This is a genomic window from Kribbella sp. NPDC003557, from assembly GCF_040610805.1.
Lineage (GTDB): Bacteria > Actinomycetota > Actinomycetes > Propionibacteriales > Kribbellaceae > Kribbella.
In genome coordinates, this window is sequence record NZ_JBEXMY010000014.1 from 1 (window position 1) to 56342 (window position 56342).

The following is a 56342-nucleotide window of genomic DNA, read 5'->3' on the forward strand; positions in this document are numbered from 1 at the left end:
TTGTGTGTTTTTTTGTGTTGTCCCCCCCCCTGCTCTTTTTTTCCCCCTAATTATATTGGGGGGGGGGGGGCCCCCCCCCCCCCCCCACGGCGATGACGGCCATGTTCGCCGGATCCGCGAACATCTCGGTGACTGGGCCGTGCTCATTTCCAATAACGTGGCTGGTCACCTCGAACTACAGCTCACGGTGCCAGCAGCCGGGTTGCGCCAGGCCGTCAGCACCGCTCTCGCGCTCGTGGGTGACGTCGGCGAGATTGGTAAGCCGATGGGCGTGCACGCGCTACCCCAGAACGTACTCAAGCAGCGAGAGGGCATCGGGTTGCTGCCGGAACTGATCTCCGTACCCCAGGCCGCAGAGCTGCTCGGCTGCACCCGTCAGAACGTCCTACATCTGATTGACACCGGGAAGCTCCAAGCGATCAAGCCCGCACGGGACTACCTGATCGTGCGGGCGGCGCTCAGCAAGTTCTCGACGACCCAATTCGCCGATAACTGATCGCCACCACATGTCCGTCGCCAGCACAACGGTTTGTATGCGCGACGCTCACCCCCATCCACACGACCGCAGCCACCCAACACATAGGGGCGCCCGTACCCCCGACTGACCATGGCCTCCAACACATCTGGATGAGGTTGGGCAAGACGACCACACCTGCTCTCATGCGAGCACACCGCCTCAACCCATCCGGCGAGGCCGAGCACCGATCAACTTCGCCGGCGCAGTCAGGTCGCACAATGGGATCCGCACACCGCCGAAGGCGGCAAGAAAACAGCCACCGCGAAGCGGTGTCCTCTCGCGGGCGGAAGAGCAGCACCCGTTCGCACATCCACATCAGCCCGGGCGGCAAGGCTGAGCACTGATCCACCTCACCGCCGCGATCAGGTCGCGCAGCCGGATCCGCACGCCGCCGAAGGCGGCCAGAAGGACAGCCGCCGCGAAGCGGCGTCCTTTTGCGGCGGCTGCCCTTTCGCGGCGGCTGCCCTTTCGCGGCGGCTGCCCTTTCGCGGGTGTCCCTCGGGGAGGGTCAGCCGCCGGAGACTCCGATTTCTGCGTCGGCCAGGTCGGCGGTCAGGCCGTCTGTGTCGTCCAGCCAGCCCTGGGGCAGGACGATGTGGTCGCGCGGGCTGCCCTGCCGACCGCGCGGTGCGCCCAACTCGGCGACCGGGAACGGAACCGTGCGGTCGAGCTCAGCGAGCAGTTCGTCGAGGCGCGCGAGAGAGTCGACCATGCCGAGGGCGGCGCGAAGCTCGCCGCCGGCCGGGAAGCCTTTCAGGTACCACGGGACATGCTTGCGGAAGTCGCGCAGGCCGCGCTGCTCCCCCATCAGCTCGGCGAGCAGCTCGCCGTGCCGGCGCATCACGTCCGCGACCTCGCCGAGCGTCGGCAGGTTCAGCGCCTCACCGCCGGAGAAGGCGACCGCGAGATCGCGGAACAGCCACGGCCGGCCGAGGCAGCCGCGCCCGACGATCACGCCGGCGCAGCCCGTGTCGGCGACCATCCGGAGCGCGTCACCGGCTTCCCAGATGTCGCCGTTGCCGAGCACCGGGATGTCCACGTGCTCGACCAGCGCAGCGATCGTGGACCAGTCCGCCTGCCCCGAGTACGCCTGCGACGCGGTCCGCCCGTGCAGCCCGATCGCCGCCGCCCCCGAGTCCGCGGCGATCCGCCCCGCGTCCAGGTACGTCTGGTGGTCGAGATCGATCCCGATCCGGGTCTTCATCGTCACGGGTACGCCGTACGGCGTGGCGGCGTGCACCGCCGAGCGCAGGATCGCGCCGAGCAGGTTCCGCTTCCACGGCAGCGCGGCGCCGCCGCCCTTGCGGGTCACCTTCGGAACCGGGCAGCCGAAGTTCAGGTCGATGTGCGCGACACCGTAGGAGTCGCACAGGATCTGCACCGCCCGCCCGATGTACGTCGGGTCCACGCCGTACAGCTGCACCGATCGCACGGTCTCGCGGTCGTCGAACGTCAGCATGTCGAGCGACTTCTGGTCGCCCTCGACGATGCCGCGCGAGGTGATCATCTCGCACACGTACAGCCCGGCGCCCTGCTCGGCGCACAGCCGCCGGTACGCCGCGTTGGTGATACCGGCCATCGGCGCCAGCACCACCGGCGTCTCGATCGTGAGGTTACCCAGCTGAAGCATGTCAGGCCTTCGCCACCAGCACCTGTCCGTCGCCGGAAACCTGTGCTTTGTAAGGCTGTACGGCGTTGGCGGTGGTCGTCACGTCGCACGCGATCGGCTCGCCGGAATGCTTGACGACGGCAACATCGTCCATCGTGCAGGTCACCTTCGCCGCGTCCTGCACGGTCCGCAGCACGGCGTCCACGACCTTGGCGCGAACGATCGCGACCGACTCCGAGGTGAACTTGTACGACGCCGAGTACTGCTTGGCGTCGACGGTCAGCGTGCCGGTGTAGGGCTTCCCGGCGTACGTCACCGTGCAGGTCAGCTCGTGCTGACCGGCGGTCTCGACCTTGTCGATGCCCGGGCACTTCACGGTAGTGGCGGCCGCCTTGCCGGCGGTGATCTGCGCCTGCTTCGCGATCGCGAACGTGATCCGCTCGGCGAGCGGCGCGTCGGACTCCGGCTCGCCGGTGACCTTCGGCGTCGGCCACGGCTTCGACGGTGTCGGCAGCGCGGTCAGCGTCGGCGTCGACGCGCTCGGGATCGGTGCGCTCGACGGCGCCGTGCTCGAGGCGGGCGCCGTGGGCGACGTCCCTGCCTCGGGCTTGCTGTCCGAGCAGGACACCAGCGCGAGAACCGCGACGGCGACCAGCCCGAACACGGCCAGATCCCGAACCGGCTTCATCGTCAGCAACCCACCAGGTGCTGGGCGAGGTAGCCGGTGACCTCGGTGAGGGCGACCCGCTCCTGCTTCATCGAGTCCCGCTCCCGGATCGTCACGGCGTGGTCCTCGAGGGTGTCGAAGTCGACGGTGATGCAGTACGGCGTACCGATCTCGTCCTGGCGGCGGTAGCGGCGGCCGATCGCGCCGGCGTCGTCGAAGTCGACGTTCCAGTTCTTCCGCAGCTCACCGGCCAGGTCGCGGGCCTTCGGCGACAGGTCGGCGTTGCGGGACAGCGGCAGCACGGCGGCCTTGACCGGCGCGAGCCGCGGGTCGAACCGCAGCACCGTGCGCTTGTCGACGCCGCCCTTGGCGTTCGGCGCCTCGTCCTCGGTGTAGGCGTCGAGCAGGAACGCGAGCACGTTGCGGGTCAGGCCGGCCGCGGGCTCGATCACGTACGGCGTCCAGCGCTCGCCCTTCTCCTGGTCGAAGTACGACAGGTCGGCGCCGGAGTGCTTGGAGTGCGTGGTCAGGTCGAAGTCGGTGCGGTTCGCAATGCCCTCGAGCTCGTCGAACTCCTTGCCGCCGAAGTTGAACCGGTACTCGATGTCGACGGTGCGCTTGGAGTAGTGGCTCAGCTTCTCCTTCGGGTGCTCGTAGAACCGCATGTTGTCCGGGTTCAGCCCGAGGCCGGTGTACCAGTCCCAGCGCGCCTTCAGCCAGTACTCGTGCCAGTCCTCGTCGGAGCCGGGCTCGACGAAGAACTCCATCTCCATCTGCTCGAACTCACGGGTCCGGAAGATGAAGTTGCCCGGGGTGATCTCGTTGCGGAAGCTCTTGCCGACCTGGGCGATACCGAACGGCGGCTTCTTCCGCGCGGTGCCCATCACGTTCGCGAAGTTGATGAAGATGCCCTGCGCGGTCTCGGGGCGGAGGTAGTGCAGGCCCTCCTCGGACTCGACCGGGCCGAGGTACGTCTTCAGCAGGCCGTTGAACATCCGCGGCTCGGTGAAGGTGCCCTTGTTCCCGCAGTTCGGGCAGGCGATGTCGGCGAGCTGGACCGCTTCGGGGTCCTTGTTCTTCCGGCGGGCGAAGTCCTCGCGCAGGTGGTCGTCGCGGAACCGCTTGTGGCAGGACTGGCACTCGGTCAGCGGGTCGACGAACTCGGCCAGGTGGCCGGAGGCCTCCCAGACCTGGGTCGGCAGGATCACCGAGGAGTCCAGGCCGACGATGTCGTCGCGGCCGGTCACCATCGTCCGCCACCACTGGGTGCGGACGTTGTTCTTCAGCTCGACGCCGAGCGGACCGTAGTCCCAGGCCGACTTGGTACCGCCGTAGATCTCGCCGCACGGGTAGACGAAGCCTCTCCGCTTGCTGAGGCTGACGACGGCATCGACGGTTTCCACGGGCACTTTTCGACTCCAGAACGGGCACAGAACGGGCACAGAACGGGTACTGGCGAATCTACGGAAGGGTCCAGGCTATCGGTCCCGGGCGTCGCGGATCGAATCCGCGTCAGCCCGGCAGATCCTCGTACGCCGTCGGCTCGTCGAGAGCCTCCGACAACAGCGGCACCGCGGCCAGCTTCACGTCGTACGGCGACAGCGCGCGCCGGTAACTGCCGATGTTCTCGAACTCGAGCGTCAGCGCCAGCAACTCCGGGTCGTCCACATTCTTCCCGACCCGCGCCGCGACGAACCCTTTCTGCCGCGCGAGCACGTCGACCGCGAGCCGCACCCGCTCCCCGAACCCGGCCTGCTCGGCCTCCCCCACCCGAAACCTGATCACCACGAACACGCCGCTCACCTTACGTGACGCCCACGGCCGCCGGTCAGCACTTCCCATCGCGGCCGTCGCCGCCGCACAGTGAACTCATGGGCCGTATGGACCGTCTGCCCGAGCGCGTGGTCGGCCGGGCCGGGGAACTGGGCGTCCTCGCCGGCCTCCTCGACGAGGTCGAGCGCGGCCGCGGCCAGGGCGCGCTCCTGATCGGCGACGCCGGGATCGGGAAGTCGGCCACGGCATCGGCTTTCGCGGACACCGTGCGCGACCGCGGGTACGCCGTCGCCTGGGGCCGGTGTCCCGAGACGGAGACGCTGCCCTACTGGCCGTGGCGGCAGGCGTTCCGGGCACTCGGTCTCAGCACCGCGCTGCCCGAGTCGGCGGGCACCGGCCGGGCCACTGTCTTCGCGGAGATCGCCGATCAGCTCGCCGCGGCGACCGCCGAGCGGCCCGCGATCGTCATCCTGGAGGACGTCCACCTGGCCGACGGTCCGACGCTGACCTTGCTGCGGTTCGTGGCCGGACTCGTTCCCGAACTCCCCTGCCTGCTGCTGATCACCAGTCGTGACAACGCGGTCGACGTGCCTGAGCGCACCGCGGAAACCTTGCGGGCTATGCCGGCCGCGTTCGTCCGCCTGCCGCTCGCCGGGCTGGACCGGGCCGCGACCGCTCAACTGGTGGAGCGGGTGATCGGTGCCGGCCCGGCTCCCGGGTACGCCGACGACGTCCACGCGCGGACCGGCGGCAATCCGTTCTTCGTCCAGGAGCTCGCCCGGCTGCATGCGGCCCGCGGTACGACGTCCACGGAGACCCCGACCGGCGTCCGCCAGGTTCTCGAACGTCGCCTTGCCCGCCTCAACCAGCCGGCGTACGACGTTCTCGCGACGGCCTCGGTTCTCGGCGAGGACGTGGACCTCGAGTTGCTGGCGGCCGTGGAGCAGATGGCGACGGCCGACGTCCTGGACGTTCTCGGTGACGCGGTGGCGGCTCGGTTGGCCGAGATCGACGGCGACCGGTTCCGCTTCGCGCACTCTCTCGTCCGCGAGGTCGTTTACTCCGGTCTCGGTGCCGTTCGGCGGTCGGATCTGCACCTGCGGGCCGCCCAGGCACTCACCGGACGTTGTTGCCCGACTGGCGTGCACAACGTGACCCACGGCCTGCCGCTGGTGGACACCTGCTGCAGCGCGGACCTGCTCGAGGCCAATGCCGGAAGGGTCGCCGCGCACTACCGTGCCGCGATCGGTCACCCTGAGGCCGGCGATCTCTCGCGGGAGTTCGCGCTCATCGCCGCCCGGGCCGCGATGCGCCGTTCCGGGTACGAACAAGCGGTGTACTTCTACCGCTGGGCAGGCGACGTCGAACCGGCGCTCCGGCTCGAGCTCGGCGAGGCCCAGGTGCTGGCCGGTGAACTCACCAGCGGACGGGAAACCCTGCGTGGTGTCGCGCGCGAGGCCGCTGCCGCCGGTCAGGCCGAGACAGTCGCAAGGGCGGTGCTGGCGATGGGCGGCGGCGTCGGTGGGTTCGAGGTCGACCTGACCGACATCGAGCAAGCCCAGTTGCTCGAACAGGTGGTGCCGGAGCTGCCCGACGCCGCTCTCAAGGCCGCGGCCGTGGCCCGGCTCGCCCTAGGACGGACCCTCACCGATCACGGCGACCGGCCGCGGGACCTGGCGGAACAAGCTGTGGCGCTGGCCAGGGAAGCGGGCGATCCGCGCGCCGAGGTCGCCGCACTGGCGGCGTGGTGCGACGTGCACGCGGATCCCGACCACGTGGCCGAGCGGATCGCCGCCGCCGAACGCATGCTGGCGACCGCGTCCGCGATCGGTGATGTGGCGCTCGTCCTGCTCGCCCGCCGCCAACTGGTCGTGGCTCTGCTCGAACAAGGCCGGTTCACCGAGGCAGACGGGCAGATCGCGGCGTTCGCGCACACCGTCCGGCCACTCGGCCTGCCCCTGCACAGCTGGCTGGTACCGATCTGGCAGGGCATGCGCGCACTGATGACCGGCCGCCTGGACGAAACGACGGCGTGCATCGACCAGGTGTCCCAGCTCGCCGAGGAGGCGGACAGTGTGAACGCCCGCCTGATGGTGTTCGCGTTGCGGTCCGCCCACGCGTGCGCGACCGGGACGATGCCGCCGCTGCGGGCGTACCTCGAGGAGGTGATGACGCCGTACGGCGGCAACCCGATGATCGACGGCCCGTACGCCTACTACTCCATCCAGGCCGGCGCCCTCGACCGCGGCCGCGGCATCGTCCGCCGCCGCGTCCGCGACGGTCTGGACGCGATCGTCAAGGACGCCGAATGGCTGGAGTCGATCGCGTTCTTCGGTGAAGCCGCGCGCCTCGGCGGCGACGACGAGGCAGCGGCGCTCGCCTACGACGCGCTGGCGCCGTACGCCGATCTGTGGGTGATCGACGGGATGGGTGGCGCGTGCCTCGGGACCGTCTCGCTGTTCCTAGGCCGGCTGGCGGCTCAGCTGGGACGCCCGGAAGCGCGCCGGCTGCTCGAGTCCGCGCTCGAGGCCCACCGGGCGGTGGACGCCGGAACGCTGGCCGCCGAGACCGAGAAGGCGTTGGCAGAGCTGGGCGGTGGCCGCATCCACCGGCCGACCGACACCGGCGAACTCTGCCGGCTCGGCGCGACCTGGGCGGCGACCTGGCGCGGCGTGACCGCCCATGTGCAGGATTCCAAGGGAGTTCGCGACCTGGCGATCCTGCTGGCCCGCCCGCGTACTCCGGTCAGCGTGCTCGACCTGTCCGGACCCGGGCGGGTGGCCGGCGGCGACCTCGGCCCGGTGCTCGACGACCAGGCGCGGACGGCGTACCGCGAGCGGCTGCTCGAACTGGAGGACGACCTGGCCGAGGCGGAAGCGGGCAACGATCTGGCCCGCGCCGAGAACGACCGGGCGGAGCGGGACTTCCTGACCCGTGAACTGGCCGGCGCACTGGGACTCGGCGGACGGGCCCGTACCGCGGGCGATCCGGTCGAGCGCAGCCGCAAGGCGGTCTCGATGCGCATCACGGCCGCGATCAAGGCGATCGACCAGGTCCATCCGGCGCTCGGACGGCATCTGCGTGTCTCGATCCGCACCGGCCGCCAGTGCGTGTACGAACCCGAGGACGAGGTCACCTGGCATTGCCAGTCCGCACCTGGCGCCTGAGGTGGTGAAGGCAGTACCTACCTCAGGAGGGATCGACATGACCACCACTGACACGACGACTGACACGACCACTGACACCACGACCGACCTCGCTGCCGCGGAAGCCCTGATGGGGCGGATGTTCGGTGCGGCGCTGGGCGCGGCCGAGCTCTACACGATCTACCTCGGCGACGTCCACGGGCTCTACCGGGCGATCGGCGAGAGCGGTCCGGCCACGGCCGCCGAGGTCGCCGACCGGACCGGTCTCGACCACCGGTACGTCGTCGAATGGCTGCAGTCACAGGCGATCAGCGGCCTGCTCACGATCGACGGCACCGACGTCGCGACCGATCGGTACGACCTGACGCCGGGGATCCGCGAGGCGCTGCTCGACCCCGGCAACCCCTTCTTCGCCGCCGGTCTCGCTGCGATCCTCCCCGCCGTCGGGCGCGCGTTCCCGCAGCTGGTGGACGCGTTCCGCAGCGGCGCCGGCGTGCCGTACACGGCGTACGGCCAGGAGGCGGTCATCGCCCAGGAGGCCCTCAACCGGCCGGCCTACGTCAACTCGCTGGTCGCCGAATGGGTCCCGGCGGTCCCCGGCCTGCACGACGTCCTGTCCCGCGGCGCGCGGGTCGCGGATCTGGGCACCGGCGCCGGCTGGTCGGCGATCGAGCTCGCGAAGGCGTACCCGGCGGTCCGCGTCGACGGTTACGACAACGACGAGGACTCGATCACCCGGGCCCGCCGGAACGCCGCGGAGCACGGCGTGGCCGACCGCGTCGACTTCGAGGTCCGCGACATCACCGCCGTCACCGCGGACGGGACACGGTACGACGTGGTGACGTTCTTCGAGTGCCTGCACGACTTCGCGCACCCGGTCGACGCGCTGACCGCCGCCCGGGCGGCCCTCGCACCAGGCGGTTCGGTGATCGTCATGGACGAGCGGGCCGACGAGGTGCTGGCCGCGCCCGGCGACGAGGTGCAGCGGTTCCTGGCCGCGGCCAGCGTGATCTGGTGCACGCCACAGGGCAGGGTCGACGAGGATTCCGAGGTCGTCGGCACGATGCTGCGTCCGGACGGATTGCGTCAGCTGGCCGCGAAGGCCGGGTTCAGGTCGGTCGACGTGCTGCCGATCGACCACCCGTTCTGGCGGTTCTACCGGCTGAACCCGTAGCGGCTCCGCGACCTGGAACAATGGCGTCATGAGCACCCCCAGCAGTCCGTTGCGGCGGCGGATCACGAAGGTCAGTTATCCGTGGGTCCAGAAGCTGCATGCCGCGCCCAAGCTGACGTTGCCGGGGATCACGCTGGTGCTGGCGCTGGTCGGGGTGTTCGCTCCGGTGCCGGTGGGGGTGCCGGCGTTGGTGCTGCTCGCGTTGCTGCTGGGGTGGCTGGCGTTCCTGTCGTGGCCGGCGGTGACGACCGGGCCGCGCTTCCTGCGGATCTTCTCGATCCTCGTCATCCTGCTGTTCGCGGTCTCGCGGATCGCGACCGGCTGAGCCGCGCGGTCCTTCAGGGCCGCCCGAGGCTGTCGTAGGCGGCCTCGACGGCGGCCTCGCGGAGCTCGGCGACCGGCTCGTGGTCGATCATCACCGCGCAGTCGGACAGCCCGCCGAGCGCGACCATGCACCGGACCGCGTCGGACAGCGACGGGCTGGTGCCGACCAGGAGCTCGGCGAGCGTCCCGCGCCACTCGATGAAGCGGTCGGCGAGCTTCAGTTCGTGCAGCACCGAGAGGTCGCGGATCGCGAGCCGGATCAGCGCGCGGTGCTGGTAGGCGAGGTCGAAGTACGAGCCGAGCAGCTCCCGCGGCGCGACCGGTGCGGCCGCCTGTTGCGCGGCGGCGTACGCCTCGAAGTCGGCGATCATCGGCTCGACCAGGCTGTTCAGCAGGTCCTCGCGGGACGCGAAGTGGTAGTACAGCGCCGGCTTGGTGACGCCGAGCCGGTCGGCGATGTCGCGCAGGCTGGTCTGCTGCATGCCGCGCTCGGCGAACAGGTCCAGGGCGGCCTGCTGGATCCGCGCCCGGGTGTCGCCCGTCCGTCGTCTCGGCATACCCCGAAGATTAGCTGACCTTCCGGTAAGTAAGCCATTGACAACCCCACACCTGTTTACTTACCTTCCGATAAGTAAGGGGGTTGTCATGAAGATTCTGATCTCGGGTGCCAGCGTGGCCGGTCCGGTGCTGGCCCACTGGCTGCACCGCTACGGCTTCGAGCCGACGCTGGTCGAGCGCACGCCCGCCGGCCGCCACGGCCTCGGCGGCCACGCCGTCGACCTGTTCAGTTCCGCGGCCGACATCACCCGCCGGATGGGGTGCTGGGACGCGATCGAGGCGGCCCGCACCCAGCTCGACGCGATGACGATCGAGCGGTTCGGCAAGCGACCGGTCGAGGTCGACCTCAGCCGGATGTACGCCGGGATCTCGAGCCGGCACGTGGAGATCCTCCGCGGCGAGCTGACCAGGATCCTGTACGGCGCCACGCGCGACACCGCCGAGTACGTGTTCGGCGACTCGATCGCGGAGCTCCACGACGACGGCGCCGGCGTCGACGTCACCTTCGAGTCCGGCACGCGGCGCCGCTTCGACCTGGTGATCGGCGCCGACGGCCTGCACTCCAACGTCCGCCGACTCGTCTTCGGTCCCGAGGAACCGCTGCGCCGGCCGCTCGGCGGATACCTCGGGGTGTTCTCGATGCCCGACGTGTTCGGCCTCGGCAACCACACGCTGTCGCACTTCTCGGTCGGCAAGCTGGTCGGTATCTACGGCGTGCACCAGACCGGTCAAGTGCGCGCCGGCTTCCTGTTCCGCGCACCCGAGTTGCGCTACGACTACCACGACAAGGATGAGCAGAAAGCCTTGCTGGTCAAGGAATTCCGGGACTACGGCTGGAAGGTTCCTCAGCTGCTGGAGCACCTGGAGCAGGCCGAGGACTTCTACTTCGACTCGATCGCGCAGATCACACTGGACACCTGGCACCGCGGCCGGATCGGTCTGGTCGGCGACGCGGGCTACTGCCCCGGACCGGCCGTCGGAGGCGGCACAAGCCTTGCGGTGATGGCGGCGTACATCCTGGCCGGTGAGCTGGCCGCGGCCCGGAGCGATCCGCCGTCCGGCCTCCGCAACTACGCGCGGACCATCCGGCCGATCGTCGAGCAGAGCCGGCGGTTCGCGCCGAAGGTGATGCGCACGATCATTCCGGCCGGTCCCTTGGCGCTACGGCTGATGCCGACCGCGGCAGCGACGCTGGCGAAGCTGCCCACACCGGTGCAGCGCTTCATCTGGTCGCAGAACGCGGTGGGCAAGGCGCTCAGCTCGGTCCCGATGCCGGACTACTCAGACCTCGTCCAACCCGAGCGCGGTCAGCCGGTCACGTAGCCACGCCAACTCCTTGGTGACCCGTTTCGCCAACCCCTGCTGGGTTCTGGGCGCACGCGGCCACACGTAGACCTCGGACTCCAGGTGATGCGTGAGCGGGTGCCCTCCACCGACCAGCCTGGTCAGGCACTCGTCCAGTACGCCGGTTGTCGCGCTCAACGGATCGGGCGGCGCAGCGTGGGCCGCCAGATGCGCGTGCATCCGCCAGGCGGCGTGACCGGACAGCTCGCCGGACTGCGCCACATCGTCCACGCCGGGCCCGCCCCACTCACGCACCTGACGCAGGTACTTCGATCGGCCGAGCTGACCGAGCGCGTAGCGACCGGACGCATCCGACGGGTCCACGAGCGTCGGAGCCAGCGACAGCTGCGCCTTGACTACGTCCACGCCCGCACGCCACAACAGCTCGAACGACTGGGCCGGCTCCTCGAACTGCACCGCCAGATGACACGTGTCGAGCCCCAGCCCGATCCGCGACGCCCCGCCGTACGGACTGGAATAGCGATCCAGCCAGGCCGCGGCCTGACCAATCATTTCCAGCACGCAGCCCGGCTCGGTCTCGACGGCGATCCGGATGGTCCGACCGGTCCTGGTCTCGGTCCGGGCGAGGTGCTGCTCGACGCGGTCGATCGCTTCCCGCGCTGCCCGGTTGCGGTCCCTCGACCACGGCACCCGCCAGCCCAGCGGGACGGTCGAGATCGAGCCGTACGGCGCGTCCGCGGGCAGCAGCTCGGCCAGGACGTCGATCAGGTCGAGCGTGTAGCGGAGCCGTTCGGGGTCCGTCCAGTCAGGGCAGTACAGCTTGGTACCGACGACCTTGTCCCTGAACCGGGCGTGCGGTGTGCCGTTCAGCGTGACGACTTCGAGCCGGTTCCGGTAAAGCGCGCGGCGGAGCTTGCTGAGCGCGGCCGGCGAGTTCGCCAGCCGATCGGCGAGCCGGTGCGGGAACCACAGGCCGACCCCGAGCACCGGTACGCCGAGCGCCGATCGGACCGCGCCGGCGCAGGCGTCGAGCCCGGCGACCAACTCGTCGAGCTCCGCGGCCGGATGCACCGTCGCGCTGTACCCCAGGTGGACGGTCGAACCGTCCCGATGACGAAACCTCATCAGCGCTCCTCACCCCGTACGGTCGCCGAAGGTAGTCGCTGGCGGACTCTCCGTGACCTATCTGCACTGTAGAAGGCAGAGCGCCGGGGCGGAAGGGCTGATTTTCAGTTGTCGGCCGAGGCCACCAGGTCGCGTGATCGGTCGGCGACCGCCATCGCGGCGAGGGCGGTGGTCAGCGGGACGGCCGCGATGATCCCCAGGCTGCCGACCAGACCACGGACCACCTCGACCGCCACCGACTCGGTCGACAGAACCGCGCGGCCGGGAAGGTCCTGGATGGCGAAGACCAGCAGCACCGGCAGCGAGGCACCGGCGTACGCCAGCACGAGCGTGTTCACCACCGAGGCGACGTGGGTGCGGCCGATCCGCAGACCGGCGCCGATCAGTTCACGACGGCTCGCGGACGGGTTCGAGGCCGACAACTCCCAGACCGCCGCGGCCTGCGTGACGGTCACGTCGTCGAGCACACCGAGCGCGCCGATCACCATGCCGGCCACGAGCAACCCGGTCAGGTCGATGTCGGGCACCAGCGCCTTGGCCCCGGACGCCCCCTCGGACGCCAGACCGCTCAACTGGCAGAACTTGGTGAAGAACCAGCCGAGGACCACTGTCAGCCCGAGCGCGGCCACCGTCCCGGACAACGCGATCGAACTCTCCGCGTTGATCCCATGGGTCAGGAACAGCGCGATCGCCATGATCACCGTCCCGCCGACGACCGCGACGAGCAGCGCGTTCTCCCCCTTCAGGATCGCCGGCAGGATGAACTGCGTCAGCATCACCGCCGTCACCGCGAGCGCGATCAACGCGGCGAAACCGCGCCAGCGCGACAACGCGACGACGGCGACCGCGAAGACCACCGCCAGCCACAGCAGCGGTTTCGTCCGGTCGTGGTCGACGTAGGAGTACCGGTCGGCGACCGTCGGCGCGTCCTGCACGCCGAGCATGATCGACTGGCCGGCCTTGACCGGGATCGACGTCTGACCGGACTTCGGGACCTGGATCGGCACGACCTGGCCCTTGTCGGGCCCGCTGGTGAGCTCGACCGTCGCCTCGTCGCACTGGTCCTTCACGTTCGGGCAGGCCTTCACCGCGGTGACCTCGCCGCGCGCGGTGGCGGTCTGGTACGACGCGACCTTCACGCCGCCGCCGGGCCACATCACGATCATCAGCACCACGGCAGCCAGCAGCAGCGGGGTCAGCACCGCGGCGACCACGATCCGGACCCGGCGGGCGACGACCGCGTCCGAGTCCACCACCCACGTGTCGACCACGTGGTCCCCGTGGCCGTGCCCATGGCCGTGGCCCTGGGGAATGTCGAGCCCCCGGCGGCGGTTGCCCCTACGGTCGGCACGTCGTCTCCCGACGTTACGGCTGGCCATCGTGAACTCCCTGTTTTGACAATCAGTTCCAGTTAAATGAAAATGATTGTCATGAGATCTGGTCTTCGAGCTGCTGTCGCCGGCGCCACTGCCCTGGCCGCCCTCACCCTGGCCGGGTGCGGCGGCTCCGCCAACGACTCCGGTGGCGGCAAGCTCGACGTCGTGGCTTCGTTCTACCCGCTCGAGTTCATCGCCCGCACAGTGGGGGGCGACGCGGTGAACGTCACCACCCTGACCGCGCCCGGTGTGGAGCCGCACGACCTCGAGCTGACCCCCAAGCAGGTCGGCGAGATCGCCGAGGCGAAGCTGGTCGTCTTCGAGAAGGATCTGCAGCCCGCCGTCGACGAGGCCGTCGAGCAGAACGCGAAGGACGCCGGCTTCGACGTCGCGCCGGCCGCCCAGCTCGAGGCCACCGGCGCCGACTTCGAGGAGCACGAGGAGGGCGCCGAGGCGGCCGCGCACAAGGACGGCGCCCTCGACCCGCACTTCTGGCTCGACCCGGTGCGCTACGCGGCGGTCGTGAAGGCGGTCGAGGACCGGCTGGTCAGCGTCGACAGCGCCAACGCCGCGGGGTACCGCGAGCGCGCCAAGGCGCTGCTCGACCAGGTCGGCAAGCTCGACACCGACTACAGGACCGGTCTGGCGAACTGCACACTGAAGACGTTCGTGACCAGCCACGAGGCGTTCGCCTACCTCGCGAAGCGATACGGTCTGACGATGGTCGGGATCGCCGGGTTCACGCCCGACGCGGAGCCGGCGCCGGCCCGGATCAAGGAGGTCCAGGACATCGTGAAGGCCCAGCACGTGACGACCATCTTCTACGAGGAGCTGGTCAGTCCGAAGGTGGCCGAGACGATCGCGAAGGACGTCGGCGTCAAGACCGCCGTGCTGAGCCCGATCGAGGGCCTGTCGGACGCCAACTCCCAGGAGACCTACCTGACCCTGATGCGGCGGAACCTGCAAGAGCTACAGAAAGCGAACGGCTGCTCGTGACAGTTGAACAGGCCAAGGCCGTCCAGGTCGCCGATCTCTCGGTCGACCTGGGCGGCCGCCTGGTGCTTCGGGGCATCGACCTGCGGATCCGCCAGGGCGAGGTGGTCGCCGTGCTCGGCACCAACGGCTCCGGCAAGTCCACGCTGATCAAGACCGTGGTCGGGCTGCTGCCGGCGGCCCGCGGCGAGGTCCGGCTGTTCGGGACGCCGGTCCCCCGGTTCCGCGACTGGCGCCGGGTCGGGTACGTGCCGCAGCGCATCACCGCGGCCGGCGGCGTACCGGCGACGGTGTACGAGGTGGTGTCGTCCGGCCTGCTGTCGAAGCGGCGGCTGTTCACGCCGCTCGGCGCCGCCGGCAAGCAGGCGATCGAGGAGGCCCTGCAGGTCGTCGACATGGCCGACCGGCGCAAGGACGCGGTCGCCGAGCTGTCCGGCGGGCAGCAGCAGCGGGTGCTGATCGCGCGCGCCCTGGTGTCCGACCCCGAGCTGCTGATCCTCGACGAGCCGACGGCCGGGGTCGACCTGGCCAGCCAGCAGATCTTCGCCGACGCGATCCGGGAGCGGGTCGCGCGCGGCACGACCGTGGTGATGGTGAGCCACGACCTCGGCCCGATGGACGCCCTGATCGACCGCTCGGTCGTGATGCGCCGCGGCCGCATCGTGTACGACGGTCCCCCGCACGCCTCGCAGACGCACGCCCACGTCCACCACTCGCACACCACCGACGACGAACCGGGGTGGCTCCCGTCATGACCATGTTCCAGCTGGAGTTCATGCAGCGGGCCCTGATCGCGGGCCTGCTCACCGGGCTGTCGGCGCCCGCCATCGGGACGTATCTGGTGCAGCGGCGGCTGTCGCTGATGGGTGACGGCATCGGTCACATCGCGATCACCGGTGTGGCGCTCGGTCTGCTGACCGGGAGCGCACCGGTGCTGACCGCGATCATCGTGTCGATCGCCGGCGCGACCGCCATCGAACTGGTCCGCGCCCGCGGCAAGGCCACAGGCGACGTAGCACTCGCTCTGCTCTTCTACGGCGGTATCGCGGGCGGTGTGCTGCTCATCGGGCTGGCAGGTCAGGGCGCAGCCACGCTGAACACCTACCTGTTCGGTTCACTCACCACGGTCTCCCAGAGCGACCTGTACGTCGTGGTTGGCCTGGCCATCGCCGTACTGGTCGTAGCGATCGGCCTGGGCCCGCAGCTGTTCGCCGTGTGCCAGGACGAGGAGTTCGCCCGCACGACGGGACTCCGGGTCCAGCTGCTCAACCTGGTGATCGCTGTCATGGCCGCGGTCACTGTGACGGTCGCGATGCGCACTGTGGGGCTGCTACTGGTCAGCGCGCTCATGGTGGTCCCGGTCGCGACGGCGCAGCAGGTGACGCGTTCGTTCCGCAGTACGTTCATCACCGCGTGCGTGATCGGTGTAGCCGCCTGTCTGGCCGGGATCGTCACGTCGTACAACGCGGATGTCGCGCCCGGGGCAACCATCGTCGTACTGGCGCTGGCCGGGTTCGTGGTGGCGGCGACGGTCGGGACGCTGCTGCGACGGCGGGCCGGCCGGGCGCGTCCGCTCGCGGACGAGGAGCCGGAGATCGGCGTGCCGACGCCGGAGCCGCATGTGGTGAGTGCCGGGCACCCGCACGCGCACAACCCGGAGTGCGGGCACAAGAAGGTCGAGCACGGCGACCACGTCGACTACGTGCACGACGGTCACCTGCACGCGGCACACGGTGACCACTGGGACGAGCACTGATGCAGCAACAGGTTGCTGACTTCTGAGAGACTGGACGGCGGTAAAGACATGACAGGAGGAACGGTGGCTATCGGGACACGCTCGACCCGTCAGCGCGCGGCGGTCGCGCACGCGCTCGACAAGATCGACGACTTCCGGACCGCCCAGGAGATCCACCAGGAGCTCCGGTCCGCCGGTGAGGCCGTCGGCCTGACCACTGTCTACCGCACCCTGCAGGCGCTCGCGGACTCCCGCGAGGTCGACGTCCTGCGCACCGCCGACGGCGAAACCGCCTACCGGCGCTGCTCGAAGGGTCACCACCATCACCTGGTCTGCCGCAACTGCGGCCGGACCGTCGAGGTCGAAGGCCCGGCCGTCGAGCGGTGGGCCGACAAGGTCGCGGCCGAGCACGGGTACGCCGACGTCAGCCACACCCTGGAGATCTTCGGCACCTGCGCGGAGTGCCAGCGGGCGTGACGTAGGTCACCTTTGCCTTCGAGCGCACTCGAAGGCATACCGTCGTGGACATGACCGCGACCGAGGTACTGGAGCCGATCGACCGGGACCTGCTGTGCCTGCTCGAGCTGCCGGACGATCTGCCCGAGCAGCTGTCGATCGCCGAAGCCTCCGAGCTCACCGGCCTCACCGCGCACACCCTGCGGTACTACGAGCGGATCGGCCTGCTCGACGTACGCCGGGACGCCGCCGGCTATCGCAGCTACGACGAGCGGGCGATGGCGCGGATCGTGTTCATCAGCAGGCTGCGTGCCTCCGGGATGTCCATCGGCACGATCAGCCACTACCTGGAGCTGGTTCACGAGGGCGAGCACACCGCGCCGCAGCGGCTCGCCCTGATGCAGGAGCACCGCGAGCGGATCCAGCGGCAGCTGCGCGATCTGCAGCTCGCCCTCGCGGTGACCGACTACAAGATCACCGTGTACGGCGGCACCGCCGTTCCGTAACCGGACCGCGCCGCGCGACTGATAAACTGACCGCAGTAAGCCTTCCGTACCGGACTCTTCCGGCGGGAGGCTTTTCTGCGTTTCCGACCCCCTTCGAAGGAGACCAATGTCCGATCTTCTGGTGCGCCGTGTGGAGGCCTCCGACCGACCCGTGATGGAGCGGTTGTGGTTGATGTTCCGCCACGACATGTCCGAGTTCCAGGGCCAGCTCCCGCGCCCCGACGGCAGCTACCGCACCGAGTGGCTGGAGAACGTCCTCACCGGTCACGCCGAGTGGGCCGGGTACCTCATCTGTCTCGGTGAGAACCCGGTCGGGTTCTGCTTCATGCGCGCACTGCAGCAGCCGGTTCACGTGCTGAACGCGTTCTTCATGGTGCGTCCTGTCCGTCGCGGCGGCTTCGGGCTGCGGGCGGTCCAGGAGGTGCTGTCACATCACCCCGGCCCGTGCGAGGTCGCGTTCCAGGCCAACAACGAGAAGGCGGTCAGGTTCTGGCAGCGGGTCGCGACCGAGATCTCCGGCGACGTGTGGACCCAGGAGGCCCGGCCGATCGCCGGCAAGCCGGACGCGGAGCCGGACCTCTGGATCTCATTCCAGGTCTGACGGCAGGCCGAACGACGCGAACAGCGTCTGGTCGAAGAACGTGACGTTGTGGGTGATCCCGGCCTTGGTGGCGGCGAAGACCTGCAGGCTGTGCGCGTGGTACCGCCCGTCGTCGCCGCGTGCGTAGGCGCCGACGGCGGGCTGACCGTTCGCCACCGTGGGCAGCAGCCGCCAGGCCGGGCCACGCATCGCGTACACCCGCTCGATGAATCCGCCGTACGCGTCGCGGCCCACGAACCACAGCGGCGCCGGCGGCATCTCCAGCACGACCCGCTCGGCGAGCATCGTCTTGAGCGCTTCGACGTCGGCGGCCTCGAAGGCGCGCACGTAGTCCTCGACGGCCGTGCGGATCTCCCGATCGGTCGGCTCGTCGACGTCGTCCTCGTGCAGGTCGACCTCGGCGAGGCGCGCCCGGGCACGTTGCAGGGCGCTGTTCACCGAGGCCGGCGTCGTGTCGAGCGCGTCGGCGACGTCGGCGGCGGACCAGTCCAGCACATCCCGCAGTACCAGCACTGCTCGCTGCCGTGCGGGCAGGTACTGCATCGCCGCGATCAACGCCAGTCGCAGGCTGCCCTTGGCCGACAACACGGCCGCCGGGTCGGTCGGGAACGGCTGCAGCCACGGAACATCGAGGGCCGGCTCGATCGGCGCCTGCGGGTCGGTCGCGGCTCCGACGAGGCCGGACGGGAGGGCCCGGCGGCCGCGGCCCTTCAGCGCGGTGAGGCAGGCGTTGGTCGCGATCCGGTACAGCCACGTCCGCAGCGAGGCGCGCTCGGCGTCGTACGTGTCGATCGCCCGCCACGCGCGCAGCATCGTCTCCTGGACCAGATCCTCGGCGTCGTGGAGCGATCCGAGCAGGCGGTAGCAGTGCGCCAGCAGCTCCCGCCGGTACGGCTCGAAGTCCTCCACGGTCAGAAGACGACGACCGAGCGCAGCACGTCCCCGTGATGCATCTTCGCGAAAGCCTCCTCGACCTCGTCCAGCGCGATCGTCTCGGAGACGAAGCTGTCCAGCGGCAGGCGGCCCTGGAGATGGAGGTCGATCAGCATCGGGAAGTCGCGGGTCGGCAGGCAGTCGCCGTACCAGCTCGACTTGAGCGAACCGCCGCGGCCGAAGAAGTCCAGCAGCGGCATCTCCAGGCGCATGTCCGGCGTCGGTACGCCGACCAGGACGACCGTGCCGGCCAGGTCGCGGGCGTAGAACGCCTGCTTCCAGGTCTCGGGCCGGCCGACCGCGTCGATCACGACGTCGGCGCCGAACCCGCCGGTGAGGTCCTGCACCGCCGCGACGACCCCGTCGTGGTCGAGGGACTTCGAGTTGACCGTGTGCGTGGCGCCGAGCTCCTGCGCGGTGGCGAGCTTGCGCTCGTCGATGTCGATCGCGATCACCTTCGCGGCCCCGGCGAGGCGGGCGCCGACCAGGGCCGCCGTACCCACACCGCCCGAACCGATGACGGCGACCGTGTCACCGCGGCCCACGTCGGCGGTGTTGAGCGCGGCGCCGAGGCCGGCCATCACACCGCACCCGAGCAGGCCCGCGACCTCGGGCTTCGCCGCCGGGTCGACCTTCGTGCACTGCCCGGCCGCGACCAGGGTCTTCTCCGCGAACGCTCCGATGCCGAGCGCCGGGCTCAGCTCGGTGCCGTCGGCGAGCGTCATCTTCTGCTTGGCGTTGTGCGTGTTGAAGCAGTACCAGGGCCGGCCGCGCAGGCAGGCGCGGCAGTTGCCGCAGACCGCCCGCCAGTTCAGTACGACGAAGTCGCCCGGCTGGACGTCGGTGACGCCCTCGCCGACCGCCTCCACGATGCCCGCGGCCTCGTGCCCGAGCAGGAACGGGAACTCGTCGTTGATCCCGCCCTCGCGGTAGTGCAGATCCGTGTGGCAGACCCCGCACGCCTGCACCTGCACGACCGCCTCGCCCGGACCCGGGTCCGGGATCGTGATCTGTTCGATCGACACCGGCGCACCCTTGCCCGCCGCCACCACACCACGCACCGTCTGAGCCATTCCCCGAACCTAACCGTCCCGGGCCACTCCCGTCAGCCCCCTTCGGCGTGTACCGCTGTCCACCGGTCGGGGGACAGCCGGTCCGTCGGCCGGTGCTCCCCGGGCCAGGCCTCCGGCCGTCAGGGTTGGGGTATGGAGAACGACGACGCAGTGAGGGTGCGCGGTCTGGTCAAGCGGTACCCGGACAAGGTGGCGGTCGACGGGGTCGACCTGGACATCCACCGGGGCGAGGTGTTCGCCCTGCTCGGGCCGAACGGGGCCGGGAAGACGACGACCACGGAGATTCTGGAGGGGTATCGCCGGGCCGACGAGGGTGAGGTCAGCGTGCTGGGCACCGACCCGGCGCACGGGGACCGGTACTGGCGGGCGCGGCTCGGGATCGTCGCGCAGACGACCCGGGACGAGGCGGTGCTGTCGGTCACGGAGATGATCAGGCACTTCGCCGGGTACTACCCGAGCCCGCGCGACCCCGACGAGGTGATCGCCGCGGTCGGGCTCGAGGAGAAGCGCAGGACCCGCGTACGCAACCTGTCCGGCGGGCAGCGTCGCCGCCTGGACGTGGCGCTCGGCGTGATCGGCAACCCGGAGCTGCTGTTCCTGGACGAGCCGACCACCGGGTTCGACCCGGAGGCGCGGCGCCAGTTCTGGACGCTGATCGAGGAGCTCCGGACCGAGGGCACCACGATCCTCCTCACCACCCACTACCTCGACGAGGCCGAGCACCTGGCCGACCGGGTCGGCGTGATCGCCGACGGCCGGATGGTCGAGGTCGCGACGCCGGACACGCTCGGCGGCCGCGGCGCCCGCACCGCGCGCGTCTCCTGGCTGACCGCGGACGGCCCGCGCGAGATCCGCACCGACCGGCCGACCGCCGAGATCGCCCGGCTGATGGCCGAGTACGACGGCGCGGAAGTGCCCGAGCTGCAGGTCCGGCGACCGAGCCTGGAAGACATCTACCTGGAACTGATCGGGGCGACCGCAGACTCGTCTGCCGCTCCGGAACCGGAAGGAGCACTCGCGTGAGCCGCGCAGTGAGCCCTGAAGTGCGCACCGTACTGCCGTCGCCGCTGAAGGTCGGCCTGTCCCGCACCGGGATCGAGGTGAAGGAGTTCTTCCGCGAGCGCGAGCAGCTGATCTTCACGTTCTTCTTCCCGATCATCTTCCTCGGCATCTTCTCCGCCGTGTTCAGCGGCACCGACTTCTCCGGCGGCGTCACGGCCGCGACCTACTTCACCCCGGGGATGATTGCCTCCGGCATCTTCCTGACCAGCTTCCAGTCGCTGGCCATCGCGATCGCGATCGAGCGCGACCAGGACGTCCTCAAGCGGCTCCGCGGTACGCCGATGTCGCCGCAGTCGTACTTCATCGGCAAGATCGGCATGGTCCTGGTCACCTCCGTGCTGCAGTTCGCGCTGCTGCTGACGATCGCCGGCCTGCTGCTCGGCGTCGCCGTCCCGTCGTCGCCGGAGAAGTGGCTGAACTTCCTGTGGATCTTCGTGCTCGGCACCGCGTCCGGCTCGGTACTCGGCATCGCGTTCTCGGTGGTCCCGAAGTCCGGCCGGGCGGCGTCCGCGGTGGTCACGCCGGTGGTTCTGCTGCTGCAGTTCATCTCCGGTGTGTACTTCGTCTACAGCAGCCTGCCCGCGTGGATGCGGACGGTGTCGGAGTTCTTCCCGCTGAAGTGGCTCGCGCAGGGCATGCGGTCGGTGTTCCTGCCCGACGGGTACGAGGTGAACGAGCCGGGCGGGTCCTGGCAGCTCGGGACCGGCGCGATCGTGCTCACCGTCTGGCTGCTCGTCGGCCTGTTCCTCGCCCAGCGGCTGTTCCGCTGGACCCGGCGGGACGCGGGCTGATGGACCGGCCCGCCTGGACCGGACCCCGTGTCTGGATCCGGGTGTGGAGGATGATGGGGTCCGTGCAGAGCTCTCGCGACGGTGCCGGCCAACCCGTCTGGACACGGACGCTGATCGGCTGGCACATCGTTTTCTGGGTGCTGCTCGGGATGACGCTGGCGCTGTCGTTCACCGGGGATCTCGGCGCGACACGGCAGGCGGTGTACGCCGGCGCGGTCGTGGCGCTCGCCGCGGCGTACCAGTTCATCGGGCTGCCCGCGATCCGGTCCCGGCGGGCGCTCCCGTCGTACGCCTATCGGCTGCTGCTGATCGGGTGCCTGATGGTGCTGATCGGGATCTACCCGCAGTCGGTGTTCCTGATGTTCATCGCGTCGGCGCAGATCTGGCTGCTGTGCGAGGACATCCGCGAGGGCGTCGGCCTCAGCCTGCTGCTGGTGGTCGGCGTCGGGACGGCGCAGTTGTGGAGCGCCGGGTGGGGCTGGGACGCGTTCTGGGAGATCCTGCCGTGGATGCTGGTCAGTCTCGTGGTCAGCCTGCTGTTCGGGATCTGGATCGAGAAGGTGATCACCCAGAGCCAGCAGCGCGCCGAGCTGATCGAGCAACTCGAGTCGGCGCGGGACGAGCTCGCCGAGGCGCACCACAGCGCCGGGGTGATGGCCGAGCGGGAGCGGATGGCGCGCGAGATCCACGACACGCTCGCGCAGGGGATGACGTCGATCGTGATGCTCGCGCAGGCCGCCGCCGTCGAGCTGTCCCGCGGCGGGGCCGACGGCGCGGCGGCCCGGCTGTCGGCGATCGAGGACACCGCGCGGGAGAACCTGGCCGAGGCGCGGGCGTTGGTTGCCGCGTTCACCCCGGTTGCGTTGTCCGAGGCAACCTTGACCGAGGTACTGCGCCGGCAGGCGGAGCGGTTCGCCGCGGAGACCGGGGTCGACGTACAGGTCGCGCTGGACCTACCGGACGACGAGGTGGCCGCGCTGCCGCAGGCGCAGCAGGTCGTGCTGCTGCGGTCGGCGCAGGAAGCGCTGGCGAACGTCCGCAAGCACGCGGCGGCCACGCAGGTGCTGATCACGCTCGGATTGTCCGAGGGCCGGGTGTGGATCGAGATCCGCGACGACGGATCCGGGTTCACGCCGGGGTCGGTGTCCGGCGGCTTCGGGCTCAGCGCCATGCGCGGGCGGGTCGAGGAGTCCGGCGGAACCGTCGAGGTGGAGAGCACGCCCGGTCACGGCACCCGGGTGCAGGTCCTGATTCCGGCAGTGCAGGAGGATGTGTGATTCGGGTACTGGTGGTCGACGATCACCCCGTCGTACGGTCCGGGCTGAGCGGGATGCTCGCGGTCACCGACGACATCTCGGTCGTCGGCGAAGCGGGCGACGGCGCGGAGGCGCTGGCTTTGGTCGAGTCGACAGGCCCCGACGTCGTCCTGATGGATCTGCGGATGCCGCGGATGGACGGCGTGGCAGCGACCGGCGCGATCGTGTCCGGTTACCCGTCGACGCGGGTGCTGGTGCTGACGACGTACGACACCGACACGGAGATCCTGCACGCGGTCGAGGCCGGCGCGGCGGGATACCTGCTGAAGGACACCCCGCATGCTGAGCTGCTGAACGGGATCCGCGCCGCCGCGCGCGGTGAGACCGTCCTCGCACCGCCGGTCGCTGCGCGGCTGATGTCGCGTCTGCGGACACCGGCCACGCCCGCGGCGGCGCAGCCGTCACCGCGCGAACTCGAGGTGCTGGCCGCGGTGGCCCGCGGGCTCAGCAACGCCGAGATCGGTCGCGAACTGTTCATCGGCGAGGCCACGGTCAAGACGCATCTCCAGCGGCTGTTCGCCAAGCTCGACGTCGACGACCGGACGCGCGCCGTCACCGTCGCGATCGAACGAGGCCTGCTGCCGTCGCCCGGACGCTGACCTGCTGCAGCGCCCGTGGCTGGCAAGCTGAGCTGCTTCAGCGCTCGTGGTTGGCGAGCTGAGCTGCTTCAGCGCTCGTGGCTGGTATCCGAGGCCTGGTGCGCCAACCGTAGGCGCGGGTCCTGGGCGCCGTTGCCTGGCTCGGCGGTGGTTCGGTCACCGGTCTGCGCGGCCGCCGGCGTGGGGTTCAGCCCGGCACGCATCGCATCCGCGAGCTCGGCCTGCTCGTGGCCGTACTGCGCCATCTCCTCGACGTTCTGCCGCTCAGCCACGAGGCCGTCCCGTACCGATCCCAAACCTTCCTGGGTCTTGGACACGTCGTCCTTCAGCGATTCGCCGGTCTCCCTGATCGCGGTGGACAGCCGGTACCTGTCGACGTCCATCTGCACGCGCCCGAACTGCTGCGCGGCGCCCTTCGCGTCCTCGAGGTGGTTGCTCGCCGTCCGCAGTCCGGTGTCCGCGTCCGCGGTGAGGGTCCGGAGGTGGTGCAGCCTCGAGCGCAATCCCTCTGCCGTGGCGCGGGACTCGGGAAAGGTCCCGAGCGTGTCGACGTCGCCGAGTGCCTCGTCCAGCGCACTCCCGCTCAGCTGGAGATCGTGCCGGAACTCGGCGAGCTGCTCCTGGGCGGCGTTCATCCGCCGCACGATGTCCTGCCCTTCCTCCTGTGCATACCCGAACGGGCGCAGTACGTCGCCGCGCGCCTCGCGTGCGCTCTCGGCGTCACGCGGGTCCTGGGTGCGGTCCGCCATCCGGCGCTGCACCTCGGCCTCGAACTCGGCCTCCTGGACCCGCTCGGCCGCCCCCGACAGCGACCGGACGTCCTCCATCCTGGCCTGCAGCAGCCGGCCGAAGTTCTCGCCGCTCAGCGCGTCGGCCGAGTTCTCGAGCACGATCCGGGCCCGGCGCATCGTCTGCGCCACCCGGTCGGTGAGGATCGCGATGTCGTTCTCGTTCGCCATCAGTACTGGTCCTCCGCCGGGTGCTGGGTCTGGTGCTGCGCCGGAGCCTGGTTCGGGTACTGCGCCGGAGCCTGCGTCGGGTGCTGCGCCGCTTGCTGGGCCTGATGCTGGGTCTGCTGCTGCGCCGGGTGCTGGGCCGCTTGCTGGGCCGCTTGCTGGGCCTGGTGCTGGGCCTGGTGCTGGGCCTGGTGCTGGGCCTGGTGCTGGGCCTGGTGCTGGGTCTGGTGCTGCGCGGGGTGCGGTGTCGTCTGCTGTGCCTCGGGCTGCGTCGCTCGGCGTGCCTCGGCCAGGCGGCGGTCGTCCTCGGCCAGACCGGCGCGCAGCTTCTCGGCCACCTTCCGGACCTGCTCCTGCGCGGCGCGTAGCTCCCGCTCGACAACCTGCTGCGGGGTCTCGTCCGTCGGCTGGTCCTGCACGCTGCATCACCCGTTCATGTCGTTGACACTTGCAACGAGCCTAGACGCTACCGGGGTGAATCCGGTTCCCCCGCCGTGACCTCGTTCGGCACCGCACCGCCGTACCGCCGGTCCCGCTGCGCGTAGATCTCGATTGCCCGCCACAGGTCGCGGCGGTCGAAGTCCGGCCACAGCGTGTCCAGGAACACCATCTCGGCGTACGCCAGCTGCCACACCAAGAAGTTGCTCGTCCGCTGCTCCCCCGACGACCGCACGAACAGGTCCACCTCGGGGATGTCCGGCGCGTACAGGTGCCGGGCGATCGTCTGCTCGGAGATCCGGTCCGGCTTCAGCTTGCCCTCGGCAACCTCCCGCGCGATCGACCGCATCGCGTCCGCCAGCTCCGCCCGGCCGCCGTAGTTCACGCAGAACTGCAGCGTGATCGTGTCGTTGTGCTTGGTCCGCTCCTGCGCGTACTCCAGCTCGTCGATCACGCTCTTCCACAACCGCGGCCGCCGCCCCGACCACACGACCCGGACCCCCATCGCGTCCAGCTCGTCCCGCCGCCGGTGGATCACCTCCCGGTTGAACCCCATCAGGAACCGCACCTCGTCAGGCGACCGCGCCCAGTTCTCGGTCGAGAACGCGTACGCCGAGATGTACTTCACCCCGATCTCGATCCCGCCCTTGATCACATCCAGCAGGCTCGCCTCACCCGCCTTGTGCCCCTCGGTCCGAGCCAGCCCCCGCTGCTTGGCCCACCGCCCGTTCCCATCCATCACGATCGCCACATGCCGCGGCACCAGCTCCAGCGGAATTGCCGGCGGCCGCGCCCCGGAAGGATGCGGCTCCGGCGCCACCACCGCCTTCCGCTCCGGCACCCCCACCAACCCACGACCCCGACGACGACCAATAGGCGACATACCCCGAAGTCTCCCACCCACCCCACGAACACGAAGCAGGCACCGGTCTGGGACGAACGGGCGCGTACCGGGGTGGAGCCGGTGGCCGCGTGACGACGCACGGGTAAGGACGTACGGGCGAGAGGCACGGGGCGAGGAGGCACGTGTAAGCACGTACGGAGGTGAGGACGATCGGTTGAGTTCGTACGGGTTGATTCGGCAGACGGCTGATCAGCCCAGCGCGGTGCTACGGGCGGCTCCTCCGTCGCCGTCCTACGCGCCGCTCCCACCCACCCCGTGCTTAGCGCGCGAGTGCGCGCTACCGCGCGGCGACCGCCCGCTCCACACACCTACCGCCCTTACCGAACAGCTCCTGGATCCCGCTCCGCCACGCACGCCGGCGCCGACAACCAACGACTCCCCCCAGGCCTTGCCTCGCCCGCTCAGCGCCCTACCGCGAGGCTCCCTGTCACCTGGTCCAGCTTGCGCAGCGCCGACCGTCAGTGCAGCAACCTGCAACCTCTGGATAACCACCCCGTCGAACACTCCCTGTATGCCACGCTTACACCAACAGCGCCCAAGATCGGAGCAAAAACCACGTGCCGCGCCGCTCGTCAACCAGAGCCGCGTTTGCGGCTCTCTGCGCCCTGCTGGCGCTCACAGCCTGCACCGGATCGCCGGAGGCGGGCCAACCGCACACGGCGCCGCCACCAACGACGTCGCCGACCCCGTCGCCGACACCTTCTGGACAGAGTTGGACACCGGCTGAGCAGTCGGCGATCGCAACAGCGAAGAAGCAGTACGCGGTTGCCCGCGCTGCGATCGACGTTGCCTTGACGTCACCTGCCACGGCAGACGAGGCCAGATTGGCCAGCGCCGGCAACGGAGGTGCGTGGATGACCACGGTGTTGCAGGACCTCGCCACTTTCCAGGAATACGGCTGGTACGCCACCGGCCACACCAAGGTCACGACCATCCAGGTGTCTTCCGTCAACCTCAAACTGGAGCAGCCCGAGGTCCGGCTCATCAACTGCATCGACAGCTCTGCGATCGTCATCCGCTCCCAGGCCGACAACAAGCCGGTGACTAGCGGCGCCGGGGCCAAGACACACAAGAAGGTGTCGTCGCGCGTTGTCTATGCACCGTCCGCGACGGGTGGCGGGAAACGCTGGAGGTTGGTCACCGAGCAGGAGGTGGGCGTATGTCTTTGACTCAGCAGGCGTCCAGTCAGCGGCGGATCGGCGAAGCCGTTCTCATCTCGTGGATCCTGTCGGTGGTCAGGCCACGGCTGCCAACGCTGAGTGCTGACGGACGATCTGGGAATGCCTGGACTGATGAGTCAAAGGAAGGTGACCGGCGGGTGGGCCGGCGGTGATCGGGCCGGACGGCGTGCGAGAGGACATTTCACCGGCGCGTTCTGGATCTCGCAGCATGCGCTGGACGCGACACGTTCCGAGGGTTCGGTAAAGATCGAGCCGCTGCAGGACGGAGCTCCCGACCGGCCAGGTGGCGGATTCCGTCGCCATCGGACGCGACGTCCTCCGAAAGCGTGTCGCGGCCGGCGAGCATCCGTTCCGGTCGACGTACTAATGAACGGCGGTGTGTGAGGCCGGTCCTGTGCATCGGGGGTGGACTGCTAGTTGTCCACGTGACGGATATCCGGCGTTATCGAAACCCCTTTTTGGGTGACTTGCTCGGTCCTGTATCAGCCCAAGCTGGATTCTCGGATCGACCTGCTCGACGAGCATCCGCAGCAGGCGAACCGGGCGTTGACGGTGACCAGCAGAAGTCCACTCAGTACGCGGCGTTTGAAGCGGTCAGTGGGCCTGGGACTATGCAGGTTCTGGCGGAGGCTCCTGAGGCGTGGAGGACGACCGGTGGGCCGGGGCTCGAGTAGGGGTACGGAGTCGAACTGAACCAGTAGCGTGCGCGATCCGGAACCACATCTGGGATTGGTGGCATCCAGTCGGATAGCCTCAATCCTCGTTTCTAACCAAGACTGGCGCATAGTTCCCCACAGTCGAGCTGCCATGGGGGTTGGGGTCGGCGGTCAGGTCCAGTCCGGCGGAGTGTGGTCAGCTCAACGCGGCGCTACGGGCGACTTCTCCGTCGCCATCCTCTCCGCGGCTCCCATCCGCCCTGCGCTCAGCGCGCGACACCGCGCTGCCGCAGACGCCCGCACCGACCCATGTCTCTGGGCCTGGTCGTGGCGAAGCAACCGCTGCAGCCCGCGATACCGCGAGCCGTGACGCCCTACCACCACCAACGAGCAGCGAGCCCGACTCACCTCGCCCCGCGCGCCATTCCCACCCACCGCGGCTCCGCCACCGAGTCCACATGTGCACAGCGCCACCCGGCCGCAGACGCGCAAACTGTATACAAAGGTGGCCACTCTGTCGCGCCACGCCAACGCCCGCTCACCGAACGTCATTGCAGCAACCTGCAACCTGTGGACAACCCGCCTCGGCGAACACCCTCCGTATGCCACCCTTACACCAACAGCATCCAAGAACGGAGCCCCACCACATGCCCCGCCGACCGGCCCTCGTCTCCGCCACAGCAGCCCTCTGCGCCCTCACCGCGCTAACCGCCTGCCAGGGCTCCCCCGAGGCCGGCCGGCCGAACACCGCCCCCACAACTGCCTCCGTGACCCCTACGTCAGCGTCCACCGCACCATCAACTCCCACCTGGACCCCAGACGAGGAGGCCGCGATCACCGCCGCGAAGGCCCGCTTCGTGGCTGCCACCGCGGCTGCGGACCGAGCACTCACAAATCCCACGGCTCTCGATCGGAACGCGCTCGAAAAGGCAGGTCTCGGCAGTGACCGGAGCCTCGAGGTAGTCGACCAGGCACGTTCACTCATAGAGCGCGGGTTGTACCAGACCGGCAGCGTGACCATTGTCACCACCAAAGCCACATCGGTGAAGCTCGACGGCGCGCAACCAGAGGTCGTCCTGACCAGTTGCCTCGACGCCTCAAAAGTGATCCTCAAGTTTCAGAAGGACGACAAACCCGTGCCTGTGTTGCCCGGCGGCACCGGACGTCGGCACGTGTTCCAGTCCCGCCTTGTCTACGCGGCATCGGCTTCGGGCGGCCTGAAGATGTGGTTCCTGATCTCTAACCAAGGCGGGGCGAAATGCTGAGCGGAGTACGACGCGGATGCGCAGCGTTCCTCGCCCTCTTGATGTTCGGAACCGCCGGCGCGACCGCATATGCGTACTACGAGCCACCCCCGGGGCCACCGCCCCGTCCCGGCGTCGAATGGCGCTGCGACGACTACGGATGCGGATGGATAGCGACCGGCTATGTGAAACCACCAGCCAAGCCTGATCGTCCCGGCTCCCCGGGGAAGAACACCAAGCAGACAAAGGTGAAGACCGTCTGTGAGTTCGACCCCGACGCACAGAAATGCCTGGACACGGTCCTCGGCGTGTGGTCGAACGAGCATGAGTGCTACCTGCGTCGCTCAGTGCCACAACCACCGTTCAGCGACCCCAGTTGGGCGGGCCATACAGACGGCAGCATCTGGGACTGCACGGTCGAGCGCGGTTACGACGAAGGTCGGCATCTCGTGATGAGGAAGGTGTGGCTGCCGGGCAGACCGGACGTGGTCGTCCCTGATCCCGAGGTTCTCGTGTACCGAGCCATCGCCGAGATGCGTCTGGCGCCGCCGATCATCAAGACAGCGCCGGCGCCCGGGCAGATCGGCTTGGTGAACATGCCGGTTTGGTTGTGGGTAACCAAGACGGAAGGCACCTGGGGGCCGATTGTCCGGAGTGCGAGCGTGCCGGGGTTGTCGGTTACGGCTACGGCTCGGGTGAAGGCGATTAACTGGGCTATGGGGGATGGGCAGACGGTTCGGTGTGAAGGGCCTGGGACGCCGTATGACAAGTCGATGGGGGTTAAGGCCTCGCCTACCTGTGGGCATCGGTATGTGAAGACCTCTCGGGAGCTTGCGAACTGCAAGTACCCGGTGACTGCGACTGCGCAGTGGGACATCACCTGGCAGAGCACCCTTGGAGACGGCGGGCAGATCTCCATGACTCAGGAGGCCTCGACGCAGTTGCGGATCGGTGAAGCCGTGCCGGTGCTCGTGGATCCGGATGGGGGCGACGCCGTTGCGCCTTCCCAAGGCCCCTGCTGAAGGGTTTCAGCTGCCGCCGGGGGTTAGGTCTAGGTGGGGTAGGGAGCGGAGTTGGTTGTCTTGGTGGTAGGTGAAGAAGGCGGCTATCAGGCCGGTGGATTCTCGGCGGGTTCTGGGGTCGGCTTGGAGGGCTGTGGGCCAGTCGCCGGTGAGGAGGGCGGCCAGGTGGGTGACTGTGGTGGGGGACGGCATGGCTGAGGCGGGTGGGCGGCAGGAGGTGCAGACCATGCCGCCGGCGGCGGGGTTGAAGGCTCGGTGGGGGCCTGGTTCGCCGCAGCGGGCGCAGTCGTCGAAGGACGGGGCGTAGCCGGAGATCGCCAGAGACCTCAACAAGAACGAGTCCAGGACGAGGGCCGGTTCGCGTTCGCCGGTGGACAGGACGCGGAGTGCGCCGGCCAGGAGCAGGTACTGCTGGACGGCCGGCTCCTTCTCCTCGACGACCAGGCGGTCGGCGGTCTCGAGCAGGACGGTGCCCACCGTGTACCGGGCGTAGTCCCCCACGATGCCCTCGCCGTACGCGGCGATCGACTCGGCCTGGGTGACGACATCCAGGGTGCGGCCGGTGGCGAGCTGCAGGTCGACGTGGCTGAACGGCTCCAGCCGGGCGCCGAACCGTGACGACGTCCGCCGGACCCCTTTGGCGACCGAGCGGACCTTGCCGTTGGCTCGGGTCAGCAGCGTGGCGATCCGGTCCGCCTCACCCAGCTTCTGGGTGCGCAGCACGATCGCCTGATCCCGGTAGAGCGGCACGTCAGTAGTGTCTCACTGAGCGCGGACATACTCCTCGAGCCCGGTCGGTTCGGCCCCGGTGAGATCGCGCACCGCGGTCGTCACCCCGGAGAGCTCCCCGCTGGCGATGGCGGCGTACGACGTGACCCAGCCGGCCACCTCCCACGCCGGAGCGCCGTACGGCTCCCGCGACCGGTACGCCTCGTCCAGCGTCTCCGGCTCGTACCGCACCTTGCGCCCCCAGGCGTCCGTCAGCACCGCCGCCGCCTCGGCCAGCGTGAACGCGGCCGGCCCGGTCAGGTCGTAGGTGGCGCCGGAATGCCCGTCGGACGTCAGCACCGCGGCCGCGACCGCCGCCACGTCGTTCCGGGCGACCGCGGCCACCCGCCCGTCCCCCGCCGGGCCGCGGATCACGCCGTCCGACCCTACGAACCCGGGCACGAAGTCGAGGTAGATGTTGTCCCGCAGGAACGTGAAGTCGACCCCGACAGACCGGATGTGCTGCTCGGTGTGCCAGTGGTCCCGCGCGAACGTGAACGTCGCGCCGGGCGCCGCCCCGACGAACGAGGTGTACACGATCCGCTGCACACCCGCCGCCACCGCCGCGTCGATCGTGGCCTTGTGCAACGCCACCCGGTCCGCCGACTCGCTCGCGCTGACCAGTAACAGTACGTCGACACCCTCGAAAGCGGACAGCAGCGCGGCATGCTCGCCGTACGCCGCCTGCGCGACCGAGGCGCCCGGCACCGACGGAGCCCGCGCCGGGTCCCGCACGATCAACCGCAGCGGTACGCCGGTCAGCCGCGCGACGATCCGCGACCCGAGCTGTCCGGTCGAACCGGTGACGCCGATCACTTGCCCACCAGGTCCATCCCACCCTGCTGGTACCGCTGCCCCGCCACCGCGTCCGGCGGGAAGGCCGCGTCCAGCTCGGCCAGCTCCTCAGCGCTCAGCGAAACATCGACCGCGCCGAGGTTCTCCGCGAGGTACGACCGCCGCTTCGTCCCCGGGATCGGCGCGACGTCATTGCCCTGGGCAAGCAGCCAGGCGAGCGCGAGCTGCCCCGGCGTGACGCCCTTCGAAGCGGCCAGAGACTGGACCGCAGCGACCAGGTCCAGGTTCCGCTGGAAGTTCTCGCCCTGGAACCGCGGCAGCCCGCGCCGCATGTCGTCCTCGGGAAAGTCGGCAGGAGACTTGATCTGCCCGGTGAGGAACCCGCGCCCGAGCGGGCTGAACGGCACGAACCCGATGCCGAGCTCGCGCAGCGTCGGCAGGACGACGGTCTCCGGGTCCCGGGTCCACAGCGACCACTCGCTCTGGACGGCACTGATCGGATGCACCGCGTGCGCCGCGCGGACCGTCTCACCGTTCACCTCGGACAACCCGAGGTACCGCACCTTGCCCGCCTCGACCGCGGCGGCCATCGCGCCGACGGTCTCCTCGATCGGGACCTGCGGGTCGCGCCGGTGCAGGTACCACAGGTCGATGTAGTCGACGCCCAGCCGACGCAGCGAGGCGTCGAGGGCCTGCGCGGCGTACTCCGGCGAGCCGTCCACCACGGTCGGGACCGCCGAGGCGGAGGCCGGCTTCTTGAAGCCGAACTTCGTCGCGAGCACCACCTGGTCGCGGCGGCCGGCGAGCGCGCGGCCGACGAGCTCCTCGTTCTCGCCGTCGCCGTACACGTCGGCGGTGTCGATGAAGGTGCAGCCCGCGTCGATGGCCGCGTGCAGCGTCGCGACGGACTCGGAGTCGTCGGCGCGGACGCCGTACGACTGGGACATGCCCATGCAGCCGAGGCCGAGGCAGGAAACGGTCAGGTCACCGAGCTGGGATTCACGCATGCCCCGAACCTACCCCTGCGGCTCTCAGCTTGCTACGACGCCTCCGACGGGTAGGGCGACCAGCGCCGGGTCCAGCTGGATCCGGGTGATGCCGAGCGGTGCGAGGAGATCGTGGAGGGCGTCCTCGGAGACGCGCAGGAAGTCTTGGGTACCGGAGGCGGCTCGCAGGCGGTCCAAGGTGCTGAAGGCGATGCCGACACGCGGCCCGTCCGGCAGCCGACCGGTCTGCAGGGTGGCGGTGTCGCCGTGGCACCGGACGGGGACGAACCAATCAACCTGATGTCGAATGCTCACGCTTCGACGCTAACTTCTTCGTTGGCCGGAGCCCCTGCCTCTCACGGAGTTCGCACAGGCCTCTCACAAGCCGAGTTGGGTGGGTGTGCTCGGCGGGCCGTTGTCCAGCAGGCGCCGCACCAGCTCCGGGAGCTCGCGTGGGGCGAAGCGGCCCTCGTGGGCTTCGAGTTCGTCGAGGGTCCACCAGCGCATCCCGTGGACGTTCTCGGCGGCCAGTTCGGCGGCGGTCAGGGAGCCGGCCGGGGTGAAGTGGCTCGCGCGGATCAAGAAGATGTCGTTGAGAACGCCGTCGTACCCCGTGGCGTGGCCGTCGGCAACTACTTCCTGGTGCCAGAGGTGCACAGGGTCGTCGAAACCCGACAGCCCGACCTCCTCGGCCAGCTCCCGCCGCAGGCCCTCGACCAGCGTCTCGCCGGCTTCCAGCCCGCCGCCCGGTGTCGCCCAGAGCGGGCCGTCGGCGAACTCGAAGCGGACCAGCAGGATGCGGTCGGACTCATCCAGGATCACGGCACGGGCCGCCGGACGGAGCGCGGGCAGGCGGAGTTCCAGCTCGCGGTGCTCCTCGACGGCGCGGAAGCCGAAGCGGGCGTTGACCTTGCGCATCGGGGTGTTCGTCAGCGCCGTCCAGGTGTGCAGGAAGCGTTGCGTCGAACGGTGTTTCGCCAGTTGCTCGAGGTTGGCGAGCTTCAGGAACGTGCCGAGATTGTGGCCGCGGTGCTCACGCAGGACGAGCGTGTCGTCCTGCTGGGCGTTCTCGGTGTCCCCGCGGGACAGGTAGATCAGCGTGTATCCGGCCGGTGCGCCGTCGAGCGTGTGCGCCATCGTCACCAGCGCGAGGTAGCTGCGGTCGATCCGGGCCTCGCTCGCCTCGAGCTTCTCGACCGTCCACGGCACGACCTCACGCGTCATGCCGCCGGTCGGTACGTCGAGGTCCATCGCGGTGTGCAGGTCGGCGTACGCCTGCTGGTGCTCCGGCGGGCAGAGCCCCGCCCACGAGGTCAGCCGGTACCCGTCGAGCCGCCCCGCGTCCGAGCGCAGCTGCTCCAGCAGCAGGTCGTCGTACGGCAGCGGTACGACGAGATGCTCCTCGACGTGCTCGACCTGGAATCCGAGCCGCTGCGCGAACGCCGAGCCGGGCGACCCGGCCGCGGGTACGGCGACCTCGGCCTGCACGATCGTCCGGCCGAGCTGGGCGGCGCGGGTCGTTGCCCACTGCCACAGCGCCGTACCGATCCCCCGCCGGCGGTGGGCGGGCGGGACGTCGATCTCGACCTCGACCGTGTCGAGGTTGTCGTTCAGCCGGTACTCGAACAGCATCGTGGCGAGCACCCGGTCGTCCTCGAACGCGCCGACCGCGATCCGCTGCTTCAAGGGGCTCGGGTTGCGCAGCGAGTACCCGAGGGCCTCGCGGCCGGTCACCAGCGCGGCCTCCCGGCCGGCGACCGCGCCGGCCCGGAAGGCGTCGTACCACTCGTCGAACAGGGCCAGGTCGGCCGGGTCGATCTCGCGAAGGCTGATCACCCGGCCGACCCAACCAAACAATCGGGTCAGAACGCCAGTTCTTTAGACCGGCCCGACCTTGCCCGCGTACATGCCCATGATCACGAAGTTGTCCGCGTACGGCGCGTTCTTCAGGATCGGGTCGTCGTCGGCCGGGAACTTCGCCACCCGGGTGCCCTCGAGCGCCGGGTTGTTACCGTAGCGCTCCCAGAGCGGGATGATCGGCAGCAGTTCGTTGAACGCCATCGCCGCGGCGGTGATGTTCTTCTTCTGCTCGTCGAGGTTCAGGCCCTGGGCGGACTTGTCCACGACGGCCTTGAGGTCGATCGGACCGGCCGAGGTGGTCTGGTTCAGCGGGAAGTTCATGCCCTTGCCGCCCGAGTTCGCCGCGATCACGTAGTTGAACGTGTACAGGTCCTGGACGAACGCGAAGTACGGGTGCGGGTGGCTCGAAGCGCCCCAGGTCTGAATGGCGATGTCGAACTTGCCGGCCAGCACGTCCGGGTTCAGCTGGGTGAAGGTGATACCCCGCTTGGTGATGTTGAACCCGAACTTGTTCAGCTGGTCGGCCGCGTTGGTGGCGGCCGGGTTCCAGTCGGCGAACTCGGTCGGGAACTTGATGTCGTAGGCAGCCGGCTTGCCGTTCGGCAGCGTCCACTTGCCGCCGGTCTTCTTCCAGCCGGCCGCCTGCAGCAGGCTGGTGGCCTTGGCCTCGTCCTTCTCGTACGCCTGCAGCTTCTTCTGGTCGGCGTCCGAGATCCAGTCCGGGACCAGGATGTCGGAGAAGCCGGCCATGAACTTGCATGGCTTGCCGGAGTCGCCGAGGGCGACGGTGCCGTTCTCGCTGCGGTCCAGGACGTAGGCGATGGCCTGCCGGACGCGGGCATCGGCCAGCTCCGGGTGGGTGGTGTAGTTGAACACCAGCGACGGGCCCGAGTACACCGGCGGGCGGAGGATCCGGAACCCGCTGCCCAGCATGGTCTTCTCGCTGGCCACGGCGAAACCGTGGGTCGCGTAGTCGACGTCCTTGTTCATCACGACCGGCGTGATGTCCGAGGTCTCACCGTTGTACAGGACGACCTTGGTGAAGCCGATCTTGTCGGCGAACAGGCCCTTGTCGTTCTTGACCAGCGACATCTGCGCGTTGGTCATGCTCTTCACGTCGAAGTTGAACGGACCCGAGACCGGCGGGTTCTCCGGACGGAACTTCTGGAAGTCGCCGTTCAGTTGCTTGCCCTCGGCGCTGTCCAGGCTGGTCTTGGCCTTGCGCATGGTCTCGGCCTTGGTCGCCCACTCACCGTAGACCGAGTCCGGCAGGATGCCGGCGCGGAGGATGTAGCGCTCGAGCACGGTGGACGGCGTACCGATGGTGAAGACCACCGTGGTGTCGTCCTTGGCGCTGATGTCGGTCAGGAAAGTCCACTCCTGCTGGCGCAGCAGCCAGCGCAGGTTGAACGTCGACACGACGTCCTTCGCCGTCACCGGCTTGTCGTCGCTCCACTTCAGGCCGGAGCGCAGCTTCAGGGTGTACGTCTTGTTCGCCTCGTCCAGAGTCCCGGACTCGGCCATCATCCATTCCCACTTCTTGTCGGCCCAGTAGTACATGCCGGCGCTCGGGTAGACGAGGTCGAAGTACGGGCTGTTGCTGGCCTGAATGCCGTCGGTGACGCCGGCGATCAGGTTGAAGTGACCCTTCGGCGGGAGCTGGTACGGGTACGCCCCGTGGAACTCCTTGTTGCCGGACTTGCCGTCGCCCTCGCTGTTGCTGTTCGGCGAGCTCGGAGAGCACGCCGTCAGCGAACCGATGCCGGCGGCGCCGACACCGGCGATGCCGAACAGCTGGAGCACGTGCCGGCGGGAGACCGCATTGGTCAGGGCACTAGCGCCCGTTCCGTTGGTGCCGGGATCGTTGGTGTCGGTGGGGCTCATCCTTCGTCCTTTCTGGACTGACCGCACGCCCATGTGGGTCAGGTACTACTGGTGGGATTAACTACCGCCCTCGCGTTTTTCCCGCCGCCGGGTCACGACGATCCCGGCGACGACCACCAGGCCCAGTAGCAGGCCCAAACACAAGGTGAACAGGGTGACGACGAACTCCGGGGTGCCCGGCGACAGCGTGAGCAGGAGCACTCCGCTGGCCAGCACCAGGAACGCCGCCCAGCCGATGGCCATCCGGCCGAGCTGAGGTGACATCAAGCCCCCAGGTCATCCGGCCCGGCCTCGGGTACGCCGTCCCGCGCGACCACGTGGCACGCGGCGGACTGGCCGGATCGGATCGTGGTCAGGTCGGGGATCGTCGCGTCGCACAGCCCGTCCTCGAACAGCGGGCAGCGCGGGTGGAACGAGCACCCGGACGGCAGGTGCGCCAGGCTCGGGATCTCCAGGCTGCGCAAGGACTCACGGCCCTTGGTCTTGGTCAGATCCGGGTCCGGCTCGGGGATCGCGTCGATCAGCGCCCGGGTGTACGGGTGCGTCGGGGCGTTGATGATCTTCGGCGTCGGCCCGAACTCGACGATCCGGCCCAGGTACATCACCGCGGTCTTGCCGTTCCAGCCGAAGTACTTCGCGATCGCCAGGTCGTGGGTGATGAACAGGAACCCCACGCCGAGGTCGTCGCGCAGCCGGCCGAGCATCGCCAGCACGCTGATCCGGATCGACACGTCCAGCATCGAGGTGGACTCGTCGGCGATGATCAGCTTCGGGTCCAGCGTCAGCGCCCGGGCGACCGCGACCCGCTGCCGCTGGCCGCCGGACAGCTGGTGCGGGAACTTCGGCAGGTAGTTCTCCGGCGGGGTCAGGTCGACCTTGGTGAGCAGCTCGGCCGCGCGCTCGGCGGCGGCCTTCTTGGTCTTCACCACACCGTGCTTGAGCAGCGGAGCGGTGAGCGTCTGCTGGATCGTCCGCGTCGGGTTGAGCGAGGCGTACGGGTCCTGGTGCACGTACTGCACGCTGCGGCGGAAGGCGCCGAAGTCCTGCCGGTTCATCGACCAGATGTCCTGGCCGTCGAAGGCCACCTCACCGCTGGTCGGCCGGGACAGGCCGGCCGCCATCCGGGCGGCCGTGGTCTTGCCGGAACCGCTCTCGCCGACCAGGCAGAGCACCTCGCCGGGGTTGACCGACAGGTCCACGTCGTCGACCGCCCGGATCGGGCCGGCCTTGGTGCCGAACACCTGGCTGACGCCGCTGAGCGTCATCAACGGCGTCCGGGCGGTGGACTCCGAGGTCTCCGGGGACTGCTCCAGCGCGCTCATGATGCGTTCCCCAAGTCGCTCGGCACCTCACGCTCGAGGTGCACTTCCTTCCAGTGCAGGCAGGCCGCCTCGTGCGCCTCACCCGGCTCGTCGGTGATCGGGAACAGACCCGGGTCCTCGTCCTTGCACTCCTCGGTGGCGTACTTGCACCGCGGGCTGAACGTACAGCCCTTCGGGAGCGCGGCGAGGCTCGGCGGGCCGCCCGGGATCGACTCCATGTCCGGCAGGTCGCCGACGATCGGCGGGACGGCCTTGATCAGCCCGAGCGTGTACGGGTGCCGCGGCCGGTAGAACATGTCCCGGACGCCGCCGGTCTCGATGATGCGCCCGGCGTACATGGTGGCGACCCGGTCGGCGAGCTCGGCGGCCAGCGACAGGTCGTGGGAGATGAAGATCATCGAGAACCCGAGCCGCTCGCGGACCTCGTGCAGGACGTCGACGACCGAGCGCTGGGTGAGGATGTCGAGCGCGGTGGTCGGCTCGTCGAGGATCAGCACCTCGGGCTCGAGCAGCAGGCTCATCGCGATCAGCACCCGCTGCCGCATACCGCCGGACAGCTCGTGCGGGTAGCAGTCGAGCACCCGGGACGGCTCCAGCCGGACCAGTCGGAGCAGCTCGGACGCGCGGTCCTCGATCTCCTGCCTACTGGCCTTGGTGTGTGCGCGCATCGTGTCGTGCATGTGCGCGCGGATCTTCAGCACCGGGTTGAACGCGTTCATCGCGCCCTGGAAGACCATCGCCGCGTCCCGCCAGCGGAACTCCCGCAGGTCCTTGCCGTCCAGGCCGAGGACGTCGATCTCGGTGCCGTCGCCGCGGTTGAAGGTGACCTTGCCGCTGGCGTGCCCGAGGCGCGGCAACAGCCGCAGCAGGCCGAGGCCGAACGTCGTCTTGCCGCAGCCGCTCTCCCCCACCAGCGCCAGGCTCTCGCCCGGGAACAGGTCGAGGTCGACGCCGCGGACGGCCTGCACCGTCGTACCGGACCCGGTGCGGTACTCGACCTTGAAGTCGCGGACCGACAGCAGTGGCTTGCCCTGGCCGCCGCGCGTGGCGCGGGGGCTTGAAGAAGTCGTCGTCACGTGCTCACCGGTCCCGGAGCCGCGGGTTGAGGATCTCTTCGAGGGATCTCGTCATCATCACCAGTCCGAGCAGCAGCAGGATGATCGCGACCACCGGGCTGAGGATCCAGGCCAGGCTCGCGTCGTTGAAGATGGCGCCGGCGATCCAGGCGCGGTTCAGCATGATGCCCCAGTTCGACCCGGTCAGCGGGGCCAGACCGAGCAGGTACAGGCCGACCAGCTGGTAGATCGCGTTCGTCACGCCGATCATGAAGTTCATCAGGATGAAGCTGGCCATGTTCGGCAGGATCTCGACGAACACCACCCGGATCGTGCCGAGGTCGAGCAGCCGGGCGGCCTCGACGAACTCGCGTTCCTTCAGCGAGAACACCTGGGCACGGACCGCCCGGGTCAGCACCGGCCAGGACAGGCCGCCGACCAGCAGCGCCAGCAGGATCGGCGAGTCGAGCCGGAAGAACGCGCCGAGCACGGCGAGCAGGACGATCTGCGGGACGGTCAGGAAGACGTCGGCCAGCGTGACGACGACCGAGTCGACCCAGCCGCCGAGGTACGCCGCGAGCGAGCCGAGGACGATCGCCAGCGCGGTCGAGATCGCCGCGGCGAAGAAGCCGACGAAGATCACCGTCCGGCCGCCGCCGATCATCTGGATCAGGACGTCCTTGCCCTCGTTGTCGGTGCCGAGCAGGTGCCCGGGCGAACCGGCCGGGAGCAGGATCTCCTTGACGTTCGGCGCGACCTCGGGGAGGAAGAACGGCACGATCGCGGTGACCAGCACCAGCAGGCCGACGATCACGAACCCGATGAACCCGGCCGGGCTGCGGCGCAGCGACTTCAGGATGCCGGCGAACCGCGAGACACCCGTGGTGCCGATCGAGGTGACGGGGATGGAAGCCTCGGTCATCTCGTCACCCCTTGCCCTTGCCGCTGACCCGGATCCGCGGATCCAGCTGGCTGTAGAGGAGGTCGGCGATCAGGTTCGCCGCCACCACGGAGATCGTCAGGACCAGGAAGATGCCCTGCAGCACCGGGTAGTCGCGGCCGTTGACCGCGTTGAACAGGCTGAACCCGATGCCCTGGTAGCCGAAGATCCGCTCGACGAAGATCGAGCCGCCGACCACGAACCCGAGCGAGACGGCCAGCTGGCTGAACAGCGGCAGCACCGCGTTGCGCCCGACGTACCCGGACCGGATCCGCGAGTCGGACAGGCCGCGGGCCCGGGCGACCGTCACGTAGTCCTCGCCGAGCGTCTCGACCGTCGACGACTTCATCACCAGCGCCCAGGAGCCGACCGTGGTCAGCGCGTAGGCCAGGATCGGCAGTGTCGCGTGGTAGAAGATGTCGTTCAGGAAGCTCAGGCTGAACGACGGTTCGACGCCGGGGGTGTACGAGCCGCGGGCCTCGGTCAGGTTGAACAACTGCAGCTTCACGCCGAGGAACACGACGATCAGGATCGCCAGGATGTAGTTCGGGATCGCGTGCAGCAGCGAGCCGAGCGACGTCAGCAGATGGTCGATCCAGCTCTCCCGGCGGTAGGCCATGATCATGCCGGCCACGATGCCGATGATGAAGCTGAACACGGTGGCGACGCCGACCGAGAACAGCGTCCACGGCAGGTAGGTCTTGATCACCTCGGCGACCGTGGTGCCCGGTGACAGCACCGAGTTGCCGAAGTCGCCGTGCAGCAGGTTCAGCATGTAGGTGCCGTACTGCGACAGGAGCGGCGCGTCCGGATCCAGCGAGAACAGGTTCTGCGCCTGCGCGGCGGCGGCCTCGTACGAGATGCCGGTCTGCGCGATCTGCGTCTGGATGTACGTCTCGACCGGGTTACCCGGCAGCAGCCGGACCAGGAAGAACGTACCGGTGGTGACGATGAAGATCGTCAGGACCGCCTTGAACAGTCTTCGGACGAGCCAGGCGTTGAGAAAACGCCGAGCAGCCGAGGGTCTCGGTTCGACGGCAGGTCCTTCGATCAGCTTCGCCGCGGACGTGTCGACCGCACCGCTCACTGCTCACCTCCACGCGACTACCAGGGAAAAGTCGGTGGCACAGACCCTGAACAGCTCGACTTAGGAACACTGTCTTGCAAGGATCTGCGCATTGTGCAGACAGTCTGCGCATAGCTGGTCATCGAGTCAACGACTTGAGGCAACGTTGAGACAACGTTGCGGTGTGTGACGCAACGGTACCGGGGAGTGCAGGAACTGCCCGCCTCCGACACGGAGACGGGCAGTTGGCGTGCCGTTCTGGGAAGGTCAGCGCGTGGCGCGGTTGACAGCCGACACGACCGCCTTCAAGGATGCGGTGAGGATGTTGGCGTCCCGGCCGACACCCCAGTACACGTCGTCGCCGACCTCGCATTCGACGTACGCCGCGGCCAGCGCGTCGCCACCCGCCGAGAGCGCGTGCTCGTGGTAGTCCAGCACCCGGACGTCGTACTTCAGCGGCTTGATCGCGTCCACGAAGGCCGACACCGGACCGTTGCCTTCACCAACCAGTTCGTGCGGTACGCCGTTGGCATAGACCTGAACCCGGAGCTGGTCGCCCTGGCCCTCGCCGGAGGTCGAGTTGACGCTGAGCAGCGACAGCGCGCCGGGCGCCAGGTACTCGGCCGCGAAGATGTCCCACATCTGCTGCGGGCCGACCTCGCCGCCCTCGTTGTCGGTGTACTGCTGGATCACCCGGCTGAACTCGATCTGCAGCCGGCGCGGCAGGTCGAGCCGGTGCTCCGACTTCATGATGTACGCGACGCCGCCCTTGCCGGACTGCGAGTTCACCCGGATCACGGCCTCGTAGCTGCGGCCGACGTCCTTCGGGTCGATCGGCAGGTACGGCGCCTCCCAGGCGATCTCGCCGACCGGCTTGCCCTCGACCGCGGCCTGCTTGTCGAGCGCCTCCAGGCCCTTCTTGATCGCGTCCTGGTGCGAGCCGGAGAACGCGGTGTAGACCAGGTCGCCGGCGTACGGCTGGCGCTCGGGGACGCGCATCTGGGTGCAGTACTCGACCGTGCGGCGGATCTCGTCGATGTCGGAGAAGTCGATCTGCGGGTCGATGCCCTGGCTGAACAGGTTCATCCCCAGCGTGACCAGGTCGACGTTGCCGGTCCGCTCGCCGTGGCCGAACAGGCAGCCCTCGACCCGGTCCGCGCCGGCCATCAGGGCCAGCTCGGTGGCGGCCACCGCCGTACCGCGGTCGTTGTGCGGGTGCAGGCTGATCGTGCTGTGCTCGCGGCGGGTCAGGTTGCGGCCGAACCACTCGATCTGGTCGGCGTACACGTTCGGGGTGCACATCTCGACGGTGGCCGGCAGGTTCAGGATGATCTCGCGGCCCTCGGCGGGCTGCCAGACGTCACTGACCGCCTCGCACACCTCGAGCGCGAACTCCAGCTCGGTGCCGGTGAAGATCTCCGGGCTGTACTGGTACCCGAACTCGCAGTCGCCGAGGATCTCGTCGGCGTACTTCATCACGGTCTCGGTGCCGCGGACCGCGATCGTGCGGCACTCGGCCTTGTCGACGTTGAACACCACCCGGCGGAACAGCGGCGCGGTCGCGTTGTAGAGGTGGATGGTCGCCTTCGGCGAGCCCTGCAGCGACTGCACGGTGCGCTCGATCAGCTCCTCGCGCGCCTGGGTCAGCACCGAGATCGTCACGTCGTCGGGGATGACGTCGTCCTCGATCAGGCTGCGGACGAAGTCGAAGTCGTACTGGCTGGCGCTCGGGAAACCGACCTCGATCTCCTTGTAGCCCATCTTCACCAGCAGGTCGAACATCCGCCGCTTGCGGGCCGGGGACATCGGCTCGACCAGCGCCTGGTTGCCGTCGCGGAGATCGGTGGACAGCCAGCGCGGTGTGCGGTCGACGGACCCGGCCGGCCAGGTGCGGTCGGGCAGGTCGATCGGCGGGAACGCGCGGTAGCGATGGGTCGGCATACCGGACGGCTGCTGAACAGGCTTGGGCTGGTTCTTCGGTGCCACGGGGGTTCTCCTCGGAAGTACGGGTGTCGTGAGGGACGACCGGCGTACGTCAGGACTCCGCGGCGAGGGACCGGCCTTGTCAGGCCTCGCCGCGGCAGCGAAGGAGGAGAAGCTGGTGCCGCATGATGCCAGCGAGTGTATGCACAACTCCCCCGCCCCGTCGAACCGGGGGTCTCGACCGGCGAGACACGGAGAGTGACGAGAGCTTCGCTGAGGATGTGCTGAAGATTTCGTTCCCGCGGCCGCGGGCGATGCGAGGATGGCCCGATGACGCCGCGAGTTCTGGTGGTCGAGGACGCGGAACCGATCCGGACCGCCGTCGGGATCGCGCTGTCCGAGGCCGGGTACGGCGTCCGCACCCGGCCCGACGGTGAGGGCTTCGAGCGGGAGCTGGCCTCGTGGCGGCCCGACCTGGTGCTGCTGGACGTGATGCTGCCGGGGCGGGACGGATTCGAGCTGCTCACGGTCGCTCGGGAGACGTCGAACGCGGGGGTGATCCTGCTGACCGCGCGGGACGCCGTCGACGACCGGTTGCACGGGTTGCGGACCGGCGCCGACGACTATGTGGTCAAACCGTTCGTGCTGGCGGAGTTGATCGCGCGGGTGGAGGCGGTGCTGCGGCGGATGGGACGGCTGCGGACCGTGCTGACCGTCGGCGACCTGGAGGTGGACGTCGAGGCGCAGGCGGTCCGCCGGGGCGGAGAAGAGATCGACCTGACCGCGACCGAGTTCAAGCTGCTCGCGTTCCTCGCCGGGCGGGACGGGAAAGTGGTCGGCAAGACGCAGCTGCTGACCGCGGTCTGGGGGTACGACGACTACGCCGACAACCTGGTCGAGGTGTACGTCAGCGGCCTGCGCCGCAAGCTCGAGGCCCACGGTCCGCGGCTGCTGCACACGGTCCGCGGCTCGGGGTACGTGTTGCGCTCATGAACCTGTCGTTGCGGATGCGGGTGACGTTGACCGCCATCGCCGTACTGCTGGTGGTGCTGCCGGTGACCGGGCTGACGGTGAAGAAGGTGTTCGACGCACAGGCCGAGCGCAGCCTCGACTCGCTGCTCACCGGGCGGGCGCAGCTGGCGCAGCAGCTCGCACGGCAGAACGTTGCTCCCGGCAACTTGGTGCGGCGGGTGGACGCGGACGGGGTGCGGGTGACGCTGGTCCTGCGGAACGGGCGGCAGCTCGGTGCGCCGCCTGTCGACGCGGGCGGGACCGTCCGGCAGGTGAAGGCGACGTTGCCGGCCGGTCAGCAGACGAAGGGTGCGACGCTGCTGCTGTCCGCGGATACGGCACTGCTCGCCGACGCGAGCGCCCGGCTGCGCAACGTACTGCTGATCTCTGGTGGGCTGGCGATTCTGATCACGGCGCTCGCGCTGGTGATCGGGATGCGGTTCGCGCTGGCGCCCCTGGACGCGATGACCGGGCTGGCGCGGTCGATCGCGGCCGGCCGGCGAGGTGGGCGGTTACAACCGAAACGCGCCAACACCGAACTCGGCCGGACAGCGGCCGCCTTCGACGAAATGCTCGACGCCCTCGAAGGTGCCGAGGGCGCGGCCCGCCACGCGGAGGGGACGGCGCGGTGGTCGGAGGATCGGATGCGGGAGTTTGTTGCTGATGCCGCGCATGAGCTGCGGACGCCGGTGGCCGGGTTGCAGACTGCTGCGGAGACGCTGATCCAGTTGGGTCCCGACGCCACGGCAGAGCAGCGTGAGGAGCTCGAGCTGCTGCTCGTGCGCGAGTCGCGCCGTGCGGGCACCCTGGTCGCCGACCTGCTCGAGTTGAGCCGCATCGACGCCGGTCTGCAGCTTCACCTAGCTCCCGTGGACCTTCGCGAGCTGGCCGAGGCTCAGGCCGCCCGCGTTCGCCTGACAGCGCCTGATGTCACCGTCGAGGTGTGTGGCGCCGGGACCGTCACCGCTGATGGCGATCGCCTCACCCAGGTCCTCACCAACCTCGTCGACAACGCCCGCCAAGCCGGCGCGCACGCCTTGCGGATAACGGTCGCGCCGACCGGCGTACTGGTCGAGGACGACGGCCCCGGCGTACCGCCCGCAGCCCGTGACCGCATCTTCGCCCGCCTTGTCCACGGCCCACACAGCAAAGGCGCCGGCCTGGGCCTGGCCATCGCCCGAGGCGTAGCCCGAGCCCACGGCGGCGACCTCACTGTCACCGACCGCCCCGACGGGAAGCCCGGCGCAGCCTTCCACCTCCACCTCCCACCGACAGCGGCCTAGGTGCGGAGGAGATCGGGGATGGTGGTGGTGTGGTTGGCGAGGATTCGGGCCGGGTCGGCGCCCAGGACCTGGTGGAGGACGGTGGCGTAGACGTCGCGGAAGTCCGTGGTTGCCTTCAGGTCACCGTTGGACAAGTCTGTGAGGCTTGGCTGTTCGCCGTAGAAGCCGCCGGCGACCTTCGAGCCGAGGACGAAGACGGGCCCCGCGGTGCCGTGGTCCGTGCCGTCGCTGCCGTTCGCCTGGACGCGGCGGCCGAACTCGGAGTACACGAGGACGACAGCGTTCTTCCCGCGATCCGTCTTCTGCAGCCGTTGGACGAACGGCGTCAGCGCACCGTCCAGCTCGGTCAGCAGCCGCTGCTGCGTGCCGCGTTCGTCCGCGTGGGTGTCGAAGCCGCCGAGCGACGCGGAGTACGCCCGGGTCGGCACCCCGGCCTCGATCAGGCCGGCGATGAGGTCGAGCTGGGCACCCAACTGCGACGCCCCGCCCGCGGACGCGCCCTTCGTCCGTTCCTCGTCGTCCTCGTCCTCCTGCTCGTGGCCGCTCCGGACCGCTTGACCGAGGACCTGCGTCGCGTTCTGCAGATCCAGCAGTGACTTGGCGGCCCGCGCCTGCCACGGCCCTTCGCCCGCGCTCGCCTTGCCCAGCGCCGCGAACGCCGTACCGAGCGCACCACCTGGCAACGCCAACCCGCGCAACGGCAGCGAGGCCGCGGCCGTGGTCTCGCCTGCCAGCAATGGGGGCAGCGTGGGCTCCACCGAGACTGCACGCAGCGGGTCCGCGCCGGTCGCGTCGAGCCAGCGGCCGAGCCAGCCGGTCGGGACCGGCGACTTCGGCGACGCGGTCTGCCAGATCGCCATCGACCGGAAGTGACTGCGATCCGGCTCCGGGTAGCCGACCCCGCGCACGATCGCGAGCCGCTTGTCGTCCCACAGCCCTTTCAGGCCCTTCATCCCCGGGTTCAGCCCGAGCCCGTCGCCGAGGTCCAGGACCTCGTTGCCTTCGTATGCCAGGTCCGGCCGCGCCTTCTGGTACGCCGGGTCCGCGGCCGGCACGACGGTGTTCAGCCCGTCGTTGCCGCCGTAGAGCGTGATGACGACGAGCACCGACTGGTCGCTCGGCAGCGGGTCGTCGACCGCCGCGGTCATCAGGTCCGACCAGTTCACCTGGGTCGCTCCGGCCGCCAGCGCACCCGCGGCCGTCACACCGCTGAGCGTCAGGAACCGTCGTCTTGTCAGATTGTCCACAACTCCTCCTATCCGCTCACGACGTACTCGGGGGCGCAGGCCGCGACCGCGACCAGCTGCGCAGGCTCCTTCACACCGGCCAGTGCCGCGCGGGTCCGCTCGGACCAGCCGTCGACGCCGAGCAGGGCGCCGACCGCGCTCACCCGATCCGCCGCATCGTCGACAATCGACAGGTCCGCCTTCTTCGCGACCTGCTGTGCGAGCTGCAGACGAGTGACACCGGCCGACGTCGTGAGCCAGCTCGCACCCGCCGGCCAGCCGCCGACGCTGGGCGGCCGGTAGGGCAACTGCCCCATCCCCCGGAGCCCGGCGAGCAGCTTGGTCTGTTCCTTCTCCTCCAGCTGCCCCGGTCGCAGCTTCAGCGCGCGCAGCAACCCGACCGCCCACTCCACCGGCTGCTTCACCAGACTCGCCGACGGATCCTTGAAACCCGCCTCGCCGACCATTGCCGTCAGCAACGACCTGATGTCGCGAGCATCGCCGTACGCCGTCCGCAGCCGGGCAACCGTGGCGGCGTCCGGCGGCGTCGCCGACACCAGCCGGAACCACAGCCGCCCGATCACGAATGCGGCCGACGCAGGCTGGGCCAGCGCCAGCCCTGCGAACCCCTTCGCGTCGAAGTCGCCGGTCCGGCCGAGCACCGTCTTGCTGCCGGAGTCGAACCGCCGGCGCTGGAACATCGCGCCCTGCTCGCGGAGCACCCACCCGGTCAGGCAGCGGGCGCCCTGCGCCACGTCCGCCTCCTGGTAGTGCCCGATGCCGAGCGTGAAGAGCTCCATGAACTCGCGCGCCAGGTTCTCGTTCGGCGAGCCCTTGCGGTTGCGCTGCCCGTCGAGCCAGCGGATCATCGCCGCGTCCACGACCATCGCCTGCGCCAGGTCACCGAACCGCCCGAGCGCGAGCTTGCGCTGGGTCTGGTTCTGCGCCAGCATCCAGGCCGCGTTCCGGACCTTCTGGTTGCTGGTCGCGAAGTGGCCGTGCCAGAACCAGGTCAGCCGCTCCCCTGCGGTCCGGCTCACCACCATCCGGTCCAGCCACCAGACCGTCAGCTTGCGCTCCTGCGCCGCCCGCTGCCTGGCCGCCGCCTTCTTCGCGTCCTTGTCCGGCTTCCCGCCCTGCTTCTTGCCCGCCTTGTCCTGGTTCTTGTCCATCTTGTCCTTGGCCGGCGGAGCGAGTCCGGTCGGCGGGGCGAGGGCACCGGCCGCCGCGTCCGTGGCCGGCCCGAGCAGGCGCCGTACGGTCTCGTCGACGCCGGCCCGGAGGTCGCCGGGCGCAGGCCCGAAGCCCAGCCGGTCGTTCAGGCGCCGGACCAGGGCGGTTTCGCTGATCTCGGTCATGCCCCGATGGTTTCCACCCGGCCGCCGCCGGACCAGGATCCGGGCGCTTTCCTCAGCGGATCCACAGGTCGAGTAGACAGCGTCTATCGCGATCCTGTAGACACTGTCTACGTGATCGCGATCGGCCTGCTGACGGCCTCCGCCGGCTGCCACGCCGCCTGGAACCTGCTGATGAAGCGCGGCGGTCTGGGCGGTCCCGGCTTCATCTGGTTGTGCGGCCTGCTGACACTGCCGGTGTCGGTCGTCTTGCTGCTGCGTGGATCGCTCGCCACCGCCTGGTGGGCGGGACTCGTGAGCATGGCACTGCACACGACCTACGCCGTCACGCTGCAGAAGGCGTACACCTTCGGGGACTACTCGACTGTGTACGCCGTGAGCCGCGGCACCGCTCCGGCCCTGGTGGCGCTCGCGGGCGGGTCCGGCCCGCGCGTGTTCGCCGGGGCCGCACTCGTGCTGGTCGGCGTACTCCTGATGGATCCCCCTCGGTCGCGTACGCCCGCTCGCGGCGTGCTGCTAGGACTTGGCGTTGCCACGTGCACGGCGGCGTACACGCTCTGGGACGGGTACGCGGTCAGTTCACTGCACGTCGACCTGCTGACGTACCTCGCGGTGGCGAACGTGGCCCAGGTCGTCACGCTGTCGGCCGTCGTGCGCGATCACCGCGGCGCGCTGCGGGGGTGGCGGCAGGCTGCGCCCATCGCCGTACTCATGCCCGCGAGCTACGGACTCGTCCTGCTCGCACTGTCGGTCGCCTCGGTCGCGACCGTCGCGATCGGCCGGTCGATGAACGTCGTCCTCGGCACGCTGCTCGGTGCGGTCGTCCTCCGTGAGCGACCGCGCGTCGCGGGGCTGGCCGTGGTGGTGGCCGGCGTACTGCTGGTCAGTCTCTGAAAGGAGTGTCGGTGAAGGATCTGATCTGTTTGCACGCCGGTACGAGTGGTCCGTCGACGTGGAACCGCTTCATCCCGGACTTCGAGGCTTTGGGCTACCGCGTCCACTGCCCGACGCTGCTGGGCCACGGCGATGCCCCACGCCGCAACCCGTACCTGCTGGACGACTTCCGGGACCAGGTATTGCTCGACCTCGACGGGCTGGATCGCGTGACGCTCGTCGGAAACTCGCTCGGCGCGTACGTCGCGAGCGCGGTCGCCGCGGCGGCGCCGGACCGGGTCGAGAGGCTGGTCCTCGAGGAGCTGCCGGTGCCGCCGAGGGACCTGACCGACGGCGATCCGACCAGCAGGCCGATGCCGCCCGCGGCGTTGCTGGTCGCGGGATGGCTGACGAGGCGGCGCTGTGACCGCCGGTTGCTGCGCGACGTCGTCGCGGACCTCCGACGGCCACAGCCCGACTGGTGGACCGGCCTCGCGAAAGTCAAGGCCCCGACGCTGCTGCTGGCCGGCGGCGAAAGGAGCCATCTCGACCAGTCCCGGTTCGCGCTCGTCGCCAATCAGATGCCCTCAGCAACAATTGAGACGATCGAGGCCGGCCACCGGATCCACAGCCGGGCCCCGGAGCGCTGGCTGTCCACGGTGCGGGAGTTTCTTGCCTTCAAGGGCGCTTGAATTCCTAGGCTTACGGTATGACGGAAACCCTCCTCGACCGGATCGGCACCCACGGCCTCGGCGTGCTGGTCACCCTCAAGCGCGACGGCCGGCCGCAGCTGTCCAACGTGACGTACGTGTTCGACGGATCCCGCGTCCGGGTCTCGCTCACCGACGACCGCGCCAAGACCCGGAACCTGCGCCGCGACCCGCGCGCCAGCCTGTACGTCGACGGCCCCGGCGGCCGCTCGTACGTCGTCCTCGAGGGCAAGGCGGAGCTCAGCCCGGTCGCGGCCGACCCGCACGACGAGGTCGTGGAGGACCTCGTCGACTACTACCGCACCGCCTCGGGCGAGCACCCCGACTGGGACGAGTACCGCGCGGCGATGGTGCGGGATCAGCGCCTGATGTTCTCGATGGCCGTGGACCACGCGTACGGCATGCCCACCCCGGCCTGACGACCGCTCAGCGCCGGGCGGCCTCCCGGTAGCGACGCGGAGCGATGCCGTTGACGCGCTTGAAGGCGTTGCTGAACGCACTGTCGGACGTGTATCCCAGGGAATGCGCGAGCGCCGCCAGCGGCGTGTCCTCGTCGCGCAACGCGCGCTCGGCCAGGCGCATCCGCCAGTTGAGCAGGTACGTCAGCGGCGGCACGCCGGCCACCGAACGGAACCGCTCGGCGAACGTCGTCCGCGACATCGCGGCCGCCCGGGCGAGCTCTTCGAGTTGCCACGCCCGGCCGGGCTGGTCGTGCATCAGGCGCAGCGCGGGCGCGATCCGCTCGTCGGCGATCGCCCGTAGCCAGCCGGCCGGTAGCGCGTCGGCCTCGGTGAGGCAGGCGCGGAGAGCCTCCAGGAACAGCAGGTGCGCGACATCGTCCGCGGCCAGGGTCGCACCGGGCTCGGAGGTCGCCGCCTCCCGCGCCAACCGCGTCAACAGCCAGCGGAACGTCGCGGCCCGCTCGTCGGTGGCACGCAGGTGGATCACCGGCGGCAGCGCGCGCATCAGCAACTCCTCGCCGGTCCGGTTCAGCGAGACGTGTCCCCCGACGCCGACGACCTTCGGGCCACGGCCGCTGCCGGCACCGTCGCCGAAGCGGGCGATCGGTCCGTCGGCGGCTCCGAACGCCTCGACCGCGTCGCCGATCGGCGCCGAGTCCGAGTTGCCCTTCACGAACTCGTGGCGGCCGTCGAAGAGGACGACGTCACCGGGCTCCATGGCGATCCGGCCGACGTCGAGATCGTCGAAGTCGATCCAGCACGTGCCCTCCACCGTGGCGGTGAACTTGAGCCGCTGCGAGGCCGGGTAGCGCAGCGCCCACTCGCCGTACGCCTCGAAGCCGCGCGAGACGTGACAGTGCGCTTCGGTGAGCGCCAGAGTGTCGGTCAGCGGATCTGCCACATCCGTACTATCGCGCAAGTTATCGAGACTCTCAAGCATTCTGCGTCCGGCCACGGCGGCCTAGCGTGGAGACATGCAAACACCACTGGGTTCAGGATTCACCGCGGCGTCGACGACGGACGACGTCCTCGAAGGCATCGATCTGCACGGGAAGCTCGCGATCGTCACCGGCGGGTACTCCGGGCTGGGCAAGGAGACCGTCCGCGCGTTCCGGTCGGCCGGGGCCGAGGTCGTGGTGCCGGCGCGTGACGTCGGGCGAGCCGCGAGCGAGCTCGCCGACATCGCCGGGGTCACCGTAGGAAAGCTTGACCTGCTCGATCCGGCGAGCATCGACGCGTTCGCGGACGACTTCCTGCGCAGCGGCCGGCCGTTGCACATCCTGGTGAACAGCGCCGGGATCATGGCGAACCCGCTGACCCGGGACGCCCGCGGCTACGAGTCGCAGTTCGCGACCAATCATCTCGGGCATTTCCAGCTCACGACCCGGCTGATTCCCGCGCTGCGCAAGGCCGGCGGAGCGCGCGTCGTGGCGGTGTCGTCGCGCGGCCACCGGTACAGCGACGTGCACTTCGACGACCCGAACTTCGAGCGCCGCGAGTACGAGCCGTACCCGGCGTACGGGCAGTCGAAGACCGCGAACGTGCTGTTCGCGGTCGAACTGGACGAACGCGAACGGAGCAACGGGATCCGCGCCTTCGCGGTCCACCCGGGCAGCATCATCACGCACCTGGCCCGGCACTCGGACCGTGAGCTGTTGCGCCAGGGCGGTTTCCTGGACGAGAACTACGAGCCGATCATCGACCCCGCGCGCGGGCTGAAGACCGCGCAGCAGGGCGCGGCGACGCAGGTGTGGTGTGCGGTCGGTCAGCAGCTCGACGGGTACGGCGGGGTGTACTGCGAGGACGTCGACATCGCGACGCTGCACACGTCCGACGTACCGGACGCCGAGGTGCTGGCCGTGACCCCGGGCGCGTTCGGCGTCCTGCCCTACGCGATCGACCGGGACAACGCGCGGCGGTTGTGGAAGCTCAGCGAGGAACTTCTCGACCGCGAATAAACCAGTCGCGGTAAGCAGTCCACTCGGTGGACGCTGGGGGCGTGGAGATCATCGAACTGGTACCCGACGACGAGGCCGGGTGCATCGACGCAGTCGCCGTAGAGCGCGCCGCGACCCAGCAGGACTGCCCGGAGATGGTGACGTCGACGCCGCGGGGGTTCGCGAACTCGCTGCGGTACGGCTGGGACCTGGAGCCGCAGCGCGCGTTCCTGGCCCGGAACGCCGACGGTACGGCGGTCGCGCTCGCCAGGGTGTCGCTGCCGACGTACGACAACACCAACCAGGTGTGGTTCGAGGTCGCGGTCCGTCCGGACCATCGCGACGGCGTGGTCGAGGCGGCGCTGATCGAGTTCGTCGAGCAGCTCGCCCGCGACGAAGGCCGCACCATGATGGGTTTCGGCAGCTTCGACCTGCCCGACGCGATCGCGGTGGCGCACAAGCACGGGTACGAGCAGAAGGCGGTCGAGGTCAACCGCCGGCAGGACCTGGCCGGACTCGACTGGGCGATCGTCCGGTCGCTGTACGACCAGGCGGTCGCGGCCTCGACGGCGTACGAGCTGATCACGCTCACCGGGTCACTGCCCGAGGACATGCTCGACGGGATGATCGCGGTGACCGCGTCCATCAACGACGCGCCGAAGGACGACCTGGACATCGAGGACGACGTCTACAGTCCCGAGCGGTTGCGCGCGTACGAGGAGGCGCAGACGAAATGCGACCACACGCTCTACCGCGTCGTCGCCCGCGAGAAGGCCACCGGCGAACTTGCCGGCCACACGGTGATCGCGGTCGAGCGTGAGCGCCCGCACCTCGGCTGGCAGCACGACACCGCGGTCTCCCGCGAGCACCGGGGTCACCGCCTCGGCGCGCTGCTCAAGACCGCGATGCTGCTGAACCTCCGCGACGCCGAGCCGGCGCTCACCCAGGTCGACACCTGGAACGCCGAGTCCAACAACCACATGATCGGCATCAACGAGCAGCTCAACTACAAGATCGTCACCCGGTACCTGGCCTACCAGAAGAACCTCTGAAACAGACCGGGGGCGCCGCATCAAGCGGCGCCCCCGGCTCAGCACTACTGCAGGATCACTCCCCGACCAACTGGTTCCAGTGGCCGGTGACCGAGAAGATGCCGGTGCCCGGGATGGTGCCGCCGGGGACCCGGCCGTAGGACGTGACCGCGGTCGTCGAGCCGTTGAACTTGCTCATCGCGTACTGGTAGGCCGAGTCGGTGTCGTTGTCGAAACCGGTCACCAGCGTGCCGCCCTTGTCACCGCACTCCCTGGCGGCCAGCGACTCGTAGGCCGCGAAGCCCGTGCTCCGGACGAGCTTCAGGATCGGCTTGGTCGAGGCCGCGGCCGGGATCCGGACCGTCCAGAGCGCGCCCGCCTTGGTGGTCATCAGCAGCGTGTCGTAGGTCGGGGTCTCGGAGATCACGGTCATCGCCTTGAAGCCCTGGAAGCCCGGGAAGTGGCCGAGTGCCCGGAAGGTGGCACCCGACGCCGCGTAGCGGTACAGGCTGCCGTTGGTGCTCAGCCCGTACAGGTACGAGCGGTTCGGCGCGGTGATCGCGTAGTTCGACGTCACGAGCTGGGTGAAGCTGGTCCAGCCGGAGCCGATCCGCGCGTACGTCGGCCGCGGGTACTCGGTGTCGAAGTAGGTGACGCCGCGGTACAGCGTGCCGTTCTGCACGAACAGACCGTGGTAGTAGAGGTGCGCGTCGGTCTGCACGCCGTACCACGTCGTATTGAGACGGGTGCCGACGAAGCGGAACTCCCCGTACCACTGACCGCGCGGCGGCTTGCCCGGCGTGATCAGGACGTCGTTGATCCCCGGCGTCGGGGTGTTGAAGCCCACGTCCTGCACGCATCCCCCGGAGGTGGCGAGCTTGGTGGTCGGCGTGGTCTTCAGGTTGCCCTCGGCCGGGTTGGCGATCGCGGGCGTCGGGTTGGACCGGACGGCGGCGGTGGCCGGGCCGGCGGCGGCCGTGGCGGCGAGCATGCCGACCCCGGCCAGGGCAAGCGCGAAGCGCTGCAGTTTCATACTGGGAGTCCCCCTCAGGACATGAACAAACCTCGATAGGCCTCGAGATCGTGCGCGAGCATAACGCGCGCGGGGGACAGAACACGCCGCAGTTGCAGCTTGTTGCACCTTGTTGCAACGGTTCCAGGCTAGACCGCCTCGACGACCGTCACCTTCATGCGGTTCGACAGCGTGAAACCCAGCGAGTCGTAGAGGCGGATGGCGGTGCTGTTGGCGCCGCCGGTGTGCAGGAACGGGGTCCGGCCGGTCGCCGTGATTCGTGCAGCGACCGCGCGGATCAGGCGACTGGCCAAGCCCTGCCCCTGGTACGCCGGGTGCGTGCAGACTGCGCTGATCTCGGTGTGACCGGGCAGCGCGAACCGGGTGCCGGCCATCGCGACCAGGTCACCGTCGCGGCGGATGCCGACGTACGGGCCGAGCTCGATCGTGCGGCTCCGGAACGGGCCCGGGTCGGTCAGCGCGACGAGCGCGAGCATCTCGGGGACGTCGTCCGGCCCGAGCACGACCGCCTCCGGGTCCGCGGCCGGCAGCGACTCCGGCGCGACGAACTGGACCAGATCGATCTCGACCTCGATCTTGAAACTGTCCGGCACCGGCAGCGCCGGACGCATCAGCGCCGCCGTCCTGCCGGCGCCGACGAGGACCGCCGCGTCGGCCCAGTCCTGCTCGGTCGGCTCGTCGGGCAGTGCGAGGAACGGCGCCACGGCCGTCGGGTAGCGACGGGCGTTGCCGCGGATCTCGGCGAACGCGGTGTGCACGCCGGTCAGCGCCGCGTGCACCGGGTTGCGCAGGTCCATCAGAATCCCAGTTTGCGGAGATTCTTGGCGTCGGTCTGCCAGTTCTTCGCGATCTTGACGTGCAGGTCGAGATACACCGGCGTCCCGAGCAGCGCCTCGATCTGCTTCCGGGCGGCCGCGCCGACCTCGCGCAGCCGCGCGCCCTTGTGGCCGATCACGATGCCCTTCTGGCTCTCCCGCTCGAGGAAGATGTTCGCGTACACGTCCAGCAGCGGCTTGTCCTCGGGCCGGTCCTCGCGCAGCCCCATCTCGTCGATCGTCACCGCGATCGAGTGCGGCAGCTCGTCCCGGACGCCCTCCAGCGCCGCCTCGCGGATCAGCTCCGCGACCAGCGTCTCCTCGGGCTCGTCGGTGATGTCGCCGTCCGGGTACAGCGCGAAGCCCTCCGGCAGCAGCTTCACGAGCTCGTCGGCGACCAGGTCGACCTGGTACCCCGAGGTCGCGGACACCGGGACGATCGAGGCCCACTCGATGCCGACGGACTCGCCGAGCGCCTGGATGTCGGCCAGGTGCGCGACCATCCGGTCGGGCTCGACCAGGTCGGCCTTGGTGGCGAGCGCGACCTTCGGCGTCTTCGCGACCTTCGCCGCCTCGCCGACCAGGAAGCGGTCGCCGGGGCCGATCTTGTCGCTGGCCGGCAGGCAGACCGCGATCACGTCGACCTCGGCCCAGGTGGTCTTCACCAGGTCGTTCAGCCGCTCCCCCAGCAGCGTGCGCGGCTTGTGCAGCCCGGGCGTGTCGACCAGGATCAGCTGCGCGTCCTCGCGGTGCACGATGCCGCGGACGGCGTGCCGGGTGGTCTGCGGCTTCGACGAGGTGATCACGATCTTCTTCCCCACCAGCGCGTTGGTGAGGGTGGACTTGCCCGCGTTCGGCCGGCCGACGAAGCAGGCGAAGCCCGCTTTGAAGTTCTCAGGTGTGGACGACATCGCGGACCTCTCCAGTGCCGAGGGCAAGGACAACGGGAATGTTGGCGCCGGCGAAGTGCCGTACGACGTTGACGTCGGCGGACGTGGACTCGGTGACCACCGCGGCCGCCTCCAGTCCCTTCACACCCGACGCGAGCGCCATCGCCACCGCCAGCTGCAGCGCGGTCAGCTCGACGGTGTCGAGCGCGACCGTGCAGGCGGCGTACGTCCGCCCGTCGGAGTCCCGGACGGCGGCCCCCTCGGCCGCCCGGGTCCGGGCGCGCGCGGCGCGGGCGAGCGTGACGAGTTTGGCGTCTTCCGCCGAAAGGTCTGACAACGTGAACGCTCCTAGGCGTGCTGGTGGTTCTGGTCCTGGGACTCCGGCGCGGGCTCTTCGCGCCGTACCAGAACGGTACCTACCTGGTTGCGGCGGCCGGACGGCCGCTCCGCGGTCAGCGACAGCCCCTCGATCGTCACCTCGGCGCCGGGGATCGGCACCTTGCCGAGCAGCTTGGCCATCAGGCCGCCGACGGTGTCGACGTCGTCGTCGTCCAGCGGGACGCCGAACAGTTCGCCGAGCTCGTCGATCGGCAGCCGGCTCGACACCCGGTACGCGCCGTCGGACAGGTGCTGCACCGAGTCCGGGTCCTCGTCGTACTCGTCGGTGATCTCGCCGACGATCTCCTCCAGGATGTCCTCGATCGCGACCAGTCCCGCCGTCCCGCCGTACTCGTCGACGACGATCGCCAGGTGCATCCGGGCCGCCTGCATCTCGCGGAGCAACTCGTCGACGGGCTTGGAGTCCGGGACGTACATGCACGGCCGCATCACCGACTCGACCCGCTCGGTCGACTCGGCCTGGGCGTTGTCGTACACCCGGCGCATCACGTCCTTGAGGTAGACGACGCCGACGATGTCGTCGAGCGACTCGCCGATCACCGGGATCCGCGAGAACCCCGAGCGCAGTGCCAGCGACGTGAGCTGGCGGAGCTTCTTGTGCCGCTCGATGTAGACCATGTCGGTCCGCGGCACCATCACCTCGCGGACGATGGTGTCGCCGAGCTCGAACACCGAGTGG

General features: G+C 69.5%; 57 protein-coding genes (1 of these 57 running past the window's edge). 25 read left to right on the forward strand and 32 right to left on the reverse strand.

Annotation, left to right across the window (positions count from 1 at the left end; all coding sequences use genetic code 11):
* Positions 1 to 139 precede the first annotated feature (139 nt).
* Complete coding sequence (locus ABZW60_RS39120) at positions 140 to 496, forward strand: excisionase family DNA-binding protein (protein ID WP_355485717.1); 357 nt, start codon at positions 140 to 142, stop codon at positions 494 to 496.
* 529 nt (positions 497 to 1025) lie between these two features.
* Here the strand turns inward: ABZW60_RS39120 and dusB are convergent.
* From dusB to ABZW60_RS39140, 4 genes are all read right to left on the reverse strand, one after another.
* Positions 1026 to 2147, reverse strand: a complete 1122-nt coding sequence (gene dusB, locus ABZW60_RS39125) for a tRNA dihydrouridine synthase DusB (RefSeq protein WP_355485718.1) — start codon at positions 2145 to 2147, stop codon at positions 1026 to 1028.
* A 1-nt stretch (position 2148) separates the two neighbouring features.
* Positions 2149 to 2814 (reverse strand): hypothetical protein, encoded by a 666-nt coding sequence (locus tag ABZW60_RS39130; RefSeq protein ID WP_355485719.1) that lies wholly within the window; start codon positions 2812 to 2814, stop codon positions 2149 to 2151.
* 2 nt (positions 2815 to 2816) lie between these two features.
* Entirely contained in the window at positions 2817 to 4202 is a 1386-nt protein-coding gene (locus ABZW60_RS39135; protein WP_355485720.1) for a glycine--tRNA ligase, read from the reverse strand.
* 103 nt (positions 4203 to 4305) lie between these two features.
* Positions 4306 to 4587: an antibiotic biosynthesis monooxygenase gene (locus ABZW60_RS39140; RefSeq protein ID WP_355485721.1), complete on the reverse strand. Its 282-nt coding sequence runs from the start codon at positions 4585 to 4587 to the stop codon at positions 4306 to 4308.
* A 77-nt stretch (positions 4588 to 4664) separates the two neighbouring features.
* On the opposite strand from ABZW60_RS39140, the gene ABZW60_RS39145 reads away from it, so the two are divergent.
* Genes ABZW60_RS39145 through ABZW60_RS39155 form a run of 3 tightly spaced genes read left to right on the forward strand, consistent with a single transcriptional unit; the run spans position 4665 to position 9211 of the window.
* On the forward strand, positions 4665 to 7733 hold the full coding sequence (locus ABZW60_RS39145) for an AAA family ATPase (RefSeq protein WP_355485722.1): 3069 nt from the start codon (positions 4665 to 4667) through the stop codon (positions 7731 to 7733).
* 37 nt (positions 7734 to 7770) lie between these two features.
* Positions 7771 to 8886 (forward strand): class I SAM-dependent methyltransferase, encoded by a 1116-nt coding sequence (locus ABZW60_RS39150; RefSeq protein ID WP_355485723.1) that lies wholly within the window; start codon positions 7771 to 7773, stop codon positions 8884 to 8886.
* A 28-nt stretch (positions 8887 to 8914) separates the two neighbouring features.
* On the forward strand, positions 8915 to 9211 hold the full coding sequence (locus ABZW60_RS39155; protein WP_355485724.1) for a DUF6703 family protein: 297 nt from the start codon (positions 8915 to 8917) through the stop codon (positions 9209 to 9211).
* A 13-nt stretch (positions 9212 to 9224) separates the two neighbouring features.
* On the opposite strand, the gene ABZW60_RS39160 is transcribed toward ABZW60_RS39155, so the two are convergent.
* Entirely contained in the window at positions 9225 to 9767 is a 543-nt protein-coding gene (locus ABZW60_RS39160) for a helix-turn-helix domain-containing protein (protein ID WP_355485725.1), read from the reverse strand.
* 88 nt (positions 9768 to 9855) lie between these two features.
* Here ABZW60_RS39160 and ABZW60_RS39165 point away from each other — a divergent pair, with 88 nt between their 5' ends.
* Entirely contained in the window at positions 9856 to 11091 is a 1236-nt protein-coding gene (locus tag ABZW60_RS39165; RefSeq protein ID WP_355485726.1) for an FAD-dependent monooxygenase, read from the forward strand.
* On the opposite strand, the gene eboE is transcribed toward ABZW60_RS39165, so the two are convergent.
* Together eboE and ABZW60_RS39175 are read right to left on the reverse strand one after the other, a co-directional pair.
* Complete coding sequence (eboE, locus tag ABZW60_RS39170; RefSeq protein ID WP_355485727.1) at positions 11050 to 12198, reverse strand: metabolite traffic protein EboE; 1149 nt, start codon at positions 12196 to 12198, stop codon at positions 11050 to 11052. The two genes, ABZW60_RS39165 and eboE, sit on opposite strands and share 42 nt — an antisense overlap.
* Positions 12199 to 12302: 104 nt before the next feature.
* Positions 12303 to 13469: a YibE/F family protein gene (locus tag ABZW60_RS39175; RefSeq protein ID WP_355485728.1), complete on the reverse strand. Its 1167-nt coding sequence runs from the start codon at positions 13467 to 13469 to the stop codon at positions 12303 to 12305.
* Between the two features lie 159 nt (positions 13470 to 13628).
* Here ABZW60_RS39175 and ABZW60_RS39180 point away from each other — a divergent pair, with 159 nt between their 5' ends.
* The 6 genes from ABZW60_RS39180 (at position 13629) to ABZW60_RS39205 (ending at position 17865) form a co-directional block, all read left to right on the forward strand.
* Positions 13629 to 14570, forward strand: a complete 942-nt coding sequence (locus tag ABZW60_RS39180) for a metal ABC transporter substrate-binding protein (RefSeq protein ID WP_355485729.1) — start codon at positions 13629 to 13631, stop codon at positions 14568 to 14570.
* On the forward strand, positions 14567 to 15322 hold the full coding sequence (locus ABZW60_RS39185; protein ID WP_355485730.1) for a metal ABC transporter ATP-binding protein: 756 nt from the start codon (positions 14567 to 14569) through the stop codon (positions 15320 to 15322). The genes ABZW60_RS39180 and ABZW60_RS39185 overlap by 4 nt, the downstream gene beginning before the upstream one ends.
* On the forward strand, positions 15319 to 16323 hold the full coding sequence (locus tag ABZW60_RS39190) for a metal ABC transporter permease (protein ID WP_355485731.1): 1005 nt from the start codon (positions 15319 to 15321) through the stop codon (positions 16321 to 16323). Before ABZW60_RS39185 ends, ABZW60_RS39190 begins: the two co-directional genes overlap by 4 nt.
* 63 nt (positions 16324 to 16386) lie before the next feature.
* Complete coding sequence (locus ABZW60_RS39195) at positions 16387 to 16779, forward strand: Fur family transcriptional regulator (RefSeq protein WP_355485732.1); 393 nt, start codon at positions 16387 to 16389, stop codon at positions 16777 to 16779.
* Between the two features lie 50 nt (positions 16780 to 16829).
* Positions 16830 to 17264 (forward strand): MerR family transcriptional regulator, encoded by a 435-nt coding sequence (locus ABZW60_RS39200; RefSeq protein ID WP_355485733.1) that lies wholly within the window; start codon positions 16830 to 16832, stop codon positions 17262 to 17264.
* Between the two features lie 106 nt (positions 17265 to 17370).
* Positions 17371 to 17865: a GNAT family N-acetyltransferase gene (locus tag ABZW60_RS39205; RefSeq protein WP_355485734.1), complete on the forward strand. Its 495-nt coding sequence runs from the start codon at positions 17371 to 17373 to the stop codon at positions 17863 to 17865.
* Here the strand turns inward: ABZW60_RS39205 and ABZW60_RS39210 are convergent.
* On the reverse strand, positions 17851 to 18774 hold the full coding sequence (locus tag ABZW60_RS39210) for a sigma-70 family RNA polymerase sigma factor (RefSeq protein ID WP_355485735.1): 924 nt from the start codon (positions 18772 to 18774) through the stop codon (positions 17851 to 17853). The two genes, ABZW60_RS39205 and ABZW60_RS39210, sit on opposite strands and share 15 nt — an antisense overlap.
* Before the next feature lie 2 nt (positions 18775 to 18776).
* Positions 18777 to 19871, reverse strand: a complete 1095-nt coding sequence (locus ABZW60_RS39215; RefSeq protein ID WP_355485736.1) for an S-(hydroxymethyl)mycothiol dehydrogenase — start codon at positions 19869 to 19871, stop codon at positions 18777 to 18779.
* 132 nt (positions 19872 to 20003) lie between these two features.
* Between ABZW60_RS39215 and ABZW60_RS39220 the strand changes: the two genes are divergently transcribed.
* The 4 genes from ABZW60_RS39220 to ABZW60_RS39235 are packed head-to-tail and all read left to right on the forward strand — an operon-like array spanning position 20004 to position 23639.
* Positions 20004 to 20894, forward strand: coding sequence for an ABC transporter ATP-binding protein (locus tag ABZW60_RS39220; protein ID WP_355485737.1), 891 nt, complete (start codon positions 20004 to 20006; stop codon positions 20892 to 20894).
* Positions 20891 to 21724, forward strand: a complete 834-nt coding sequence (locus ABZW60_RS39225; protein ID WP_355485738.1) for an ABC transporter permease — start codon at positions 20891 to 20893, stop codon at positions 21722 to 21724. The genes ABZW60_RS39220 and ABZW60_RS39225 overlap by 4 nt, the downstream gene beginning before the upstream one ends.
* A gap of 53 nt (positions 21725 to 21777) precedes the next feature.
* Entirely contained in the window at positions 21778 to 23001 is a 1224-nt protein-coding gene (locus tag ABZW60_RS39230; protein ID WP_355485855.1) for a sensor histidine kinase, read from the forward strand.
* Positions 22998 to 23639, forward strand: coding sequence for a response regulator transcription factor (locus tag ABZW60_RS39235; protein WP_355485739.1), 642 nt, complete (start codon positions 22998 to 23000; stop codon positions 23637 to 23639). The genes ABZW60_RS39230 and ABZW60_RS39235 overlap by 4 nt, the downstream gene beginning before the upstream one ends.
* A 68-nt stretch (positions 23640 to 23707) precedes the next feature.
* Here ABZW60_RS39235 and ABZW60_RS39240 read toward each other — a convergent pair whose 3' ends face one another.
* The 3 genes from ABZW60_RS39240 to ABZW60_RS39250 are packed head-to-tail and all read right to left on the reverse strand — an operon-like array spanning position 23708 to position 25916.
* Positions 23708 to 24598 (reverse strand): hypothetical protein, encoded by an 891-nt coding sequence (locus ABZW60_RS39240; RefSeq protein WP_355485740.1) that lies wholly within the window; start codon positions 24596 to 24598, stop codon positions 23708 to 23710.
* Complete coding sequence (locus ABZW60_RS39245) at positions 24598 to 25014, reverse strand: hypothetical protein (RefSeq protein ID WP_355485741.1); 417 nt, start codon at positions 25012 to 25014, stop codon at positions 24598 to 24600. Before ABZW60_RS39245 ends, ABZW60_RS39240 begins: the two co-directional genes overlap by 1 nt.
* Before the next feature lie 47 nt (positions 25015 to 25061).
* On the reverse strand, positions 25062 to 25916 hold the full coding sequence (locus ABZW60_RS39250) for an isoprenyl transferase (protein WP_355485742.1): 855 nt from the start codon (positions 25914 to 25916) through the stop codon (positions 25062 to 25064).
* Between the two features lie 875 nt (positions 25917 to 26791).
* Here ABZW60_RS39250 and ABZW60_RS39255 point away from each other — a divergent pair.
* From ABZW60_RS39255 to ABZW60_RS39265, 3 genes are all read left to right on the forward strand, one after another.
* Positions 26792 to 27106, forward strand: a complete 315-nt coding sequence (locus ABZW60_RS39255; RefSeq protein ID WP_355485743.1) for a hypothetical protein — start codon at positions 26792 to 26794, stop codon at positions 27104 to 27106.
* A 1681-nt stretch (positions 27107 to 28787) separates the two neighbouring features.
* On the forward strand, positions 28788 to 29039 hold the full coding sequence (locus ABZW60_RS39260) for a hypothetical protein (RefSeq protein ID WP_355485744.1): 252 nt from the start codon (positions 28788 to 28790) through the stop codon (positions 29037 to 29039).
* The gene (locus tag ABZW60_RS39265; RefSeq protein WP_355485745.1) at positions 29033 to 30040 is read left to right on the forward strand and encodes a hypothetical protein; all 1008 of its coding nucleotides are present in this window, start codon (positions 29033 to 29035) and stop codon (positions 30038 to 30040) included. The genes ABZW60_RS39260 and ABZW60_RS39265 overlap by 7 nt, the downstream gene beginning before the upstream one ends.
* 6 nt (positions 30041 to 30046) lie before the next feature.
* Here ABZW60_RS39265 and recO read toward each other — a convergent pair whose 3' ends face one another.
* The 12 genes from recO to leuA all read right to left on the reverse strand — a co-directional run bounded on the left by recO (position 30047) and on the right by leuA (position 42657).
* On the reverse strand, positions 30047 to 30790 hold the full coding sequence (recO, locus tag ABZW60_RS39270) for a DNA repair protein RecO (RefSeq protein ID WP_355485746.1): 744 nt from the start codon (positions 30788 to 30790) through the stop codon (positions 30047 to 30049).
* 12 nt (positions 30791 to 30802) lie between these two features.
* A complete protein-coding gene (locus tag ABZW60_RS39275; protein WP_355485747.1) occupies positions 30803 to 31624 on the reverse strand; it encodes an SDR family oxidoreductase in 822 nt (273 codons plus the stop codon).
* Positions 31621 to 32610 (reverse strand): aldo/keto reductase, encoded by a 990-nt coding sequence (locus ABZW60_RS39280; protein ID WP_355485748.1) that lies wholly within the window; start codon positions 32608 to 32610, stop codon positions 31621 to 31623. Before ABZW60_RS39280 ends, ABZW60_RS39275 begins: the two co-directional genes overlap by 4 nt.
* Before the next feature lie 24 nt (positions 32611 to 32634).
* Positions 32635 to 32904: an SAV_915 family protein gene (locus ABZW60_RS39285; protein WP_355485749.1), complete on the reverse strand. Its 270-nt coding sequence runs from the start codon at positions 32902 to 32904 to the stop codon at positions 32635 to 32637.
* 63 nt (positions 32905 to 32967) lie between these two features.
* On the reverse strand, positions 32968 to 34425 hold the full coding sequence (locus tag ABZW60_RS39290) for a bifunctional GNAT family N-acetyltransferase/NUDIX hydrolase (protein ID WP_355485750.1): 1458 nt from the start codon (positions 34423 to 34425) through the stop codon (positions 32968 to 32970).
* A gap of 42 nt (positions 34426 to 34467) precedes the next feature.
* Positions 34468 to 36333 (reverse strand): ABC transporter substrate-binding protein, encoded by a 1866-nt coding sequence (locus tag ABZW60_RS39295; protein ID WP_355485751.1) that lies wholly within the window; start codon positions 36331 to 36333, stop codon positions 34468 to 34470.
* Positions 36334 to 36390: 57 nt separating this feature from the next.
* On the reverse strand, positions 36391 to 36597 hold the full coding sequence (locus tag ABZW60_RS39300) for a hypothetical protein (protein ID WP_355485752.1): 207 nt from the start codon (positions 36595 to 36597) through the stop codon (positions 36391 to 36393).
* On the reverse strand, positions 36597 to 37655 hold the full coding sequence (locus ABZW60_RS39305; protein ID WP_355485753.1) for an ABC transporter ATP-binding protein: 1059 nt from the start codon (positions 37653 to 37655) through the stop codon (positions 36597 to 36599). The genes ABZW60_RS39300 and ABZW60_RS39305 overlap by 1 nt, the downstream gene beginning before the upstream one ends.
* On the reverse strand, positions 37652 to 38731 hold the full coding sequence (locus tag ABZW60_RS39310; protein ID WP_355485754.1) for an ABC transporter ATP-binding protein: 1080 nt from the start codon (positions 38729 to 38731) through the stop codon (positions 37652 to 37654). The genes ABZW60_RS39305 and ABZW60_RS39310 overlap by 4 nt, the downstream gene beginning before the upstream one ends.
* Before the next feature lie 4 nt (positions 38732 to 38735).
* A complete protein-coding gene (locus ABZW60_RS39315; protein WP_355485755.1) occupies positions 38736 to 39632 on the reverse strand; it encodes an ABC transporter permease in 897 nt (298 codons plus the stop codon).
* A 4-nt stretch (positions 39633 to 39636) separates the two neighbouring features.
* Entirely contained in the window at positions 39637 to 40737 is a 1101-nt protein-coding gene (locus ABZW60_RS39320) for an ABC transporter permease (RefSeq protein ID WP_355485756.1), read from the reverse strand.
* A 246-nt stretch (positions 40738 to 40983) separates the two neighbouring features.
* Positions 40984 to 42657: a 2-isopropylmalate synthase gene (gene leuA / locus ABZW60_RS39325; protein ID WP_355485856.1), complete on the reverse strand. Its 1674-nt coding sequence runs from the start codon at positions 42655 to 42657 to the stop codon at positions 40984 to 40986.
* 312 nt (positions 42658 to 42969) lie between these two features.
* Between leuA and ABZW60_RS39330 the strand changes: the two genes are divergently transcribed.
* Together ABZW60_RS39330 and ABZW60_RS39335 are read left to right on the forward strand one after the other, a co-directional pair.
* A complete protein-coding gene (locus ABZW60_RS39330) occupies positions 42970 to 43632 on the forward strand; it encodes a response regulator transcription factor (RefSeq protein ID WP_355485757.1) in 663 nt (220 codons plus the stop codon).
* Positions 43629 to 44933, forward strand: coding sequence for a HAMP domain-containing sensor histidine kinase (locus ABZW60_RS39335; protein ID WP_355485758.1), 1305 nt, complete (start codon positions 43629 to 43631; stop codon positions 44931 to 44933). Before ABZW60_RS39330 ends, ABZW60_RS39335 begins: the two co-directional genes overlap by 4 nt.
* Here the strand turns inward: ABZW60_RS39335 and ABZW60_RS39340 are convergent.
* Together ABZW60_RS39340 and ABZW60_RS39345 are read right to left on the reverse strand one after the other, a co-directional pair.
* The gene (locus ABZW60_RS39340) at positions 44930 to 46180 is read right to left on the reverse strand and encodes a DUF1501 domain-containing protein (protein ID WP_355485759.1); all 1251 of its coding nucleotides are present in this window, start codon (positions 46178 to 46180) and stop codon (positions 44930 to 44932) included. The genes ABZW60_RS39335 and ABZW60_RS39340 overlap by 4 nt on opposite strands.
* Before the next feature lie 8 nt (positions 46181 to 46188).
* Positions 46189 to 47517 carry a DUF1800 domain-containing protein gene (locus ABZW60_RS39345; protein ID WP_355485760.1) on the reverse strand — a complete coding sequence of 443 codons (1329 nt, stop codon included), beginning with the start codon at positions 47515 to 47517 and terminating at the stop codon, positions 46189 to 46191.
* Between the two features lie 111 nt (positions 47518 to 47628).
* Here ABZW60_RS39345 and ABZW60_RS39350 point away from each other — a divergent pair, with 111 nt between their 5' ends.
* Genes ABZW60_RS39350 through ABZW60_RS39360 form a run of 3 tightly spaced genes read left to right on the forward strand, consistent with a single transcriptional unit; the run spans position 47629 to position 49516 of the window.
* Positions 47629 to 48408 (forward strand): hypothetical protein, encoded by a 780-nt coding sequence (locus ABZW60_RS39350; RefSeq protein ID WP_355485761.1) that lies wholly within the window; start codon positions 47629 to 47631, stop codon positions 48406 to 48408.
* A gap of 11 nt (positions 48409 to 48419) precedes the next feature.
* Positions 48420 to 49079 (forward strand): alpha/beta hydrolase, encoded by a 660-nt coding sequence (locus tag ABZW60_RS39355; protein ID WP_355485762.1) that lies wholly within the window; start codon positions 48420 to 48422, stop codon positions 49077 to 49079.
* Positions 49080 to 49096: 17 nt separating this feature from the next.
* Positions 49097 to 49516 carry a PPOX class F420-dependent oxidoreductase gene (locus ABZW60_RS39360; protein ID WP_355485763.1) on the forward strand — a complete coding sequence of 140 codons (420 nt, stop codon included), beginning with the start codon at positions 49097 to 49099 and terminating at the stop codon, positions 49514 to 49516.
* Positions 49517 to 49523: 7 nt separating this feature from the next.
* On the opposite strand, the gene ABZW60_RS39365 is transcribed toward ABZW60_RS39360, so the two are convergent.
* A complete protein-coding gene (locus tag ABZW60_RS39365; RefSeq protein WP_355485764.1) occupies positions 49524 to 50459 on the reverse strand; it encodes an AraC family transcriptional regulator in 936 nt (311 codons plus the stop codon).
* Positions 50460 to 50532: 73 nt separating this feature from the next.
* Here ABZW60_RS39365 and ABZW60_RS39370 point away from each other — a divergent pair, with 73 nt between their 5' ends.
* Positions 50533 to 51516 (forward strand): oxidoreductase, encoded by a 984-nt coding sequence (locus tag ABZW60_RS39370; RefSeq protein WP_355485765.1) that lies wholly within the window; start codon positions 50533 to 50535, stop codon positions 51514 to 51516.
* Positions 51517 to 51557: 41 nt separating this feature from the next.
* A complete protein-coding gene (locus ABZW60_RS39375; RefSeq protein ID WP_355485766.1) occupies positions 51558 to 52547 on the forward strand; it encodes a GNAT family N-acetyltransferase in 990 nt (329 codons plus the stop codon).
* A 55-nt stretch (positions 52548 to 52602) separates the two neighbouring features.
* On the opposite strand, the gene ABZW60_RS39380 is transcribed toward ABZW60_RS39375, so the two are convergent.
* From ABZW60_RS39380 to ABZW60_RS39400, 5 genes are all read right to left on the reverse strand, one after another.
* Complete coding sequence (locus tag ABZW60_RS39380) at positions 52603 to 53559, reverse strand: hypothetical protein (protein ID WP_355485767.1); 957 nt, start codon at positions 53557 to 53559, stop codon at positions 52603 to 52605.
* A gap of 128 nt (positions 53560 to 53687) precedes the next feature.
* Complete coding sequence (locus ABZW60_RS39385) at positions 53688 to 54356, reverse strand: GNAT family N-acetyltransferase (RefSeq protein ID WP_355485768.1); 669 nt, start codon at positions 54354 to 54356, stop codon at positions 53688 to 53690.
* Positions 54356 to 55285 carry a GTPase Era gene (gene era / locus ABZW60_RS39390; protein WP_355485769.1) on the reverse strand — a complete coding sequence of 310 codons (930 nt, stop codon included), beginning with the start codon at positions 55283 to 55285 and terminating at the stop codon, positions 54356 to 54358. Before era ends, ABZW60_RS39385 begins: the two co-directional genes overlap by 1 nt.
* Positions 55269 to 55601, reverse strand: coding sequence for a cytidine deaminase (locus tag ABZW60_RS39395; protein ID WP_355485770.1), 333 nt, complete (start codon positions 55599 to 55601; stop codon positions 55269 to 55271). Before ABZW60_RS39395 ends, era begins: the two co-directional genes overlap by 17 nt.
* Positions 55602 to 55612: 11 nt before the next feature.
* Positions 55613 to 56342, reverse strand: the 3' portion of a protein-coding gene (locus ABZW60_RS39400; RefSeq protein WP_355485771.1) for a hemolysin family protein. It continues 575 nt past the right edge of the window; the window shows 730 of its 1305 coding nt (coding positions 576–1305); its start codon lies beyond the right edge, outside the window; its stop codon occupies positions 55613 to 55615.

Bases quoted from the DNA above. Each gene is read 5' to 3' on its own strand.
- ABZW60_RS39345 (WP_355485760.1), bottom strand. From the start codon at position 47,517: ATGACCGAGATCAGCGAAACCGCCCTGGTCCGGCGCCTGAACGACCGG.
- ABZW60_RS39150 (WP_355485723.1), top strand. From the start codon at position 7,771: ATGACCACCACTGACACGACGACTGACACGACCACTGACACCACGACC.
- ABZW60_RS39155 (WP_355485724.1), top strand. From the start codon at position 8,915: ATGAGCACCCCCAGCAGTCCGTTGCGGCGGCGGATCACGAAGGTCAGT.
- ABZW60_RS39330 (WP_355485757.1), top strand. From the start codon at position 42,970: ATGACGCCGCGAGTTCTGGTGGTCGAGGACGCGGAACCGATCCGGACC.
- ABZW60_RS39360 (WP_355485763.1), top strand. From the start codon at position 49,097: ATGACGGAAACCCTCCTCGACCGGATCGGCACCCACGGCCTCGGCGTG.
- ABZW60_RS39265 (WP_355485745.1), top strand. From the start codon at position 29,033: ATGCTGAGCGGAGTACGACGCGGATGCGCAGCGTTCCTCGCCCTCTTG.
- ABZW60_RS39335 (WP_355485758.1), top strand. From the start codon at position 43,629: ATGAACCTGTCGTTGCGGATGCGGGTGACGTTGACCGCCATCGCCGTA.
- ABZW60_RS39380 (WP_355485767.1), bottom strand. From the start codon at position 53,559: ATGAAACTGCAGCGCTTCGCGCTTGCCCTGGCCGGGGTCGGCATGCTC.
- dusB (WP_355485718.1), bottom strand. From the start codon at position 2,147: ATGCTTCAGCTGGGTAACCTCACGATCGAGACGCCGGTGGTGCTGGCG.
- ABZW60_RS39250 (WP_355485742.1), bottom strand. From the start codon at position 25,916: ATGTCGCCTATTGGTCGTCGTCGGGGTCGTGGGTTGGTGGGGGTGCCG.
- ABZW60_RS39315 (WP_355485755.1), bottom strand. From the start codon at position 39,632: ATGACCGAGGCTTCCATCCCCGTCACCTCGATCGGCACCACGGGTGTC.
- ABZW60_RS39165 (WP_355485726.1), top strand. From the start codon at position 9,856: ATGAAGATTCTGATCTCGGGTGCCAGCGTGGCCGGTCCGGTGCTGGCC.
- ABZW60_RS39230 (WP_355485855.1), top strand. From the start codon at position 21,778: ATGGGGTCCGTGCAGAGCTCTCGCGACGGTGCCGGCCAACCCGTCTGG.
- eboE (WP_355485727.1), bottom strand. From the start codon at position 12,198: ATGAGGTTTCGTCATCGGGACGGTTCGACCGTCCACCTGGGGTACAGC.
- ABZW60_RS39295 (WP_355485751.1), bottom strand. From the start codon at position 36,333: ATGAGCCCCACCGACACCAACGATCCCGGCACCAACGGAACGGGCGCT.
- era (WP_355485769.1), bottom strand. From the start codon at position 55,285: ATGTCGTCCACACCTGAGAACTTCAAAGCGGGCTTCGCCTGCTTCGTC.
- ABZW60_RS39145 (WP_355485722.1), top strand. From the start codon at position 4,665: ATGGGCCGTATGGACCGTCTGCCCGAGCGCGTGGTCGGCCGGGCCGGG.
- ABZW60_RS39220 (WP_355485737.1), top strand. From the start codon at position 20,004: ATGGAGAACGACGACGCAGTGAGGGTGCGCGGTCTGGTCAAGCGGTAC.
- ABZW60_RS39130 (WP_355485719.1), bottom strand. From the start codon at position 2,814: ATGAAGCCGGTTCGGGATCTGGCCGTGTTCGGGCTGGTCGCCGTCGCG.
- ABZW60_RS39300 (WP_355485752.1), bottom strand. From the start codon at position 36,597: ATGTCACCTCAGCTCGGCCGGATGGCCATCGGCTGGGCGGCGTTCCTG.
- ABZW60_RS39280 (WP_355485748.1), bottom strand. From the start codon at position 32,610: ATGCGTGAATCCCAGCTCGGTGACCTGACCGTTTCCTGCCTCGGCCTC.
- leuA (WP_355485856.1), bottom strand. From the start codon at position 42,657: ATGCCGACCCATCGCTACCGCGCGTTCCCGCCGATCGACCTGCCCGAC.
- ABZW60_RS39385 (WP_355485768.1), bottom strand. From the start codon at position 54,356: ATGGACCTGCGCAACCCGGTGCACGCGGCGCTGACCGGCGTGCACACC.
- ABZW60_RS39240 (WP_355485740.1), bottom strand. From the start codon at position 24,598: ATGGCGAACGAGAACGACATCGCGATCCTCACCGACCGGGTGGCGCAG.
- ABZW60_RS39160 (WP_355485725.1), bottom strand. From the start codon at position 9,767: ATGCCGAGACGACGGACGGGCGACACCCGGGCGCGGATCCAGCAGGCC.
- ABZW60_RS39205 (WP_355485734.1), top strand. From the start codon at position 17,371: ATGTCCGATCTTCTGGTGCGCCGTGTGGAGGCCTCCGACCGACCCGTG.
- ABZW60_RS39215 (WP_355485736.1), bottom strand. From the start codon at position 19,871: ATGGCTCAGACGGTGCGTGGTGTGGTGGCGGCGGGCAAGGGTGCGCCG.
- ABZW60_RS39190 (WP_355485731.1), top strand. From the start codon at position 15,319: ATGACCATGTTCCAGCTGGAGTTCATGCAGCGGGCCCTGATCGCGGGC.
- ABZW60_RS39180 (WP_355485729.1), top strand. From the start codon at position 13,629: ATGAGATCTGGTCTTCGAGCTGCTGTCGCCGGCGCCACTGCCCTGGCC.
- ABZW60_RS39305 (WP_355485753.1), bottom strand. From the start codon at position 37,655: ATGAGCGCGCTGGAGCAGTCCCCGGAGACCTCGGAGTCCACCGCCCGG.
- ABZW60_RS39370 (WP_355485765.1), top strand. From the start codon at position 50,533: ATGCAAACACCACTGGGTTCAGGATTCACCGCGGCGTCGACGACGGAC.
- ABZW60_RS39255 (WP_355485743.1), top strand. From the start codon at position 26,792: ATGACCACGGTGTTGCAGGACCTCGCCACTTTCCAGGAATACGGCTGG.
- ABZW60_RS39200 (WP_355485733.1), top strand. From the start codon at position 16,830: ATGACCGCGACCGAGGTACTGGAGCCGATCGACCGGGACCTGCTGTGC.